The organism is Candidatus Poriferisodalis sp. (genome assembly GCF_965219595.1).
Lineage (GTDB): Bacteria > Actinomycetota > Acidimicrobiia > Acidimicrobiales > Poriferisodalaceae > Poriferisodalis.
In genome coordinates, this window is the sequence record NZ_OZ244781.1 from 1,378,481 (window position 1) to 1,435,821 (window position 57,341).

The 57,341-nt window shown below is 67.2% G+C and carries 49 protein-coding genes, 4 tRNA genes and 1 pseudogene (2 of these 54 running past the window's edge); 37 read left to right on the top strand and 17 right to left on the bottom strand.

The genetic code is table 11. The annotated features are described in order from the left end of the window. Positions 1–2,401, top strand: partial view of a Calx-beta domain-containing protein gene (locus tag ACOQPE_RS06040; RefSeq protein WP_420610956.1) — the 3' end only. 15,359 nt of this gene lie to the left of the window's left edge; only the last 2,401 of its 17,760 coding nucleotides appear in the window; its start codon lies off the left edge, out of view; the stop codon is at positions 2,399–2,401. A gap of 28 nt (positions 2,402–2,429) precedes the next feature. On the opposite strand, the gene ACOQPE_RS06045 is transcribed toward ACOQPE_RS06040, so the two are convergent. Both ACOQPE_RS06045 and ACOQPE_RS06050 read right to left on the bottom strand, forming a co-directional pair. Next, entirely contained in the window at positions 2,430–2,918 is a 489-nt protein-coding gene (locus ACOQPE_RS06045; protein ID WP_420610957.1) for a YajQ family cyclic di-GMP-binding protein, read from the bottom strand. A 34-nt stretch (positions 2,919–2,952) separates the two neighbouring features. Continuing rightward, positions 2,953–3,279 (bottom strand): hypothetical protein, encoded by a 327-nt coding sequence (locus tag ACOQPE_RS06050; RefSeq protein ID WP_420610958.1) that lies wholly within the window; start codon positions 3,277–3,279, stop codon positions 2,953–2,955. 444 nt (positions 3,280–3,723) lie between these two features. On the opposite strand from ACOQPE_RS06050, the gene ACOQPE_RS06055 reads away from it, so the two are divergent. From ACOQPE_RS06055 to ACOQPE_RS06065, 3 genes are all read left to right on the top strand, one after another. Continuing rightward, on the top strand, positions 3,724–5,913 hold the full coding sequence (locus tag ACOQPE_RS06055; RefSeq protein ID WP_420610959.1) for an N-6 DNA methylase: 2,190 nt from the start codon (positions 3,724–3,726) through the stop codon (positions 5,911–5,913). After that, on the top strand, positions 5,914–6,591 hold the full coding sequence (locus ACOQPE_RS06060) for a hypothetical protein (protein WP_420610960.1): 678 nt from the start codon (positions 5,914–5,916) through the stop codon (positions 6,589–6,591). A 52-nt stretch (positions 6,592–6,643) separates the two neighbouring features. Beyond that, positions 6,644–6,728: transfer RNA gene (locus ACOQPE_RS06065), tRNA-Tyr, on the top strand. A 58-nt stretch (positions 6,729–6,786) separates the two neighbouring features. Here ACOQPE_RS06065 and ACOQPE_RS06070 read toward each other — a convergent pair. Continuing rightward, complete coding sequence (locus ACOQPE_RS06070; RefSeq protein ID WP_420610961.1) at positions 6,787–7,980, bottom strand: Fic family protein; 1,194 nt, start codon at positions 7,978–7,980, stop codon at positions 6,787–6,789. A gap of 75 nt (positions 7,981–8,055) precedes the next feature. Continuing rightward, entirely contained in the window at positions 8,056–8,832 is a 777-nt protein-coding gene (locus ACOQPE_RS06075) for an SDR family NAD(P)-dependent oxidoreductase (protein ID WP_420610962.1), read from the bottom strand. Between the two features lie 158 nt (positions 8,833–8,990). Between ACOQPE_RS06075 and ACOQPE_RS06080 the strand changes: the two genes are divergently transcribed. After that, positions 8,991–9,833, top strand: a complete 843-nt coding sequence (locus ACOQPE_RS06080) for a hypothetical protein (protein ID WP_420610963.1) — start codon at positions 8,991–8,993, stop codon at positions 9,831–9,833. A gap of 29 nt (positions 9,834–9,862) precedes the next feature. Further along, positions 9,863–10,153, top strand: coding sequence for a hypothetical protein (locus ACOQPE_RS06085; RefSeq protein WP_420610964.1), 291 nt, complete (start codon positions 9,863–9,865; stop codon positions 10,151–10,153). Positions 10,154–10,201: 48 nt separating this feature from the next. On the opposite strand, the gene ACOQPE_RS06090 is transcribed toward ACOQPE_RS06085, so the two are convergent. Beyond that, positions 10,202–10,717 carry a MaoC family dehydratase gene (locus ACOQPE_RS06090; protein WP_420610965.1) on the bottom strand — a complete coding sequence of 172 codons (516 nt, stop codon included), beginning with the start codon at positions 10,715–10,717 and terminating at the stop codon, positions 10,202–10,204. Positions 10,718–10,852: 135 nt separating this feature from the next. On the opposite strand from ACOQPE_RS06090, the gene ACOQPE_RS06095 reads away from it, so the two are divergent. Next, a complete protein-coding gene (locus ACOQPE_RS06095; protein ID WP_420610966.1) occupies positions 10,853–11,686 on the top strand; it encodes a phytanoyl-CoA dioxygenase family protein in 834 nt (277 codons plus the stop codon). 94 nt (positions 11,687–11,780) lie between these two features. Here ACOQPE_RS06095 and ACOQPE_RS06100 read toward each other — a convergent pair whose 3' ends face one another. Continuing rightward, positions 11,781–15,578: a Calx-beta domain-containing protein gene (locus ACOQPE_RS06100; RefSeq protein ID WP_420610967.1), complete on the bottom strand. Its 3,798-nt coding sequence runs from the start codon at positions 15,576–15,578 to the stop codon at positions 11,781–11,783. Positions 15,579–15,704: 126 nt separating this feature from the next. On the opposite strand from ACOQPE_RS06100, the gene ACOQPE_RS06105 reads away from it, so the two are divergent. Continuing rightward, positions 15,705–16,283 carry a hypothetical protein gene (locus ACOQPE_RS06105; RefSeq protein WP_420610968.1) on the top strand — a complete coding sequence of 193 codons (579 nt, stop codon included), beginning with the start codon at positions 15,705–15,707 and terminating at the stop codon, positions 16,281–16,283. A 92-nt stretch (positions 16,284–16,375) separates the two neighbouring features. Here the strand turns inward: ACOQPE_RS06105 and ACOQPE_RS06110 are convergent, their stop codons facing one another. Beyond that, positions 16,376–18,037, bottom strand: coding sequence for a SulP family inorganic anion transporter (locus ACOQPE_RS06110; RefSeq protein ID WP_420610969.1), 1,662 nt, complete (start codon positions 18,035–18,037; stop codon positions 16,376–16,378). A 135-nt stretch (positions 18,038–18,172) separates the two neighbouring features. On the opposite strand from ACOQPE_RS06110, the gene ACOQPE_RS06115 reads away from it, so the two are divergent. Further along, a complete protein-coding gene (locus ACOQPE_RS06115; RefSeq protein WP_420610970.1) occupies positions 18,173–18,949 on the top strand; it encodes an enoyl-CoA hydratase-related protein in 777 nt (258 codons plus the stop codon). A 134-nt stretch (positions 18,950–19,083) separates the two neighbouring features. On the opposite strand, the gene ACOQPE_RS06120 is transcribed toward ACOQPE_RS06115, so the two are convergent. The 3 genes and pseudogenes from ACOQPE_RS06120 to ACOQPE_RS06130 form a co-directional block, all read right to left on the bottom strand. After that, on the bottom strand, positions 19,084–20,463 hold the full coding sequence (locus ACOQPE_RS06120; protein ID WP_420610971.1) for an FMN-binding glutamate synthase family protein: 1,380 nt from the start codon (positions 20,461–20,463) through the stop codon (positions 19,084–19,086). Positions 20,464–20,603: 140 nt separating this feature from the next. Then, a pseudogene (locus tag ACOQPE_RS06125) lies at positions 20,604–21,287 on the bottom strand (protein glxC); the annotation flags it as partial. Between the two features lie 33 nt (positions 21,288–21,320). Continuing rightward, a complete protein-coding gene (locus tag ACOQPE_RS06130; protein ID WP_420610972.1) occupies positions 21,321–22,220 on the bottom strand; it encodes a hypothetical protein in 900 nt (299 codons plus the stop codon). A gap of 185 nt (positions 22,221–22,405) precedes the next feature. Between ACOQPE_RS06130 and glnT the strand changes: the two genes are divergently transcribed. From glnT to ACOQPE_RS06145, 3 genes are read left to right on the top strand one after another with little or no spacing between them, the layout of a single operon-like run. Further along, entirely contained in the window at positions 22,406–23,785 is a 1,380-nt protein-coding gene (gene glnT, locus ACOQPE_RS06135; protein WP_420610973.1) for a type III glutamate--ammonia ligase, read from the top strand. Between the two features lie 12 nt (positions 23,786–23,797). Beyond that, a complete protein-coding gene (locus ACOQPE_RS06140; protein WP_420610974.1) occupies positions 23,798–24,430 on the top strand; it encodes a cysteine dioxygenase in 633 nt (210 codons plus the stop codon). A 6-nt stretch (positions 24,431–24,436) separates the two neighbouring features. Then, entirely contained in the window at positions 24,437–25,705 is a 1,269-nt protein-coding gene (locus ACOQPE_RS06145) for a rhodanese-like domain-containing protein (protein WP_420610975.1), read from the top strand. A gap of 138 nt (positions 25,706–25,843) precedes the next feature. On the opposite strand, the gene ACOQPE_RS06150 is transcribed toward ACOQPE_RS06145, so the two are convergent. Continuing rightward, complete coding sequence (locus ACOQPE_RS06150) at positions 25,844–26,221, bottom strand: hypothetical protein (RefSeq protein WP_420610976.1); 378 nt, start codon at positions 26,219–26,221, stop codon at positions 25,844–25,846. Positions 26,222–26,306: 85 nt separating this feature from the next. Further along, positions 26,307–27,185 (bottom strand): LLM class F420-dependent oxidoreductase, encoded by an 879-nt coding sequence (locus ACOQPE_RS06155; RefSeq protein ID WP_420610977.1) that lies wholly within the window; start codon positions 27,183–27,185, stop codon positions 26,307–26,309. Between the two features lie 130 nt (positions 27,186–27,315). Here ACOQPE_RS06155 and ACOQPE_RS06160 point away from each other — a divergent pair, with 130 nt between their 5' ends. Then, a complete protein-coding gene (locus ACOQPE_RS06160) occupies positions 27,316–28,230 on the top strand; it encodes a 1,4-dihydroxy-2-naphthoyl-CoA synthase (RefSeq protein WP_420610978.1) in 915 nt (304 codons plus the stop codon). 30 nt (positions 28,231–28,260) lie between these two features. Here the strand turns inward: ACOQPE_RS06160 and ACOQPE_RS06165 are convergent, their stop codons facing one another. Next, positions 28,261–28,773, bottom strand: a complete 513-nt coding sequence (locus ACOQPE_RS06165) for a GNAT family N-acetyltransferase (RefSeq protein ID WP_420610979.1) — start codon at positions 28,771–28,773, stop codon at positions 28,261–28,263. Positions 28,774–28,858: 85 nt separating this feature from the next. Here ACOQPE_RS06165 and ACOQPE_RS06170 point away from each other — a divergent pair. The 16 genes from ACOQPE_RS06170 (at position 28,859) to rpsJ (ending at position 45,874) form a co-directional block, all read left to right on the top strand. Continuing rightward, positions 28,859–28,931: transfer RNA gene (locus ACOQPE_RS06170), tRNA-Thr, on the top strand. Between the two features lie 23 nt (positions 28,932–28,954). Further along, positions 28,955–29,031 (top strand) — tRNA-Met (locus ACOQPE_RS06175). A gap of 124 nt (positions 29,032–29,155) precedes the next feature. After that, positions 29,156–29,229: transfer RNA gene (locus ACOQPE_RS06180), tRNA-Trp, on the top strand. Between the two features lie 101 nt (positions 29,230–29,330). Next, positions 29,331–29,633 (top strand): preprotein translocase subunit SecE, encoded by a 303-nt coding sequence (secE, locus tag ACOQPE_RS06185; protein WP_323671081.1) that lies wholly within the window; start codon positions 29,331–29,333, stop codon positions 29,631–29,633. A 21-nt stretch (positions 29,634–29,654) separates the two neighbouring features. Further along, positions 29,655–30,425: a transcription termination/antitermination protein NusG gene (gene nusG, locus ACOQPE_RS06190; protein WP_420610980.1), complete on the top strand. Its 771-nt coding sequence runs from the start codon at positions 29,655–29,657 to the stop codon at positions 30,423–30,425. 74 nt (positions 30,426–30,499) lie between these two features. Continuing rightward, on the top strand, positions 30,500–30,955 hold the full coding sequence (gene rplK, locus ACOQPE_RS06195; protein WP_420610981.1) for a 50S ribosomal protein L11: 456 nt from the start codon (positions 30,500–30,502) through the stop codon (positions 30,953–30,955). Between the two features lie 29 nt (positions 30,956–30,984). Next, positions 30,985–31,671 (top strand): 50S ribosomal protein L1, encoded by a 687-nt coding sequence (gene rplA / locus ACOQPE_RS06200; RefSeq protein WP_420610982.1) that lies wholly within the window; start codon positions 30,985–30,987, stop codon positions 31,669–31,671. Positions 31,672–31,964: 293 nt separating this feature from the next. After that, positions 31,965–32,666 (top strand): 50S ribosomal protein L10, encoded by a 702-nt coding sequence (gene rplJ / locus ACOQPE_RS06205; RefSeq protein WP_420610983.1) that lies wholly within the window; start codon positions 31,965–31,967, stop codon positions 32,664–32,666. Further along, the gene (gene rplL, locus ACOQPE_RS06210) at positions 32,663–33,055 is read left to right on the top strand and encodes a 50S ribosomal protein L7/L12 (RefSeq protein ID WP_420610984.1); all 393 of its coding nucleotides are present in this window, start codon (positions 32,663–32,665) and stop codon (positions 33,053–33,055) included. Before rplJ ends, rplL begins: the two co-directional genes overlap by 4 nt. Positions 33,056–33,306: 251 nt before the next feature. Further along, positions 33,307–36,969, top strand: coding sequence for a DNA-directed RNA polymerase subunit beta (locus tag ACOQPE_RS06215; RefSeq protein ID WP_420610985.1), 3,663 nt, complete (start codon positions 33,307–33,309; stop codon positions 36,967–36,969). A gap of 90 nt (positions 36,970–37,059) precedes the next feature. Beyond that, positions 37,060–40,989 carry a DNA-directed RNA polymerase subunit beta' gene (locus ACOQPE_RS06220; RefSeq protein WP_420610986.1) on the top strand — a complete coding sequence of 1,310 codons (3,930 nt, stop codon included), beginning with the start codon at positions 37,060–37,062 and terminating at the stop codon, positions 40,987–40,989. Positions 40,990–41,159: 170 nt separating this feature from the next. Then, on the top strand, positions 41,160–41,531 hold the full coding sequence (gene rpsL, locus ACOQPE_RS06225) for a 30S ribosomal protein S12 (protein WP_419837519.1): 372 nt from the start codon (positions 41,160–41,162) through the stop codon (positions 41,529–41,531). A 1-nt stretch (position 41,532) separates the two neighbouring features. Then, positions 41,533–42,003 (top strand): 30S ribosomal protein S7, encoded by a 471-nt coding sequence (gene rpsG / locus ACOQPE_RS06230; RefSeq protein ID WP_323671072.1) that lies wholly within the window; start codon positions 41,533–41,535, stop codon positions 42,001–42,003. A gap of 67 nt (positions 42,004–42,070) precedes the next feature. Further along, positions 42,071–44,155 carry an elongation factor G gene (fusA, locus tag ACOQPE_RS06235; RefSeq protein WP_420610987.1) on the top strand — a complete coding sequence of 695 codons (2,085 nt, stop codon included), beginning with the start codon at positions 42,071–42,073 and terminating at the stop codon, positions 44,153–44,155. Between the two features lie 187 nt (positions 44,156–44,342). Beyond that, positions 44,343–45,527 (top strand): elongation factor Tu, encoded by a 1,185-nt coding sequence (tuf, locus tag ACOQPE_RS06240; protein ID WP_419854768.1) that lies wholly within the window; start codon positions 44,343–44,345, stop codon positions 45,525–45,527. Positions 45,528–45,559: 32 nt separating this feature from the next. After that, positions 45,560–45,874: a 30S ribosomal protein S10 gene (gene rpsJ, locus ACOQPE_RS06245; RefSeq protein ID WP_323671069.1), complete on the top strand. Its 315-nt coding sequence runs from the start codon at positions 45,560–45,562 to the stop codon at positions 45,872–45,874. A gap of 36 nt (positions 45,875–45,910) precedes the next feature. Here the strand turns inward: rpsJ and ACOQPE_RS06250 are convergent, their stop codons facing one another. Genes ACOQPE_RS06250 through ACOQPE_RS06265 form a run of 4 tightly spaced genes read right to left on the bottom strand, consistent with a single transcriptional unit; the run spans position 45,911 to position 49,887 of the window. Further along, a complete protein-coding gene (locus ACOQPE_RS06250; protein WP_419917188.1) occupies positions 45,911–46,162 on the bottom strand; it encodes a MoaD/ThiS family protein in 252 nt (83 codons plus the stop codon). Positions 46,163–46,204: 42 nt separating this feature from the next. Next, positions 46,205–48,478 carry a xanthine dehydrogenase family protein molybdopterin-binding subunit gene (locus ACOQPE_RS06255; RefSeq protein WP_420610988.1) on the bottom strand — a complete coding sequence of 758 codons (2,274 nt, stop codon included), beginning with the start codon at positions 48,476–48,478 and terminating at the stop codon, positions 46,205–46,207. Positions 48,479–48,529: 51 nt separating this feature from the next. After that, positions 48,530–49,009 (bottom strand): (2Fe-2S)-binding protein, encoded by a 480-nt coding sequence (locus ACOQPE_RS06260; RefSeq protein ID WP_323671058.1) that lies wholly within the window; start codon positions 49,007–49,009, stop codon positions 48,530–48,532. Continuing rightward, entirely contained in the window at positions 49,009–49,887 is an 879-nt protein-coding gene (locus tag ACOQPE_RS06265) for an FAD binding domain-containing protein (RefSeq protein WP_420610989.1), read from the bottom strand. The genes ACOQPE_RS06260 and ACOQPE_RS06265 overlap by 1 nt, the downstream gene beginning before the upstream one ends. Before the next feature lie 261 nt (positions 49,888–50,148). On the opposite strand from ACOQPE_RS06265, the gene ACOQPE_RS06270 reads away from it, so the two are divergent. From ACOQPE_RS06270 to rplW, 8 genes are all read left to right on the top strand, one after another. Further along, a complete protein-coding gene (locus ACOQPE_RS06270) occupies positions 50,149–51,174 on the top strand; it encodes an NADP-dependent oxidoreductase (protein WP_420610990.1) in 1,026 nt (341 codons plus the stop codon). A gap of 58 nt (positions 51,175–51,232) precedes the next feature. After that, the gene (locus ACOQPE_RS06275; RefSeq protein ID WP_420610991.1) at positions 51,233–52,198 is read left to right on the top strand and encodes a sterol desaturase family protein; all 966 of its coding nucleotides are present in this window, start codon (positions 51,233–51,235) and stop codon (positions 52,196–52,198) included. Then, positions 52,195–53,904, top strand: coding sequence for a GH3 auxin-responsive promoter family protein (locus tag ACOQPE_RS06280; protein WP_420610992.1), 1,710 nt, complete (start codon positions 52,195–52,197; stop codon positions 53,902–53,904). Before ACOQPE_RS06275 ends, ACOQPE_RS06280 begins: the two co-directional genes overlap by 4 nt. A gap of 23 nt (positions 53,905–53,927) precedes the next feature. Continuing rightward, positions 53,928–55,058: a mandelate racemase/muconate lactonizing enzyme family protein gene (locus ACOQPE_RS06285; protein ID WP_420610993.1), complete on the top strand. Its 1,131-nt coding sequence runs from the start codon at positions 53,928–53,930 to the stop codon at positions 55,056–55,058. Beyond that, positions 55,055–55,513 (top strand): hypothetical protein, encoded by a 459-nt coding sequence (locus ACOQPE_RS06290; protein WP_420610994.1) that lies wholly within the window; start codon positions 55,055–55,057, stop codon positions 55,511–55,513. The genes ACOQPE_RS06285 and ACOQPE_RS06290 overlap by 4 nt, the downstream gene beginning before the upstream one ends. Before the next feature lie 302 nt (positions 55,514–55,815). Continuing rightward, on the top strand, positions 55,816–56,490 hold the full coding sequence (rplC, locus tag ACOQPE_RS06295) for a 50S ribosomal protein L3 (protein ID WP_420610995.1): 675 nt from the start codon (positions 55,816–55,818) through the stop codon (positions 56,488–56,490). Between the two features lie 11 nt (positions 56,491–56,501). Then, positions 56,502–57,176: a 50S ribosomal protein L4 gene (gene rplD / locus ACOQPE_RS06300; protein WP_420610996.1), complete on the top strand. Its 675-nt coding sequence runs from the start codon at positions 56,502–56,504 to the stop codon at positions 57,174–57,176. Then, positions 57,176–57,341, top strand: partial view of a 50S ribosomal protein L23 gene (gene rplW / locus ACOQPE_RS06305; protein WP_420610997.1) — the 5' portion only. 125 nt of this gene lie beyond the right edge of the window; the window shows 166 of its 291 coding nt (coding positions 1–166); it begins with the start codon at positions 57,176–57,178; its stop codon lies beyond the right edge, outside the window. The genes rplD and rplW overlap by 1 nt, the downstream gene beginning before the upstream one ends.

Below are 57,341 nucleotides of genomic sequence, written 5' to 3' on the forward strand. Positions count from 1 at the left end.
CACGGTCCGCTTCGCGATCGACGCGAACGCGTCCACCGCCGCTCTCGGCGCCGACTACAGGATCGAGTGGCAGCATCCCTACACGCTGCGCGACGACGACGGGGACGGCGTCTGGGAGGGCGCCGTCACCGCTCCTGCTACCGCTCCTGCCTATGGCTATTGGCGGTTGCCCACGGTCCGCTTCGTCGACGACAGTGTCCGCGAGCGCGACGAGACGATCGTGATGCGCCTGCTTGACGGCGCCGGCTACACGCTCGGCGCCATCGCCGCCTACACCGTCACCATCGCCGACAACGAACGCGGGCCGCTGCCGCCCCCGCCGCCGCCCCCGGCGCCGCAGGTGAGCGTCACAGCCGGCCCCGCGGTGGACGAGGGCGCGGCGGCGACGTTCACGCTGTCGGCCAGCCCGCCGGCGGCCGGCACGGTCTCGGTGCGCTACACCGTCACCCAGAACGGCCGGTACGTCGCCTCGGGGCAGCTCGGCTCGGGCAAGACCCGCACGCTCAGCGGCACAGGCGCCACCATCAGCGTCCCCACACTGAACGACGGCGCGGACGAGGCCGACGGGTCGGTGACCGTCACGTTGACCGCCGGCAGCGGCTATGTCGTCGGGACGCCGAGCTCTGCGACGGTGACGGTGCGCGACGACGACGTGCCCGCAGCGCAGTTCGCGGCGGCAACCTCGACGGCGGCCGAGTCGGCCGGCACCCGCAATGTCACGGTGCGGCTGGTCCCTGCGCCCGCGCAGGCCACCGCGGTGTCGTATGCGCTGTCGGGCACGGCGGTGCGCGGCAGCGACTACACGATCTCAGGGGTCACCTCCAACACGGGCACGGTGACCGTCGGCCCGTCGGGCGCCGCGACGATCCCGGTGGCGGTCGCCGACGACAGCGCTGCTGAGAGCGCCGAGACGGTCATCCTGACGCTGGCGGCCGGGGCGGGCTACGACCTCGGCGCCCGGCGCACGCACACGCTGACGATCACCGACAACGACACGGCCGGCGTGCCGCAGGTGACCGTCACCGCCGGGTCCGCGGTGGACGAGGGCGGCGCGGCGACGTTCGCGGTGTCGGCCAGCCCGGCGCCGTCGGGCACGGTCTCGGTGCGCTACACCGTCACACAGAACGGCCAGTTCGTGTCCTCGGGACGGCTCGGGCCGAACAAGACGCGCACGCTCAGCGGCACAGGCGCCACCATCAGCATCCCCACGCACAACGACAGCGCGGACGAGGCCGACGGGTCGGTGACCGTCACATTGACCGCCGGCAGCGGCTACGTCGTCGGGACGCCGGCCGCGGCGACGGTGACGGTGCGCGACAACGACGTGCCCACCGCGCAGTTCGCCGCCACGGCATCCAGCGCCGACGAGAGCTCAGGCATCCGCCGGGTGCGGGTGAACCTCAGCCCGGCGCCGCACCGCCCCGTCACCGTCGCGTACACGGTCGGCGGCAGCGCGACCCGCGGCACCGACTTCACCGCAACCGGATCGGTGAGCGCGCCGGCCGGCGCCGCGTTCGTCGACATCGCCGTCACCGTCATCGACGACTTCCGCCAGGAGCCCGACGAGACCGTGATCCTGACGCTGACCGGCGGCGCCGGCTACCAGATCGGCGCCCGCGGCACCCACACCCTGACGATCACCGACCAGGACGTGTCGCCCACGGCAGCATTCGCGACCGCAGCCGACCAGGCAAGCGAGAACGCCGGCACCCACCAGGTGACCCTCACCGTGCAGCCCGCGCCCGCCGCGCCCATCACCGTGCGCTACACGATCAGCGGCACCGCGACCCGCAGCATCGACTACACCGCCCCCACCGGCACCGTCACCGTGCCGGCCGGCGACACCACCGCCGCCGTCCACATCCCCATCACCGACGACACAGCCAACGAAGGCGACGAGACCGTCGTGCTGACACTGACCGCCCCGGCCGGCAGCGCCGGCTACCTGCTGGGATCGCCGACAGCGTTCACCCTGACCATCGTCGACGACGACGCCACCCCCGCCACGCCGCGCGTCTCGTTCGTCCACCAGTCGAGCTCGGTCAGCGAGCACGACATCGCCCGCTACCCCTCCTTCACGATCAGCCCCGCCCCCGCAGCCCCCATCACCATCCACTTCGCCATCGACGCCAACGCCTCCACAGCCACCCTCGGCGCCGACTACCAGATCACCTGGCAGCATCCCTACACCCTCCACGACAACGACCAAGACGGCATCTGGCAAGGCACCATCACCGCCCCCACCACCGCCCCCGCCTACGGCTACTGGCGACTCCCCACAATCAGACCCGTCAACGACCGCACCCGAGAACCCAACGAGACCATCGTCCTGCGCCTGCTCAACGGCCCCGGCTACACACTCGGCCACATCAGCACCTACACCATCACCATCACCGACTAACCCAACCCCACGGCGCGACAGGCCGGTGTCAGTCGCGAAAGTTCTCGAACTGCAGGGGAACGTCGAAGTCGCCTTCCTTGAGCTCGGCGATGACGGTTTGCAGGTCGTCACGCTTCTTCGAGTTCACCCGCAGCTGGTCGCCCTGGGTCTGTGACTGCACGCCCTTGATGCTGAGACCCTTGATGAACTTATTCAGCTCACGGGCCCGGTCCGATGAGATGCCGGCTTGCAGGGCAGCCGCCTGACGCACTGAGCCGCCGGCGGCCTCCTCGACGTTGCCATACTGGACGGCCTTCAGGCTGACTTGGCGACGCACCAGCTTCTCCTCCAGCACCTGGCGCATCGCTGTGAGGCGATCCTCAGTGCTCGATCGCATGTTGATGACGCCCTCGCCCAGCTCCACGGCACTGCCGGTGTTGCGGAAGTCGTAACGGTTGGCGATCTCGCGGGACGCCTGATCCACCGCGTTGCGGATCTCCTGCATGTCCACCTTGGAGACAACATCGAATGAAGCCATGACCGCAACCTAGCGACGAAGCACTGGTTCTTCGTCAGAAATCCAGAAACTCAGTGGAATCATCGATGACCCAGACTCCAGACTTCCTGTGGTTGACTCGGGCAGAAGGCCAGCCAACCTTGACGTCGACATGGAGGGTTCGATGGTGGCGCTCGATCTCGTTGACAGCGCCGCCGAGCAGCTCGGCTACCTCGATGCCCCCGGATACGTCTCGGGCCGCGCGGGTGACCGTGGCGCCCGCGACTACGTGTGGCAGGACCTGCGAGACAGGTGTGGCGTAGAAGCGGCGTACTTCCGGGGCGCAGTTCCGCTCGTCGCGTTCGTAGGTGTGGACACAAGAAGCGATGTTCTCGCGACCCAACGACGCCTGTGGAACTTCGGCAGGGTGCCGCTGCTCATCGCGGCCAGTCGCTCAGAGATCGCGGCAATCAACTGCGTCGCCCCACCGCCTGCGACGACCGAAGTCGGTGAGGTTGTGCTCAAGAGCGCTCGGCCGAATCAGCCTCTGCAATCGGTCATGGAGGAGTTCACCAGATTCGGGCTGGAAGCCGGACAGGCTGTAGCCAAGCACGGTTCGAGCTTCAATCGTCGGCAGCGAGTCGATGCACGCCTTCTGAGGAACCTCCGCTCGCTGAGGTCGCGCTTAGTGGAGCATGGGCTGACCGTCGAGGGAATCGAGAAGATTCTCGGCCGATCCATCTTCATCCGATACCTCGAAGACAGGGGGATCCTCTCCCCAGGCCACCTCGCAGAGCTGGGCCTAGCGGGTTCGTACGCCGATGCCCTGCGAGCCGGCAGATCCGCCGTGCTCGATCTGTTCGAAGCTTTGGCGGAGCACTTCAACGGCGACGTGTTCACCGTCGCCCTGGACGATGCTTCACTTTCGGAGGAGGCAATAGCCGAATTGGAGACATTCTTCAGCGGCTCCGATATTGCGAGCGGCCAACGCGCGCTGTGGCCCTACGACTTCGGGATCATCCCACCCGAGCTGATCAGCTCGATCTACGAGCAGCTGTTGGAATCGAGCCAGCGGCAGGACGCGGCGTACTACACGCCGCGCGGCGTTGTCGACTTGGTCCTTGATGAACTGATCCCTTGGGAAGCGACTGGTGAGCCGATCGTGCTCGACCCCGCGTGCGGCTCGGGGATCTTCCTGACTGAGGCTTTCCGCCGTCTCGCTTACCGGGCCACCTCTAGCGGTCAACAGCCGTCGTTCGACGGCTTGTCCAGCCTGCTGAGTAAGTCCATCTTCGGCGTTGACATGAACCCGGCTGCCGTTGGCGTGGCCGCATTCGGCTTGTACCTGGCACTGCTCGAGCGCGTCGATTCACCGACCGTCTGGCGGACAGCCCGGCTGCCGAATCTTGTGTCTAAGAACTTGGTTGTGTCTGACTTCTTCGATGACCACCCAGTGGCTTCCCGGCGATTCGACCTCATCGTCGGGAATCCGCCGTGGCAGAGATCTCTGACGCCGAAGGCGAGAGAATTCCTCCGCCGGCGAGACTTAAGGGTCCCCAATCAGCAATCGGCGCTTGCGTTCCTCTGGCGTGCAGCCGAGCTGCTGAAGAATGATGGCGACATCGGGCTGGTGCTGCCCGCGAAGGGCCTGCTGCACAACAGGTCCCAGCCTGCGGTGGACATGCGACGACGAGTATTCGCGGAGCTTGAGGTCGACACCGTCATCGATCTCTCGGCGCTACGGCGAGAGGTCTTCGGGTCCGCCACCAATCCGGCCTGTGTGATGATCGCCAAGTCGGGCCGGGGCGGCCAAGAGCAGCCTCTTGTGCATGTGGCACCGCGCCGGACACCTCTCTCATCCGCCATCGAAGGTTTCGTTGTACCTCAGCAGAACATCCGAGAGATCCCGCCGGAGCTGGCGGTGTCGTCCACGCTGCTGTGGAAGACGTACTTGTGGGGAGGCCCTCGCGACCTTGAGTTTGTGCGCTATCTGCAAGAGAGCTTCCCATCACTCGGTGGCCTGGCAGAGTCTCGAGGCTGGTTGTCGGGACAGGGCTACCAGGCGAATCTCGGTGACAAGAATGACGCATCCGCCATATATGGCTGGCCCTCCTTGGACACCGGTGCGGTTGGTGCGCTGCGGGTCAATTCGGCGTTGATCGGCGTCGTAGAGCAGCGGGTGATGCACCGCCCAAGAGATGAGCGCATCTATCAGGCCCCGCACGTTCTTATGCAGAAGGGCTTCAGTGATGTGCCCGTTGCAGCGTATGTCGACTTTGATGCAGCGTTCACTGAGGGGCTGTTCGGCATTGCTGCACCTATGGAAGATGCGGATGAGTTGAGGGTCGTTGCGGGTGTGCTCAACTCGTCCGTTGCCCGGTACTGGTACTTCATGACCTCGAGCTCGTGGGGTGTCGAGCGAGAACAGATCCACCCGGGCGAGTATCTGTCCCTCCCCGTTCCGTCGATTCGAGGCGGTCTTCGAAGGGATGTCTTGCGGACCGTGTCGACGGCAGCACAGGGCGGAACAGGATGGCATGCGCGGTTGGACGACGCTGTGTTCGCGGCGTACGACCTTCAGCCGGCCGAAATCGACCTTGTCCGCGACGGGTTGGGGCTCCATCTCGACGAACACCGACGCGGGCCGCTCTCGGTGGCCTATCAGCAGCCGGCGGAAGAACAACTGGCTGAGTACGCCCGAACGCTTGACTCCGTACTTCGCCAAGACCAGTCCATCGACTGGTCGATCGAGGTGGCTGAACGCAAGCTGGGGTATGTCGTCGTCGCGTGCCATGCCGACCCCGCCGATCGTGGCAGGGGGTTCGAGTTGGAGCAACTTGTGCAGACCGACGAACTTGCCGATCGAGCGTGGGAGTCGCCGGCTGCGATCGTGCAGCCGTCAGCGGTATTGCTTGACGGGACGTCCGTGATGCTGATCAAGCCCGATGAACGCCGTTGCTGGTCGTCGAGCGCCGCCCGTACCGACGCGCGGGAGATCACCGGTGCGATTCTCCGTGGCGTTGCAGGGGCGCGCTAGGTGTCGTTGTTCACCGCGGCGCGCGACCGCATCAGGGGTTCTGCCGTCGAGTGGCTCCAACGCGCCGTTGTGAAGGATCTGGATGCCCGCGTCAAGGAACTGCTCGCGGCTGCGGTGGACAAGTGGCGGGCGGACGGCTGGGATCGGTTCGACAGTCACGAGGACAACTGCACGGTGCAGGTGTATCGATGGATTCGCGAGTGCACCCGCCGCGATTCGCGGTTCGCCCTGCTGACGGTGTGCTTGCAGTACGTCAATGTGGCACCTGAGATCCTTCGAGGAAATCAGAGCGCTCAGACGGCGACGCGTCCGGACCTGCGGATCGAGGTAGCCCAAGAAGGGCGCGCCATCGAGTGCAAGCGGATCGAACCGGGCGGCGCGTGGGTTCGCGACTACGTCCACAAGGGTCTCGCGCGGTTCGTCACCGGAAACTACGGGTACGCGGAGGAAACGGGCTTCATGATCGGCTATGTCGGCAGTGGCGCTCCGGGCACTCTCATCGCACGGATCAACGGCTATATCAACCGCATGTGGAACACGGTCGGCCAGCGACCCATCACGCCCGGTCGCTACGCGCCGCCGATTCTGTTTGGCGCCTCACGACACGTTCGACTCGGCAGCCAAGCCGTCACCGCACACATCGACATCTGTCATCTGCTGGTCGAGCTTGACAGCTGATCGACACCGGGTTGCTGCGATGGCACAGCGCCTTAGGCTTTGTTGCTCATCTGGGTCGGTGCCCGAGCGGACAAAGGGAGCGGGCTGTAAACCCGTCGGCTTCGCCTACGGAGGTTCGAATCCTCCCCGGCCCACCATCGCGATTCGCTCCCGGCGTCAGCCTCAGAGGCCGTGTGCTCGCCGTTGCGGTGACGCTCAGGCGCCGCGGGGTTGGATGCCCGGGAGTCGCTGCTGAGCGAGCGACACGTAGGGATCGTCCTGCGACCGCGGAGGGCGGCCCGAGCGCACCGCTCTCCAGAGTTCCTGCAGTTCTCGAGAGCCGTGATATGTGCGGCCCCGTCCTGCGCCGGTCGCTTCCAGCACACCTGCATCGACCAGGGCCTTGAGGTCTCGGCTGGCGGTGAGATCAGAGACCGGGTCGCCGTCAGTCATCTCGACGAGCCGGATGTAGATCGAACGCCGGATTCTGCGGCCACGTGCAGCGTCGGCGAGCACGCCCACAGCCCGCGACGGCAGTCGCCGCCGGGCGACAAGCTGGGAGATGCCGTCATACAGCGACTCGGTCTCGTGAACGCGCCGCCGCAGCGTCCACGCCTGGCGATAGTGGGCGCGCAGCATGAACCGAATCCAGGGCCTCGCCGAGTTCTGCGGCTGCCAACTGCCCTGACCTACCTCGCTGAGCACTGCGTAGTAGTCGGCAGTGTTGCGCCCCAGGTATTCCTCGACCGACGAGAACACCGGCGAGACGATGCCTTCGCCAGACAGCACCATGGTCTGCAGCGCCCGGGCCATGCGTCCGTTGCCGTCTCGAAACGGGTGGATCATCGTCAAGTTGAGGTGCGCCATTGCGGCGCGGAACATGACCGGCGCAGCGTCGTCGTCCTGCAGAGACGTGATGAGCGCCCCCATGAGACTGTCCAAGAGCTCAGCGCCCGGAGCCTCGTAGACGCGCGTGCCGGTCTCGTCCTCGACCCACACGTCGCCGGTGCGGTAGTGGCCGGGCCGCACTCGCAGCTCGTGCTTGGTCATCATGAAGTGGAGCGACTTCAGCAGCGATTCGTCCACCTCAGCTCCGTCTTCGGCAAACGACAGCACGTAGGTCATGGCGTCGCGGTAGCCGGTGAGCGCGAGGCGCGTCTCCTCGACAGTGTCGAGCGGTTCTTCGTCCTCGATCGTGTCGAGCACATCGTCGAGCGAAGCGCGGTACCCCTCGATCCAGTTGGAGCCCTGCACCGCGCGCGCGAAGCTCATGCGCCGGAGATGGCCGACCCACCGGCGCGGCCGATCCACGACGTAGTGCGAGAGTTCGCGGCGAAGCCGTTCGATCTCCCCGATCACTATCAGGTCGGCATCGTCCGGCTCGGGCGTGACGAAGATGGCAGCAGTCATCGTGTTCAAGTTATCAAACTATGATGCTATATAGATATCAAACGATCATCAGGCAACCGAGGACCGGACCCACCGTCAACGACCGGCGGAATAGCCGCCGTCGATGGGGTAGAGGCTGCCGGTGATGTAGCTGGCCTCGTCGGATGCCAGGAATGCCACCAGCGCGGCGACTTCGTGGGGCTCTCCGTAGCGCTGAGCCGGCAGGCGCTCGGCCATCGTCTTGCGGACGTCGTCGGCGTTCTCGCCGCCGATGAATGTCTCGAGCGAGCGCATCATGCGCGTCTCGATCGGCGCCGGGCAGACGGCGTTCACGCGCACCCCTGATGTGGCCAGCTCGAGCGCGGCAGACTTGGTGAGCCCGGCCACGGCGTGCTTGCTGGCCGAATACGGCGAGATGCCGCGAGATCCGAACAGCCCGGCAACCGATGCCGTGTTCACGATGGCCCCGCCGCCCCCTGCGATCATCGCCGGCACGGCGTACTTGATGCCCAGCCAGACGCCGCGCACGTTGACCGCGATGACCCGGTCGAAATCGTCTTCGGGGTAGTCGACCATCGGGTAGTAGGTGCCCTCGATGCCGGCGTTGTTGAACAGCACGTCGACACGGCCGAAGTTGTCCATCGCCGCTTGCACGTATCCAGCCACCTCGTCGGACTGGGTGACATCAGCCCCGACGGCGAGCGCCGCAGCACCTTGAGCTTCAGCTGTCGCCACCGCCGCGCCCAAGTCAGTCGTGGCCAGATCCACCGCCACAACTGTCGCCCCTTCGGACGCGAACCGTTCGCACGCCGCCAGCCCGATTCCGCCGGCCGCCCCCGTCACGATCGCCACCCGTCCCGTGAACCTGCTCATCAGTCCTCCCGCAATTCCGGCCGACAGCCCAAGAACCAGCCCGCCGCACCAGCCGCCGACCGTACTGCCGAACTGAATGACCCGGCGCCCGGTGTGCATTCCCGGTCGAGAAAATCCTTGGAACGCGCGCAGGACTGCTGGCTAGCTTCACGCTCACTATGAGACTCAGATTCGAGCCGTTCCCCGAGAGCGACGATCTGCTGAACGCTGTCGCGGACGGCTCGGAACTGCTGACTCTTGACCTGAGCGATGTGCAATTCGTGAAACCGGCGCTGCTCGTCGGAGTGGCTGCGATTGCGTCCGCGCATCGTGTTCGACATGGCGTGCCGCCGCAATTCGTACCGCCGGGCCTCGGTGACCCACGCATCTATGCGAGCCGAATGTCACTCGGCGAGGTGCTGTCTGCTGAAGGTGTGACGCAAACCGGATTGGATCCGGTCCGGCATTATGACCGGCACGGGCAATTGTGCGAGTTGAGGCGCTTTGAGAGCAATAGCGAAGCTGTTGACCTGGTTAACTTGGTTCAGCAGAGGTGTGACACAGCGGAGTATCCCTATGAGGCGGCAGAAGCGCTGACGCTGTCGATCTGGGAACTCGCTGACAACTGTTTGGCACATGCACAGGTAGGGCATGGATTCTTGGCCGCACAGGTGTTGCCGCAGCCAACCCGATCGCTGCATTTTGCCGTCGCCGACGGCGGAATCGGTATTCGGGACTCGCTTGCCGGCACGCCACATGAACGTCACGACGACCAGAGCGCCATAAGGGCGGCCGTGGAATCCCGAGTTACGTCGGTGGCGTCACTGCACGGCAGGGCGCGAGGTGTCGGGCTGTCGAACCTTCTTGAATGGGTGACTGCGACCGGCGGCACACTGACCATTCGATCTGGCGGGGCGGCGATCTCATTTCGCCGACGCGCTGAGTCCGCAGCACTTGAACTGGTGCCTTCGACGGTCGACAGGGTCGACGGCACCTTGGTTTCTGGTTGGATACCTTGTTGATCACAGAGCAAGTGGGAGGGGCCACGGCGATGGCTACGACGCTGGAGGCGCCGCCTCAGATTGGCGGACGGGAATTGCCGCGCGAGCTATTCGAAGTGAGTGGCGTGCCGGAGGATCTCTCCGGCAATTCACTCGTTGTCGAATTCGAGACTCGTTCGCTGTACACGATCTCGTTCATCGACGAACTTGTCTTCGAAGCACTGGTACATCGCAAGTGCGAACAGCTCACGTTGAGCGGACTCTCCGAGCGACTACAAGGCGTCGCCCGAGACGCGGCGGATCATCACAACGTCAGCGAGCGCTTGATGCTGACGTCCTAGCGTCCGCGCGAACCGTGTGGACTCGCGGCGAAGAGGTCCAGTGCGGGGCTAGTCGGCGTGGCTGCTGAGGATCATTCGGGTGGGGAAGTAGACCATCACGAGGCTGCCGTGCTGGTTGAACACCTCGTTGCGGGTGGTCACGATGCCGCGGTCGCCGCGTGAGGTGAGGCGGGCGGCGGTGACTTCGGCCACCGCTTGGAGCGTGTCGCCGACGAAGGTGGGGCCCTTCACCTCGACGGTGGCGCCGAGGTAGGCGACGCCGGTGCCGGCTATGGCGCCACCGCTGATCACCAATCCCTCGGCCAGCGACATCACGAGGCTGCCTGGCACCAGCCGCCCGCTGTAGCCGGCGCGCTCGGCGGCGGTGGCATCCAGGAACAGGCCCTCGCCGAAGCCGAACTGGGTGGCGTACACCACCAGGTCGGTCTCGGTGATGGTCCGCCGGCTGGTGCTCCAGCGCTTGCCGACCGGCTGCTCGTCGAAGGTCCAGCCTCGGTGCGGCTGGGGCGGCAAACCCGGGATCGCTCCCGAATCGCCGCCATCGCTGCCTTGGTCGTCGCTCATAGCCCCTCCACGCTTGCAGTCTGGCAGTGCGATGTCGCGCCATGCCATGGCTGACAGTGCGACCTGTGGCACCGCAGTGCATCCATCGTGTTGACTTGGCACTGTTCACGCGACGTTGGCGACAGGGGGCGACCGATGAGCGACACGGTTCTGGACCGGCCGGCACGCGACATCGTGGACGACGGCACGATCGAGCGGTTCCGCGCTGACGGCGTGGTGGCGCTGCGCAATGTGGTCGACGACGAGTGGGTGGAGCGGCTGCGCGGCGGCGTCGCCGACGAGATGGCCAACCCCAGCCCCACGGCGCACAACTACGAGTCCACCGGTTTCTTCGGATCGCTGGATCTGTGGCGCTTCCACCCGCTATTCGAGGAGTTCGTCACGCAGTCTCGGCTCGGCGAGCTGGCGGCTGCCATGTTCGGCTCGCCGGTGGTGCGCATGTACTACGACCAGCTGTTCGTCAAGGAACCCGGTTCCAGCCAGCCGGTGCCGTGGCACAACGACCAGCCGTACTGGCCGATCTCGGGCCGGCAGGTGATGTCGTTCTGGATCGCGCTCGACACCGTCGACGCCACCAACGGCCGGGTGGAGTACGTCCGCGGCTCGCACGCTTGGGACCGCTGGTTCCAGCCACGCACCTTCGCTCCGACGAACGCCCACGACTACGAGCGCAACCCCGACTACGAGCTCATGCCCGACATCGAGGCCGATCGCGGCAGCTACGACATCATCTCGGTCGATCTCGAACCCGGAGACGCGGTCGCCTTCTGGGCGATGATCGTGCACGGCTCGCGGGGCAACGCGAACAAGGGCCGGGCGCGCCGGGGGTACGCAGCCCGCTACATCGGCACCGACGTCCGCTACGACCCCCGCATCGGCACCGCTCAGGCGCTGCACATGGACGGGTTGGCCGCCGGATCCGCTATGGAACTCGACCGCTACCCGGTCGTCTGGCCCCGTTTGGCCTGAGCAAAGAGAGCCGCCATCTCGGCGATGGAACCGGTGAGCGAGACGCGCGAACGCCCTCTTTCGGTTGGCAGGTCCATGCTCTGTTGAGCAGGTCTCAGCCGCCGACCGGAATGCGCAGCTGCCAGCCTGGGGCGATCCGGTCGCCGTGGACGAACGTCTGGCCGTTCGCCTGGCGCTGGCCCCGGTTGGCCAACACGATGCGGTTGTACAGGCTGCCGTCGCCGTAGATGCGCTGCGCGATGCCGCTCAGCATGTCGCCGCTCATGACGCAGTAGGTGACGTAGGCCATCTTGGCGGCCGATGCCGACGAAGGCGCAGCGATCGGCAGCGGCACGCGCAGCACCCAGCCGGCGCGGATCATGTCTGCGCTGGTGAACGTGTAGCCGTCGCTCATGCGGCGTCCGCGGTTGGCGGCGAAGATGTGCCGCCATGCCTCGTCGTCGCGGTAGAAGGTGAGCGCGATGCCGCTGAGTGTGTCGCCGGGCCGCACGGTGTACAGCACGAAGTAGCCGTCGTCTGTCCGAGTGACGGCACCGAGCGATTCCGGATCGACGATGTGGCCGACCTCATCGCTGCCTGCGTCGTCGCCCTCGGCATCGTCTGCATCGCTGTCGTCGGAATCGTTGTCACCCGTCGTGCTGGTGCCGTCGTCGTCAGTGCTGGTGTCGTCGCTGCCAGTGCCGTCAGCATCGGTGTCACCTTGATCGGTGCCGTCACCGTCGGTCTCGGGATCGGTTTCCGTTGTGCCGGTGCCGTCGCTGGGATCCTGCCCGGCGTCGCCTGTGCCGCCGTCGGGGTCCTGTCCGTCGCCGCTCGACTGGTCGTCAGATTCGGCTGGTGCGGCATCGGGATCGCCCAGCGAGACCACCTCGGCGGTGCCCTGCGGTCGAATCGTCACCACCGAGCCTCCAGCGAACGAGCGGTCGCCGATGGTGATGGTCAGCGTGACGGTGGTGTCGGTGGTGCTGGTGTCGAGCGAGGTCACCCGAATCGCCGCGTCGGTGTCGCGGCGCGGAAGGTCGAACACCACGCGTCGTGGGTTGTCGCCGAGCGAGAACCACCCGTCACCCACATCGGCGTCGACGGTGTAGTCGGCTCCCAGCACGGCCGTGCTGTCGACCTCGATGAACACCCGCACGATGCTCGACACCGAACGTTCCAATTCGACGGTCATCTCGCTGGATTCGCCCAGAGCGATGCTGTCTTGGCTCGCGTCGCCCAAGGTCAGATCGACTGCTGGGCGGACAGACTGCCCCGACGACGCACCCCCCCCGGCATCGCTGGACGAGGAGGTATCTGTCGAAGGCGTGGAAGGCTCGACAGACTGTGGGTCGTTGTCCTGTTGCTGGTCGTCCACGACCGGTGCCGGGGAATCGTCGTCGGTGATGGTGATGGTGGTCTTGCGGGGGGTGCCGAGCGAGTAGCCGCTGCCGCTGGTGAGGGTGATGGTGATCGATTCGTCGTCGTCGTCGTCGCTGTCGTCGAGGACGGTGACGGCGATGGTGCCGCTGGACGACCCGCCGGCGATGCTGAGCGAGCGTCCCAACGCGGTGTAGTCGCTGCCTGCGGTGGCGGTGCCGCCCACGGTGTAGCTGACGGCGAGGCCGCCTTGGGGCGCGGGCGAGTCGAGGCTGACGGCGACGCTCACGCTGCGGCTGCCGGCGGCTTCGCCGCCCGTGTAGTTCGTCGAGCCGACAGTCGCAACCGGCACCACCACCGGCGGCGCCGTGCTGTCGTCATCGGTGACTTCGACGTCGACGCTGGCGATATTGAGAGTGCCGGTGTAGCCGTTGCCGTCGCCGCTGGTGATGGTGTGCGAGATCGTGGCAGCGCGCTTGTCGCCCGGGTTGTCGACGTTGTCGTCGACGCCTCGGACGGTCACTGTCTGGGGCGTGCTCCAGTTCTGCGCGGTGAAGGTCAGGTTCTCGACGGCGCCGAACAACCCGTCCGTCTTGCTGCCGACCCGCGCGGCGTATCCCTCGTCGGGGACGGAAATCTGCGCTCTGACTGTCACGCTGCCGGCCGGCTGACTGTCGAGCACCACGGTGTAGTCCTCCTCGCCGCTGTTCTCGGCGACGGTCACCGAAGTCTTCGAGATGGTCACCCCAGGCGTCGCGCTGGTGTCGTCGTCGGTGATGGCGATGGTGGTTTTCTTGGGAGTGCCGAGCGAGTATCCGGTGCCGGCGGTGAGGGTGATGGTGATCGATTCGCCATCGTCGTCGAGGTTGTCGTCGAGGATGGCGACGGCGATGGTGCCGCTGGTCGACCCGCCGGCGATGCTGAGGGAGTTTCCGAGCGTGGTGTAGTCGCTGCCTGCGGTGGCGTTGCCGCCGACGGTGTATCCGATGGTGAGGCCGCCTTGGGGTGCCGCGCTGGACAGGCTGATGCCCACGCTCACGCTGCGGCTGCCCGCCGCTTCGCCGCCCGTGTAGTTCGTCGAGCCGACAGTCGCAACCGGCACCACCACCGGCGGCGCCGAGTCGTCGTCGGTGAGGAGGATCTGCGCCGGGTTGACGGTGACACCGCTGAGCGTTCCCGAGACGGTCACGGTCTCGTCGGCGTTGCTGGCGTTGTTGTCGGTGGGATTCAGCGTGAAGGTGCCCGTGGCCGAGCTCTGACCCGCCGGGATCGTGATGCTGAACGACGACGGGGTGGCAGCGAAGCCGACGGCATTGCTGGCGCCCGATCCGGCGATCGCCACTGCCACAGTCTTCGCCTGCTGGAAGGTGACGCCGTTCGCCACCGTCGCCGTCACCGTCACGGTGGGGCTGGCGGCGACGTCCTCGCTGACCTCGGTCACGTCGACGCTGAGGTCGATGGCGGCATTCGCAGCGTCGTCGTCGGTCACTGTGGCAGTGACCGACCCTTGTTTGCCCGAGTATCTCGAGTCGGACGATGCGACGGCATGGGTGATGTTCGCCGAGCGCTTGCCGCCTGTGTTCACGACGCTGTCATCGACGCCGGTCACGGTCACCGTCTGAGGCGTGCTCCAGTTCTGCGGGGTGAACGTGAGCGTCGCCGAGGCGCCCGCCGCGCCGGTCGTCTTGACCGTGGCCGCCGCAGCGTTCGCAGACTTGGCAGTCACCGTCACGTCGTGCGAGGGCGCCACCGTCAACGCCACCGTGTACGTGTCGGTGCCGCCGTTCTCCGCGACCGTCGTGTCGCCGCCCGACTCGGTGATCGTCAGCCTCTCCGTCCACAGCGACCTGTCCCGGACATCGGTCGCGCCGTAGTCTGGCGATCCCTTGGACCCACCTGAGCCCACTCCAGTGATCAGAACGCCGATGGATCCGATCGTCGATGCGTGCAGCATCGCGATCTGGCCGAGCTTTTCGCCGCAGGCGTAGTCGGGGTGCAGCGCCTGCTCAGGCCAATTGGCGAATTCCGCAGGCTTGGTGCGGTCGTTGCTCTTCCAGTAGTCCGGAGGGTCGTGGTAGGGCTTGCCGTCGCGGGCGGAGTTCTTGCAGAACGGTCCGAATGAACTGCCCTTCAGCTTGTATTTCTCGGCCTCGGTGTCCGGGGCCCAGCGGAACTGCATGTCCTTGCGGAGACCGATGTCGAGCACGGCGCTCGTCTGCCCAGCGGGAATGGTGATCGTCCGGCCGGAGACGCCAAGGTCGCTGCCATTGCCGCCGTGGGTGTTGTGGAACTCGGTGATGTCGTAGGTGACGGTGAGGTCTTGCGCGGGTGCCGGGTTGGCCGCGAAGGTGAACGAGGCAGTGGCCCCTTCGTAGACCCAGTTCTCATGGGCGGTCACGGTGACGACCGAGTCGGTGGCGGCACCGACGGGCGGAGCGAGGGGCACCAGCACTGCGGCTGTGGTTGCCGCCGCCAGCAGCGCTGCGAACCAGCCTCGCGGCGTGTGCCGATGAGCGTGCGAGGGGTGGATCATGCGTCGGCTCCTGAGAGGGTCAGAAATGCGACCTTGCAAAATGACAACGAGTACCGCGAGACCCGTGGTCTGTCAATGGCAAAGAAGCGGCCTGTGGGTGCTGGCGCTATTGGGCACAATGGCTGTATGACAGACGAGGAACTGGTTGAACGTCACGTCGGCGAGGGCTACGAGACGATGGAACCGATCATTGCTTCGACGGCAGTCGCTGCTTCGCCCGCCGACGTGTGGGCGGCGATCAGCGCGCCGGGCAACCTCACCCGCATTCACCCGTTCTGCGAGCGCAACGAGGTGAGCATCTGGGACGGTGCCGCCAGCCGCGACCATGTCCACTACTACAGCGGCGTCCATTACCAGCGGGAGTTTCTCGACTGGCTCGACGGAGTGGGCTACGATTTGGTGCTCGGTCCGCCAGAGGCTCGCACTGCGCTGGTGCGCTGGCGGATCGGCGAGCCCGGTCCTGCAACGGCCCCGACGACAGCTGCGGATGCTTCCGGCTGTGAATTCGCCATCAAGGTGGTGGCGCTGCTGCGGCACGATGTTCCTGCAGACCAGCGCGAGTACTACGCCGAGCACATGATCCGCCGCCCGCTGCCCTCCTACCTCGACTCGGTCGTGCGCGGCACTGGATACTTCGCCGAGACCGGCACCCCGGTGACCAAGAACCAGTTCGGACCGCACCCCATCTACTCCCCGGCCGATTGACGCGCCGCCCGCTGCTGCGCGCCGATCGAGCCTGCGTCCGCGGCTTGCAAACGCGGCCGCGCAGCGTGGGGCGGAGCTGGGTCGCGCCGGGCTCAGGCTGACTCAGGCAGGCCTAACAGCCGACGGGCCAGCGCACGCGCTTCGTCCAGTGTTGCGACGATACGGTCGTGCGGCACCTGCCCGAGCACATCCAGTGCGTGGAGGCTGGTGGCAGGTGCGCCGTCGAGGCCGAGCAGGATGACCTCGGTGCCTGAGGCCTCCGCCGTGTCGAGCAGACGCTCGACCACGAGCGCGGCGCTGTCGTCCATATGCACGGTGTCGGCGAAGTCGATGATGACCACTTCGTGCTCGGCTATGTCGGCGCCCAAGATGTCGATGAGGCTCTTCGACGAGGCCACGGTGAATGTGCCCCGCAACGCCACCAAGCCGACCCGTGCCGAAAAGTCGACGCCGCCGTCAGAGCCGTCGGCACCCTCGGCGTCGTCGCCCAGGAAGCTCTGGTCGAGCAGGGGCACCGACACCACGTTGTCGAGCTGGAGCCGCTCGAACTGGCGCGCTGCCGACATGGCCGCGACGATGAGCCCGATCGCCACGGCTGTGATGAGGTCGAGCACCACGGTGAGCACCATGGTGATGCCCATGATCATCAAGTGCTCGCGCTGCACCCGGCGCAGCCGCTTCAGGAAACGCCAGTCCACGATGTCCCAGCCGACCTTCAGCAGGATGCCAGCGAGGGCGGCGAGCGGTATCGACTCCACATAGCTCCCCGCGCCCAGCACCAGCGTCAGCAGCACCAGCGCACGCAGGGCACCCGACACGCGTGTGCTGCCGCCGGCGCGGATGTTCACCACCGTGCCCACCGTTGCGCCTGCGCCGGGAAGCCCGCCCACCAGCCCGGTGGCGATGTTGCCCAGGCCTTGGCCGATGAGCTCCTGGTTGGGATTGTGCCGGGTGCGTGTCATCGAGTCGGCGATGAGCGACGTCAGCAGGCTGTCCACCGCGCCGAGCAGGGCGAGCATCACCGCAGGCTGCACTGCGCCGGCCAGTGCCCCCAGCGACAGCGCTGGTGCGGTGAACTCCGGCAACCCGGTCGGCACTTCCCCGATCACCGGGGCGTCCGCCAGCCACAGCACCCCCAACAGCGTGCCGGCCGCGAGAGCAGCCAGCGTTGCGGGGAACCACCGGCTGAATCGTGCCGGCCAGAAGATGCACACACTGAGGCTCACTGCGGCGATGGCAACGGCGCTGGCGTTGATGCCAGCGATGGCGTCGGGCCAGGCTCGCATCACCTCCAGCGGACCGCCGTCGGCCGACGCTGCGCCCAGCGCAGGCAGCGTCTGCAGGATGATGATGATGATGCCGACGCCCGACATGAACCCCGAGATCACCGAGTAGGGCGTGTAGGACACGAAGCGCCCGAATCGCAGCACGCCGAGCAGCGCCTGAATGATCCCTGCCATCACCACCACGGTGAGCGCTTCGGCGAGGGTGGAGGCATGGTCGGTGATGACCACCGCCATCGCCACGGCCATCGGCCCGGTCGGCCCGGAGATCTGCGAGCGCGTCCCGCCGAAGACCGCTGCGAAGAAGCCGAGCGCAATGGCGCCGTACAGGCCTGCCATAGCGCCGAGCCCAGATGCCACCCCGAATGCCAAGGCAACGGGCAGGCCGACCACCGCCGTGGTGATGCCGCCGAATACGTCGCCGCGCAGCGTGGCGAGGTCGTAGGAAGCGCGCGTTTGCCGTAGTTGCAACCGTCCCCCGGGCGTCCGTGCCGCTCATGCGGCTGACTGCCCCTCAGACACTATGCGCGCCTCCATTCGTGGCTCGCGGCAATGAACGGCTCGGCCGCGAGCGCTGGCGAAGGCCGGGCGCTAGGTTGCCGCGGCATGGGTGAGTTTTGTCATGCGGAACGCGACGGGCACCTGTTCGTCGTGACGATCAACCGGCCGGAGCGGATGAATGCGCTGCACCCGCCGGGCAATGCCGAGATGTCGGACCTGTTCGACGAATTCCAGAACGATCCGGAGCTGTGGGTCGCGATCGTGACTGGAGAAGGCGACCGTGCCTTCTCGGCGGGCAACGACCTGCGGTACCAGGCTGAGGGCGGCGACCGTTCGGCGATGCCGTCGTCGGGCTTCGGCGGGCTGACCTCGCGCTGGGATCTCGACAAGCCCGTCATCGCGGCGGTGAACGGCGTGGCCATGGGCGGCGGTTTCGAGATCGCGCTGGCCTGCGACATCATCGTGGCTTCGGAGAATGCGCTGCTCGCGCTGCCCGAGCCCAAGGTGGGTCTGGCCGCGCTGGCGGGCGGCGTGCATCGCCTGCCCCGCCACATCGGGCTCAAGCGCGCGATGAGCATGATGCTGACGGGACGGCACGTGCCGGCTGCCGAGGCGAAGGAGATGGGCATCGTGGCTGAGGTGGTCCCCCAGGGCGAGGCGTTGGCCTGTGCCCGTCGCTGGGCCGAGATGGTGCTGGAGTGCTCGCCGATGTCGATCCGGGCGACCAAGCAAGCGGCCATGCAGGGGCTCAACGAGGCCAGCGTTCAGGCCGCGCACGAAGGCCGCTACGAGGCGGTGCGGGCCATGAACAACAGCGCCGACTACATCGAGGGCCCGCGGGCGTTCGCCGAGAAGCGCCCGCCCCAATGGCAGGGCCGCTAGCTCGCCTGCAGCTTCTATAGTTGCGATTGCAAGTGCGTCGCCCCCAGGCGCTTCCCTGCTATGAGCGGTGTCCAGGGCGACGCACCGGCGCGTCAACCTACTGATACGGCCGAAGCTCGAACCAATGAATTTGGTCAGTCGGCGCCGGGCACCCAGTTGGTGCCGGCCAGCGGCACATTGGCCATGGCCGCGGCCTCGACCGTGAGTGCGGCCAGGTCTTCGGGTTCGAGGTTCAGCACGTGCGACTTGCCGTTGGCGCGGGCCAGGATCTGGGTCTCGATGGTGAGCACCTGCAGGTAGTTGGCCAAACGTCGCCCCGCCAGTACCGGATCGAGCCGGGCCGACAACTCCGGGTCCTGCGTGGTGATGCCAGCAGGATCGGTGCCGGCTTGGAAGTCCTCCCAATAGCCGGCCGAGGTGCCCAGCTCGCGGTACTCGGCCTCGTAAGCGGGGTCGTTGTCGCCGATGGCGATCAGCGCGGCGGTGCCGATCGACGCGGCGTCGGCACCGAGCGCCAGCGCCTTGGCCACATCGGCGCCCGATCGGAAACCGCCAGCGGCAATCAGCTTCACCTCACGGCGGTGGACTCCGAGCTCGCGCAGCGCCCGCACCGCCTCGGGGATCGCCGCAATCGTCGGGATGCCGACGTGTTCGATGAACACGTCCTGGGTGGCGGCCGTGCCGCCCTGCATGCCGTCCACCACCACGGCATCGGCGCCGGCCTTCACCGCCAGCGCAGTGTCGTAGTAGGGCCGCGCCGCGCCCACTTTCACGCAGATCGGCACCTGCCAGTCGGTGATCTCGCGCAGTTCGCCGATCTTGATCTCGAGGTCGTCGGGCCCGGTCCAGTCCGGGTGGCGGCAGGCCGAGCGCTGGTCGATCCCGGTGGGCAGCGTGCGCATCTCGGCCACCCGCTCGGTGATCTTCTGGCCCAGCAGCATCCCGCCGCCGCCGGGCTTGGCGCCCTGGCCTACGACCACCTCGATGGCGTCGGCCATGCGCAGGTGGTCGGGGTTCATGCCGTAGCGCGACGGCAGGTACTGGTACACGAGCACCGACGAGTGCTCGCGTTCCTCCATCGTCATGCCGCCGTCGCCGGTGGTGGTCGAGGTTCCTGCGGCCGACGCCCCCCGGCCGAGCGCTTCCTTGGCCTGTGCCGACAGCGAGCCGAAGCTCATGCCGGCGATAGTGACCGGGATCTGCAGGCGCACCGGTCGCTGAGCGCGATCCTCGCCGATCACAACGTCGGTGCCGCACGCTTCGCGGTACCCCTCCAGCGGGTAGCGCGACATGGACGCGCCGAGGAACACCAGGTCGTCCAGCGTGGGCATCCGGCGCTTGGCCCCCCAGCCGCGGATGCGGTAGATGCCAGTGTTGGCGGCCCGGCGGATCTCGGCGATCACGTTGCGGTCGAACGTGTACGACTCGCGCAGGTGCCAGTAGTCGGGGTCTGCCGCATCCAGAGCTGCGGCGATGGGGGCCGGCCCGCCCGGTTCCTGAGGTTCGTCGGTCATCAGCCGCCGCCCTACTGCTCGTCGTCCAGGAACTCGGCCAGTTCGGCGCGCCGCTCGCGCTGGGCTTCCGCTACGGCCTCGGCGCCGTACACGCCTCCAGACGACGCGTTCCACCGCTCGGCTCGCGCCTCGGCCGCCAGCGCGTCCACGTCGTCGATCGTGAAGTTGTAGAAGCGGCGGGCCGAGCCGTACCGGCGGAAGTCCTCGGCGAATACGCCGCGGGCTATCGGGCCGGCTGCGCCGAGCAGCCTGCTCACGGTGTCGAGGTGTTCGCGGCGCATCTCCTTCTCGACGCAGTCGGCACCCAGCGATTCGACATCGCCCCGCACGAAGATCTGTGCCTCGTAGATCGAGTCGCCCAAGTCGGCCGCGGCGTCGCCGCACACCACCAGGTTCCCCGCCTGGGCCATGAACGCGCTCATGTGGCCCACGTTGCCGCCCACCACGATGTCGACGCCCTTCATGGAGATGCCGCAGCGGGCACCCGAGTTGCCGCCCACCACCAGCAGGCCGCCGCAGCCGGTGGCGCCGGCTGACATGGTGGCGTTGCCGGTGATGTACACCTCGCCCGACATGATGTTCTCGGCGAGGCCGGTGCTGGCATTGCCTTCCACCCGCACCCTGCCCTGCTGATGCATGCCGGCGCAGTAGTAGCCCACCGAGCCGCGTACCACCACGTCGATGTCGGCAGTGATCCCGCAGGCCACCGCGTGGGCGCCACGCGGGTTGACCACCTCGAACGACTCGCCTCCAGCGGCATCGTGAAGCGCCTGATTGAGTTCGCGCCCGCTCACTTCGGCGAGGTCGAAGATGCGGCCCGACATGCTCATGCTGGCTCGCTCACTTCGCGCGGCCCCTCACGCGGCCAGGCTCCAGGTGTAGATGCGGGCCGGCTCGGGTTCCCAGACCTCGGCGTCGAGTGCACCGGGCAGGCGGGCGATGGCGCGGTACTCAGACGACATGGCGACCCAGTCGTCGGTCTCGGCCACCACCGCTGGCTTGCAGGCGATGGGGTCGCGCAGGATGGCGAACCCGTCGGCGACGCCGATGGCGAAGGTGTAGAAGCCGTCGAGGTCGCCGAGCGCGCCTTCCAAGGCTTCCGAGATGGAGTCGCCCGAGCGCATCCGCCAGGCCAGGTAGCCGGCGGCGACCTCGGAGTCGTTCTCGGTCTGGAACGACTCGCCCTGGTCTTCGAGCTGGCGGCGCAGCCGGTTGTGGTTCGACAGCGAGCCGTTGTGCACCAGGCACGTGTCCGAGCCGGTGGAGAACGGGTGAGAGCCGTTGGTGGTGACCGCGGATTCGGTGGCCATGCGGGTGTGCGCCAACGCATGGGTGCCGGTGCGCGATGCCAGGTCGTAGCGCTCGGCGACGAGGTCCGGGTAGCCCACGGCCTTGAACATCTCGATCTTGTTGCCCTGGGCCAGCACGGTCGCGCCCGCCACGTTGTCGATGATCCACTGGCGGGCGATCCGGCCGTCCCCGTCGGTGGAGAACACCGCATGGTCGTGCACCGCCGCGACGGTCACCTCTGCGCCCAAGGTCCCCTCGAGGGCTGCGGCCACCGGCCCCCAATCCACCTCGCGCCCCTCGGCCAGCACGGTGATGCGTGTGTGGCCTGGGACGCCGGCGTCATACACGGCAAACCCGGCACTGTCGGGGCCGCGGTCGCCCATCTCGGCGAGCATGACCTCGGTCAGCCGTCCCAGTTCGTGCCGGTGCGTCTCGGTCTTGCAGAACAGGCCCACAATCCCGCACATGGCGCACCCCCAGCCCCGCAGTCCCTGCGTCTGTCCGTCGGGCCTCCCGCACCGTAGCGCTTCGCCTTCTGCGGCCGTTCGCCTGAGCACGCCATCCGGGCTGTTTGGTTTCGTTGACTACTGTGCGCGCGGGGGCATGGCCGACGATCTGACGGCCTCGATCTGAATACGCCGGGGGGCGAATCATGAGCAGCGCGATCGACGCACTCGAAGAAATCCGAGCCAAGACCGAGGCCGACGGCGTGGAGTTCATCTACGCCATGTTCGTGGAGATGCACGGAAAGCCGTGCGCCAAGCTGGTGCCGGTCAGCGCGCTGGAGGGCTTGTTGAGCGACGGCGCCGGCTTTGCCGGATTTGCCGCCGGCCCGATGGGCCAGGACCCCTCCAGTCCCGACATCCTGGCCCTGCCCGACCCCGCCTCGTACACCCAGCTTCCGTGGCAGCCGAACGTGGCCGCCATGCAGTGCGATCCCACCGTCGAGGGCGAGCTGTGGCCGTATGCGCCGCGGGTGGTCCTGCGCCGGGCGCTGGAAGCAGCGGCCGAGCGCAACCTGGTGCTCAAGTGCGGCGTGGAGGCCGAGTACTCGCTGGTGGTGCGTAACGAGGACGGCTCGCTGGCCGTGGCCGACGAGCGCGACAACTTGACGCTACCCTGCTACGACGCCCGGGGCCTCACCCGGATGCTCCCGCACCTTGAGGCGGTGTCGAAGAACCTCGACGCCATGGGGTGGGGCAACTACGCCAACGACCACGAGGACGCCAACGGCCAGTACGAGCAGAACTGGCTGTACTCAGACGCTCTGACCACCGCTGATCGGCTGATCCTGTTCCGCCTGATGGTGCACACGCTGGCGCAGCGCGACGGCCGCTACGCCACCTTCATGCCCAAGCCGTTTGCCGACAAGACCGGCAATGGGCTGCACACCCACCTGAGCCTGTGGACCGCTGACACCGACGATCCGTTGTTCATCGGCGGCACGGCCGGCGGGCCAGACACCAAGGGCCTGGGCCTGAGCGAACTCGCCTACCAGTTCGTGGGCGGGCTGCTGCGCCACGCCCGCTCGCTGGTGGCGGTGGTGTGCCCGATCGTCAACTCCTACAAGCGCATGGGTGTCGGCGCGCCCACCTCGGGTGCCACCTGGGCGCCGGCCTATGCGGCATACGGCGGCAACAACCGCACCCAGATGATCCGCGTCCCTGAGCCCGACCGGATCGAGATCCGCCTGGGCGACGGGGCCGCCAACCCGTACCTGATGTTCGCCGCGTACCTGGCCTGCGGGCTCGACGGCATCGACAACGGCATCGATCCGGGCGAGCCCAACATGGACAACCTGCACGCCATGTCTGCCGAAGACGTGGCGGCGAAGGGGATCGCCGTGCTGCCGCCCACGCTGCTGCACGCCGCCGAGGAAATGGCGACCTCTGATGTACTCGCCGCTGGACTGGGCGACACCGCCGAGGGTCCCTATCGCGACTACTTCGTACAAACCAAGAAGGCAGAGTTTTTGGCGCACCACAGCGTCGTCACCGCCGGCGAGGTCGACCAGTACCTCACCCTGTTCTGAGAGGATGAGCCCATGAGTGCATCGGATGCCGCGGAGAACAGGGCTTCGGAGCGAGCCGCAGTGGTCGCGGACGCGATGGACGACATTGCCAAGATCGATGCGCATGGCCGTGAGCACGGCGGCATCGACCGGGCCGGCATCGCCCGCATCAAGGAACGGCTGCTGGAGCTCGCCACCCACGAGCACCTGTTTCCGGCGGAGGATTTCCCGGCTCCTGACAGCGAGCGCGGCTCGTTCAACTACCGGCTCGCACAGAACGACGACGGCACGCTGGCGCTGTATGTCCAGAGCGTGGGTGTCGGCACGTCCGCGCCGCCGCATGAGCACCTCACCTGGGCGGTCATCGTGGGCATGCGCGGACAGGAGCTGAACCGCTTCTACGACTGCTGCGCCGGCGAGGGCGAGCCGCACGTCGAACGCGAGGAGGTGGTCGAGCGCGGCACCGGCGTCGCGATGCTCGGTCACGACGTGCACTCGATTCACATCGAGGGCGCCTCGGCCAACTTCCACTGCTACGGGCTGGCCATGGAGAACATGACCGGTCGCCGCTACTGGAACGCCGAAGAAGGCGAGTGGCGGATCTTCACCGACACGAGCAGCGTCATCGAGGCCCGCCCAGGCCATCCGGCGACGGCCGCTGCCTGAGCCGTCATGGCCGACGTACGGGCCATTTCGGCGCGCGAGTTGATGGAGCGGCATCGAGGGCTGCTGCGCGGCGACGGCACCGAGCTGGCGCTGATCGATGCTCGCGAGCCCACCGAATTCACCCAACGCCACTTGCTGTACGCAGCGAGCCTGCCGCTCAGCCATGTGGGTCTCGAAGTATCAGCGCGCATCCCACGGCTGGGCACGTCGGTGGTGATCTGTGACGACGGCGGGGGAGAGGCCGCTGCCGTCGCCTTGGAGCTCACGGTGCTCGGCTACAGCGACACGGTCGTGCTCGACGGCGGCATTGACGCGTGGGCGGCCGCGGGCGGCGAGCTGTACTCGGGCATCAACGTGCCCTCCAAGCTGTTCGGCGAACTGGTCGAGGAGCACTTCGACACACCGCACGTGACTGCGACCGAGCTGGCGGGCTGGCTGGCCGACGGCCGGGACTTGGTGGTGGTGGACTCGCGTACTCGCCGGGAGTTCAACCGCATGAGCATCCCGACCGGGCGGTCGTGCCCGGGCGGTGAGCTGGTGCGGCGGGTGGGTGACCTGATCGATGACGGCACCACGGTGGTCGTCAACTGCGCCGGGCGGACCCGCAGCATCATGGGCGCGCAGTCGCTCCGCTCGGCCGGGCTGCCCAACGCCGTCTTCGCACTGAAGGACGGCACGATGGGCTGGGAGCTGGCCGGCCTTGAGCTGGAGCATGGCCGCGACGAGCTGGCCCCCGAACCGAGCGAGGCCAGTCGGGCCCATGCCACGGCGGCCGCGCAGGTGGTGGCTGAGCGCTGCGGGGTTCGGACGGTCGACCGTGCCCACCTCGACGAGTGGCTGGCCGATGCCACGCGTACCACCTACTTCATGGACGTGCGCACGCCGGAAGAGTTCGCCGCTGGGCACTTGCGCGAGGCCACTGGCGCTCCCGGGGGTCAGCTCGTGCAGGCCACCGACGAGTATCTGGTGACCCGCGGAGCCCGGGTCGTGCTGGCCGACGGCGACGGCATCGGCGCCACCATGACGGCCTCGTGGCTCATCCAGATGGGCTGGGATGCCTGCGTGCTGGAATCCTCCTGGCTCGACGATGCCGCGCTCCTCCAGAGCGCCAGCGACGAGACCGCAGCCGCGATCCGTTCACGCCAGCCGCCACTGCCCTACGACCCGACCGACGCTGAGGTGGCACGCGCCGCGATGGAGGCCTACTTGGTCTGGGAGGTCGCTCTGCCCGACCAGTACGCCCGCGACGACCTGGTCGAATTCCGTTTCTGCTAGCGAACCCATCGCGTCTACGCTGGCCGATACGAGCGGGGCGGACCCAGCGCACGGCTCATGTTGTTGGAATGGGTCCGTCCCGCCGTGCGTACAGGGCAGGGGTGGGTGTGGCCTGCTTGGTTGCCCACGCGGCGACGATCAGTCAGGCGGCACTTCGACTAGCCGGTCAATCTTGGATTCGATCCGGTCGATTTTGGTCTCGACGCCGTCGACTCTGGATTCGATGCCGTCGACTTTGGATTCGATCCGGTCGATTTTGGTCTCGACGCCGTCGACTCTGGATTCGATGCCGTCGACTCTGGATTCGATGCCGTCGACTTTGGATTCGATCCGGTCGACTTTGGTCTCGACGCCGTCGATCCGGTGAGTGAGGCGTGCCTCTGCCGCACCCACGGTGCCAGCGATCTCGCCTCGCAGAACGCGCACGGCGTCGGCGACGTAACGTTCGACTTCAGGCTTCAGCCCGTTGACCGAACGTTCAAGGTCTTCAAGAGTTGCATACTCAATAACTGCCATGCCACCACCGTAGATCGAAGCGCCATGCAGGCTGCAGCGGTTTTCTTCACTGCCACGGTAACCGGCACGGGCTGCGCCAGAGTGGCTAGAGGTCGGCGAAGCGCTCGATGGTTTCGGCCCAGGCGCTGGCGTCGTCGGGCGTGGAGATGACCGTCTGCAGTCCGGCCATTGGTGAGACGGGCACGGCGATCCGGCTGACGCCGCGGCGGGCCAGCTCGGGAATTTCGTCGAGGTCGGCAGGCAACTGCACCGTGATCTCCAGCGCATCGGGATCTCGGCCGTGCTCGGCGGCGGTCTGGCGCGCCAGTTCGATCAGATCCCACGGCGCACCGCGCGCCGGGAAATAGCCGTCGCCGAGGCGCCCGGCTCGCCGGGCCGCAACCTTGGAATCGCCGCCCACGATGATCGGCACCGAGCCGTTCACCGGCTGCGGCCGGCAGTACGCCGCGTCGAAGTTGACGAACTCACCGTGGAACGTCGGCCGCTCGGCCGACCACAGCTCGCGCATCGCCGCCACATACTCGTCGGTGCGAGGACCGCGGTCGTCGAAGTGATCGCCGACGCCGATGGCCTCGAACTCCTCGCGCATCCAGCCCACGCCGATGCCCAGCAGCACCCGGCCGCCCGACATGTGGTCGAGCGTGGCGATCTGCTTGGCGCACACCACCGGGCTGTGCTGGGGCACGATCAGGATGCCGGTGCCGAAGTTGATCGTGGACGTGACGCCTGCCATGTAGGCCATCCACATGAGCGGGTCAGGCAGCAGCAGGTCTTCGACGCCGCCGGCCATCTTGCCGTCGGGACTGTAGGGGTACTGCGACTGGTAGCCCGACGGGATGACGGTGTGCTCCACCGTCCATGCCGACTCGAAGCCGGCCGCCTCGCCCGCCTGCACCAACTCGGCGGCGAGCGCAGTGTCGGTGGCGAACTTGCCGGTGTTGCAATACCTGAGCCCAAACTTCATGTCGCTGTCCCTTCCGTGCCGGCCCGTCGGTGGGCGCCGGGCCCGCAGTCTCGCGCGCGGCGCCGCCCAGCGACCGGTGGGGTGCCTTGATCCAATACCGTGCCCTCACGCCACCGGTTTCGGAGCACCCATGCCGTTCTTGTCACACGTCTCAGACATCTTCGACCCGTCCCGCTGGAGCGACATCGACGGGTTCGACTTCACCGACATCACGTACCACCGCAGCAACGAGCACGGCACGGTTCGCATCGCGTTCGACCGGCCCGATGTGCGCAACGCCTTCCGGCCGCACACCGTCGACGAGCTGTACCGGGCGCTCGACCACGCCCGCATGACGCCCGACGTGGGCTGCATCCTGCTGACCGGCAACGGCCCCGCACCTGCCGACGGCGGTTGGGCGTTCTGCTCGGGCGGCGACCAGCGCATCCGGGGCAAGGACGGCTACCGCTACGCCGACGGTGAGACCGCGGCCGACATCGATCCGGCCCGCACCGGGCGGCTGCACATCCTCGAGTGCCAGCGGCTGATCCGCATGATGCCCAAAGTGGTGGTCTGCGTGGCGAACGGCTGGGCGGCAGGCGGCGGGCACAGCCTGCACGTGGTGTGCGACCTGACGATCGCCTCGGCTGAGCACGCCCGCTTCCGCCAGACCGACACCAACGTGGCCAGCTTCGACGGCGGTTTCGGCTCGGCCTACCTGGCCCGCCAGATCGGCCAGAAGAAGGCCCGCGAGATCTTCTTCCTCGGCCGCACCTACACCGCGCAGGAACGGTTCGAGATGGGCGACGTCAACGCCGTGGTGCCCCACGCCGAGCTGGAGTCGGTGGCGCTGGAGTGGGCGGCCGAGATCGTGTCGCGCTCACCCACGGCACAGCGCATGGCCAAGTTCGCGTTCAACCTCATCGACGACGGCCTGGTGGGCCAGCAGGTGTTCGCCGGCGAGGCGACCCGCCTGGCCTACGGCACCGACGAGGCCGCGGAGGGCCGTGACGCATTCCTGGAAAAGCGCGACCCCGAATACGAGCAGTTCCCCTGGCACTTCTAACGCGCCGAGTGCGCCGCGAGCCGGAGCGATTCAGGCGACCCGCAGGCGCTGCATGAGCGTCACGTCGAGCCAGCGCCCGAACTTGCGCCCCACCTCCCGTTCGACACCGACGAGTTCGAAACCGTGCTTGGCGTGCAGCGCCACCGACGCAGCGCCGGCGTCGGCGATGCGGGCGAAGACCGCGTGAAATCCGTGCTCATCGGCGAGCGCCACCAAGTCGCCGAGCAGCAGGCTGCCGACGCCGCGCCCCTGGTGGTCGCGGTGCACGTAGATGGAATCCTCGACGCTGGTCGAGTACGCCGGCCGGGTGCGGTAGGGCGACAGGCAGGCCCAGCCGAGCACCGTGCCGCTGGCCTCGGCTTCAGAGTCGTCTGGCACCGCCACTATGCAGGGGTAGGCGCCTGAATGGTCTCGCATCCACGCCGCTTGCTCGGCGGGAGAGCGGGGCACCATGTCGAATGTGGCAGTGCCGTCGGTGACCTCGCGGTTGTAGATCTCCGCAATCGCATCGGCATCGGCCATCGTGGCCAGCCGGGTCAGCATGGCAGCGAAGCTATCGGGGGTCCACAGATACACTCCGGACCCCACAATGTTCGGCGCACATCGCTGGCGATGGCGCCCGAGCGTCGCCCCGTTAGCTCAGTAGGCAGAGCACAGCCATGGTAAGGCTGGTGTCGCCGGTTCGATTCCGGCACGGGGCTCGCCGCTACCCTGCGGCCCGCAAGGCGGGATAGCTCAGTTGGTCAGAGCGCACGGCTCATAATCGTGAGGTCCTGGGTTCGAGTCCCAGTCCCGCTACCAGACTCCGCTCCAGGCGCCCCTGGACGCGACCCAGATCGCTGCCGGTAGCCTGTTGCGGCGGACATTCGCCAAGAAGGCCCGCACTGAGTGTCACCCGCGTATCGCACGCGATGCGCCGACGCTGAGGGCAGTAGCTCAATTTGGTAGAGCACCGGTCTCCAAAACCGGCGGTTGCGGGTTCGAGTCCCTCCTGCCCTGCGATTCCGCCGGCTTGGACCGCCAGCCCGGCGGACTGACCGTGCCCGAACCCCCGACAACAAGTTCCTGAGAAATCGAGGCCGGAGACACTTCCGATGGCCATGAACCGACGCACACGCCGTCACCTGCAGCGTCAGGGCGAGATGGGGGCTGACGGCGCGCCCGCGGGAAGGCGCGAGCGGCGCCAGGCAGCTCCGGCATCACCGACCACCGAGCGAGCTGGACCGGCGCAGTTCGTGGGCGAGGTCCGTTCCGAGCTGAAGAAGGTGATCTGGCCGACCCGCGCCGAGATCGTCAACTACTCGGTAGTCGTATTCATCACCATCGTGATCCTGACGGCGATGATCGCCGGATTCGATTGGATTCTGGGTGAAGGCGTCCTCCGCCTCTTCGACGTGAACTGACAAGCATCTGAGCTGACGAACATGAGCGATCTGACCGACACTCCCGCAGAGCCCGAAACCGACCCGATGGCGACCGCACGCCGGTTGCTGAGTTCCCAGACGGCCACCACCCTGATGGGTCCGGGCGCCGGGACAGCCGAGGCGACTGACACGGCAGGTGCTGCCGATGAGACCGGCGCCGTCGACGTGCTCACCGAGGACGAACTGCTGGCCGTCGACGAGCCGGAGATCGCGCGGGTCTCGCCCTACGACCGGCCGGGTCGCTGGTTCGTCGTGCACACGCAGTCGGGCTACGAGAAGAAGGTGAAGCAGAACCTCGAAGCCCGGATCGGCACATTCGACATGGAGGACCGGATTCTCGAAGTCGCCATCCCGATGGAGGACGTGATCGAGTTCAAGGGTGGCCGCAAAGTCGTCGCCAAGAAGAAGGTCTTCCCGGGCTACCTGCTGATCCGCTGCCGTCCCAGCGACGAGGCCCACCACATGATCCGCAGCACGCCGGGAGTGACTGGCTATGCGGGTCCGGGCGGCAAGCCGTCGCCCCTGCGTCGCAGGGAGGTGGAGGCATTCCTGGCTGAACCCGATGACGGCCCGGAGATGCCGCGCCGCACCAAGCCGTCGATGATCTTCGAGATCGACGAGGGTGTGCGCATCAAGGAGGGCCCGTTCTCCGACTTCCAAGGTCAGGTCATCGAGATCAACGAGGAGCAGCTGAAGGTGAAGGTGCTGGTGAACATCTTCGGCCGTGAGACCCCCGTCGAGCTCGACTTCGTCCAAGTCGCAAAGATCTGAGCCCCTGCGAGGGCCAAGCAGCACAGACCCGAGCCCCTGCGAGGGCCAAGCAGCACAGACCCGAGGAGCACCTCATGGCAGACAACCCGGCACGACCCGCAGCGGGCCGCAAGCGGGTGAGCGCGGTGGTGAAGATTCAGATCCCTGCCGGGCAGGCGTCGCCCGCGCCCCCGGTGGGCACTGCGCTCGGCCCGCACGGCGTGGCGATCATGGACTTCTGCAAGGAGTACAACGCCAAGACCGAGAGCCAGCGCGGCACGATCGTGCCCGCAGAGATCACGATCTTCGAAGACCGGTCGTTCACGTTCATCACGAAGACGCCGCCGACGTCGGTGCTGCTGCGCCAGGCGGCGGGGCTGGAGAAGGCGGCCAACAATCCCGGCCGCGAGACCGTGGCGCATGTCACCGCGGCCCAGGTGGCCGAGATCGCCGCGACGAAGATGCCCGATCTCAACGCACGCGATCTTGAGAACGCCAAGCTGCAGGTGATCGGCACCGCGCGCTCGATGGGCATCGAAGTCGCCGGCTGACTCGCGGCGCGACAGAGGAGAACCCACAGATGTCAGGGAAGAAGTACGCCGAGGCGACCCGACGGTACGACCGGCAGATGATGCACGAACCCGCCCAGGCCATCGACATGGTGCGGACGCTGGCACCGGCCAAGTTCGACGAATCGGTCGATCTGTCGGTGCGGCTCGGCGTAGACCCACGTAAGGCCGACCAGATGGTGCGTGGCACCGTCGCACTGCCGTCGGGCACCGGCGGTGATGTGCGCGTCGCGGTTTTCGCGCAGGGTGACGCTGCGGGCGAAGCCTCCGAAGCGGGGGCCGATGTCGTGGGCGGCGCCGATCTGGCCGAGCGCGTCGAGGCCGGATTCACCGATTTCGACGTGGCGATCGCGACGCCGGACATGATGGGCGTGGTGGGCCGTCTGGGCAAGGTGCTCGGCCCTCGTGGCCTCATGCCGAACCCCAAATCCGGCACGGTGACGCCCGATGTAGGCAAGGCCGTGGGCGAGTTCAAGGGCGGCAAGGTGGAGTACCGCACCGACCGGTACGGCAACGTGCATCTGGCGATCGGCAAGGTGAGCTTCACCGCTGAGGACCTGAATGCCAATCTGGCAGCGGTCATGGACGAGCTGGCACGGGCGAAGCCGGCTGGTGCCAAGGGTCGTTACGTCCGCAAGATGGTGGTGTCATCGACCATGGGCCCAGGCGTCCGCATCGACCCCACTACGTACAACTAGCCCCCTGTAGTTGAATCGCCGGGCGCGGCCGGTAGCGTTCGGCACTCTACAACTTGCTCGCCGTAGAACTCCGGTGGCTCCGGCCTGAAATCGGCCCCGTCTGAACCATGTTCAGGGGCTCGCCCGCCTCGGGTGAGCCGCACGGGTCGAGCCTGATGAGGCGGACGGTCTTCCTGTGCGCGTGTGCGTCGGGGGGCGGTTCTGTCTGGTCTGCGGACCGGTGCCCGTTCCGGGACCGGGAGCGATCCAACCGCCCGATCACCGCACATAGCGCAGCACAGGAGGTCCCCACAGTGGCGACAGCAACGACGGCTGCGGGGCGCGCGCCGCGGGCCGACAAGGTGGCAGTGGTGGACGAGGTCCGCCAGCGATTCGCCGAGGCCGATGCGGTGCTGTTCACCGAGTACCGGGGCCTGGACGTGGCCGAGATGGCCGACCTGCGCGGCCGCCTCATCGATGCCGACTGCCGTTACAAGATCTACAAGAACACCTTGGTCCGGCGGGCGCTATCGGCTGATGCACCGGCCGGAACGCTCGACCTGCTCTTGGGTCCGACTGCTCTCGCCTTCTGCGGCAAGGATCCGTCGGCGGCCGCTCAGGCCCTGCGCACGTTTGCAGCGGAGCACGACGCGCTGGTCATCAAGGGCGGTGTGCTGGCGGGCACGTTGCTCAGCGACGCCCAGGTGCGCGAGCTCGCCGACCTGCCGTCGCGCGACGAGCTGATGGCGCAGATGCTGGGAGCGTTCGCAGCGCCGCTCACTGCGCTGGCCTCGATGATGAACAACTTGATCGGTGAGGTGTCGGGCTTGCTGCAAGCTCTGGCCGACAAGACGCCAGACAGTCCGGCGCCTGCCGGCGAGACCGCGGCTCAAACGGACCGACTCGATGCCAGCGCGGCCGCGGCAGATTCCACTCCTGAGGCTGAAAACGCCGAAGCAGACGACCCGAACAGCGATACATCAGACGATCCAACAAATACGGAGAACAACCAATGAGCACGTCCACCGAAGAGATCCTCGACGCCATCGGCAATATGACGGTGCTCGAGTTGGTCGAGCTGAAGAAGGCATTCGAAGAGCGCTTCGACGTCACCGCTGCTGCCGCTGCCCCGATGATGGTGGCTGCCGCTGCTGCGGGCGGTGACACCGACGGCGAGGCCGCCGAGGAGGCTGCCGATGAGGTCACCGTCACGCTGACCGCGATCGGCGACAAGAAGGTGCAGGTCATCAAGGAGGTGCGCTCGCTCACCAGCCTGGGTCTCAAGGAGGCCAAGGATCTCGTGGAGGCCGCGCCCAAGGCCGTGCTCGAAGGCGTGCCGAAGGTCGACGCCGACAAGGCCAAGGAAGCCCTCGAGGCAGTCGGCGCCACCGTCGAGCTGTCCTAGCCGCGCGCATTTCTCACTGCACGCCGCGTGTCGCGGTTGTGGCGCCCAGCGTTGCTGGATAGCGTTGCCAAGGCCGTGGCACAGGTGGCCTCCCCATTCGCGCACCCACTAGTCCCCAGCATCGAAGCCCAGCGGTGGGCTCCCTGTTTGCTGCGGACGCCTGCGACTGCGCGCGCTTCCAGCCCCCCGCCGCCTGCCGCGGGCAGTCGCCTGTGACCCATCCCGAACAACTGAACCACTAGGAGAGTCCGTTGTCGTCTCGTGTCGGCCGCGAACGCTATTCGTTCGGCAACCTCGACGAAGTCCTGGAACTCCCGGACCTCGTGTCGATCCAGAAGGATTCCTTCCAACGATTCCTCGATGTCGGGCTCGCTGAGACCTTCTCAGACATCAGCCCCATCAGCGACTTCGGCGGGCATCTCCAGCTCGTCTTCTCGTTCGACCCCTACGACGAGGACCTGCGACCGCCGCCCAAGTTCTCCGTGGAGGAGTGCAAGGAACGCGACATGACCTACTCGGCGCCGATCTTCGTGCGCGCTGAGTTCAAGAACGCCCACACCGGCGAGGTCAAGGCCCAGACCGTGTTCATGGGCGACTTCCCGATGATGACCCCCAAGGGCACGTTCATCATCAACGGCACCGAGCGGGTGGTGGTGAGCCAGCTCGTGCGTTCGCCCGGCGTCATCTTCCAGCCCGGCGAGCGCTACCGGCTGCGCAACATGTCGAAGCACCAGCTGGTGACGGCGACCATTCACCCCTACCGCGGCGAGTGGATCGAGTTCGACGTCGAACACAAGCCGGGCAAGGACCCCACCGCCGGTAGTCGCGTGGCCCGCAAGCGCCGCCTCAGCATCTTCTCGCTGCTGCGTGCGCTGGGCTATGGCGAAGACCGCCATCCCGGCCTGCTCGAACGGTTCGTGGAGCACTTCGACTTCCTGGAGCCCCAGTGGGAAAAGGACCGAGACGTTGCGCCCAACCAGCAGGACTCGCTCCTTGAGCTGTACAAGCGGGTGCGCCCCGGTGAGGTGGCCACCCCGGATGCCGCATCCAACTACTTCCAGAATGCGTTCTTCGACGAGCGCCGGTACTCGCTGTCCAAGGTCGGCCGCTACAAGCTGAACCGCAAGCTCGGGCCCGAGCTCGACCGCGTATCCGAGCTGTTCGGCCTCGACTTCGTCGGCGCCGATCACCCCGACGCGCTCGAGCACCCCGAGCTGATCCGTCCCGATCCCGATTCCACGGTGCTCACCCGCAGCGAGGTCCTCGCCACGGCGAGCTACCTGCTGCACCTGGCCAATGCCGAGCCCGGCTACCGCCTGGACGATCAGGATCACTTCGCCAACCGCCGCATTCGCTCCGTCGGCGAGCTGATCCAGAACCAGGTGCGCATCGGACTCAGCCGCATGGAGCGTGTCGTGCGCGAGCGCATGACCACCCAGGACGTCGAGGCCATCACGCCGCAGACGCTGATCAACATCCGCCCGGTCGTTGCGGCCACCAAGGAGTTCTTCGGCACCAGCCAGCTCAGCCAGTTCATGGATCAGGTGAACCCGCTTTCAGGCCTCACACACCGCCGCCGCCTGTCCGCTCTCGGCCCTGGCGGCCTGTCGCGCGAACGAGCCGGCTTCGAGGTGCGTGACGTCCACTTCAGCCACTACGGCCGCATGTGCCCCATCGAGACGCCGGAGGGTCCGAACATCGGGCTGATCGGGGCGCTGGCCACGTTCGCCCGCGTCAACGAGTTCGGCTTCATCGAGTCGCCCTACCGGGTCATCAAAGACGGCAAGGCCACCAGCGAGGTGCGCTACCTGACAGCCGACGAGGAAGAGGAGTTCGTGGTCGCGCAGGCCAACGCGCCGCTCAACCCCGACGGATCATTCCGCAACCCCCGCGTGCTCGTGCGCAAGAGCCCCCAGGGCGCCAGCCTGGAAGATCTGCGGCTGCAGATGGAGCGCGACACCTACTTCGCCGCGACCACCGAGATCAGCTACGTACCGGCATCGGAAGTCCAGCTCATGGACGTCTCGCCGAAGCAGATCGTGTCGGTGGCCACAGCGCTGATCCCGTTCCTCGAGCACGACGATGCCAACCGGGCGCTCATGGGCGCCAACATGCAGCGGCAGGCGGTGCCGCTGCTGCGGGCCGAGGCCCCCTACATCGGCACCGGCATCGAGGGCCTCGCCATGGCCGATGCCGCCGAGATGGTGCTTGCCGAAGTCGAAGACGACATGGGCGACCGTCAGGGCATCGGTGGCGAAGTCACCGAAGTTGCCGGCGACTGCATCGTCATCGATGGAGATGACGGCAAGCGGCACGAATTCCCGCTGCTCAAGTTCCGGCGCTCCAACCAGGACACCTGCATCAACCAGCGGGCGCTCGTTCGCGTCGGTGATCGCGTGGAGCCTCAGGCCGTGATCGCGGACGGGCCGTCCACCGATCACGGCGAGCTGGCGCTGGGCAAGAACCTCCTGGTGGCCTACATGGCCTGGGAGGGCTACAACTACGAGGACGCCATCATCCTGTCGGAGCGTCTGGTGAAGGACGACGTGCTCACGTCGATCCACATTCACGAGTACGAGATCGACGCCCGCGACACCAAGCTGGGTCCCGAGGAGATCACCCGGGACATCCCCAATCTGGCCGACGACATCCTCGCCGACCTCGACGAGCAGGGCATCGTGCGCATCGGCGCCGAAGTCGAGCCGGGCGCGGTGCTGGTGGGCAAGGTCACTCCCAAGGGCGAGACCGAGCTCACGCCCGAGGAACGGCTGCTGCGTGCCATCTTCGGCGAGAAGGCCCGCGAGGTGCGCGACACCTCGCTCAAGGTGCCCCACGGCGAGAACGGCGTGGTCACCGACATCCGGGTGTTCAGCCGCGACGCCGACGACGAGCTGCCGCCTGGCGTGAACCAGCTCGTGCGCGTGTACGTGGCCCAGAAGCGCAAGATCAGCGTGGGCGACAAGCTCGCCGGGCGTCACGGCAACAAGGGCGTGATCTCGAAGATCCTCCCCACCGAGGACATGCCGTACCTGGCAGACGGCACACCGGTCGACATCATCCTGAGCCCGCTGGGGGTGCCGAGTCGCATGAACGTCGGCCAGGTGCTCGAAGCCCACTTGGGCTACGCAGCGCGCTGGGGCTGGAAGGCCACCGACGGGGGCGGCAAGGACGAGATGATCGGCAAGGAGCCGGTCAGCAACACTGCCCGCAAGACCCGCCCCACCACCGAGCCGTCGGTGTTCATTGCCACGCCGGTGTTCGACGGGGCGCGCTGGGACGAGGAGGAGGCCGCCGGGCGGCATCCCACCATCCAGCAGACGCTCGAGAACCTGCGGCCCGAGTCGGTGACCGGCGAACGCCTGATGACCCGCTCGGGCAAGACGGTGCTCTTCAACGGACGCACCGGCGAGGCCTACGACGAGCCGATCATGGTCGGCTACAGCTACATCCTGAAGCTGGCACACCTGGTCGACGACAAGATCCACGCTCGCTCGACGGGGCCGTACTCGATGATCACCCAGCAGCCGCTGGGCGGCAAGGCGCAGTTCGGCGGCCAGCGCTTCGGCGAGATGGAAGTGTGGGCGCTCGAAGCGTACGGCGCTGCCTACTGCCTGCAGGAGCTGCTCACCATCAAGTCCGACGACGTGCTGGGCCGGGTGCGCGTGTACGAGGCGATCGTCAAGGGCGAGAACATCCCCGAGCCCGGCATCCCTGAGAGCTTCAAGGTGCTCATCAAGGAAATGCAGGCGCTCTGCCTCAACGTCGAGGTCATGTCGACAGCCGGGCAGCAGATCGACATCCAGGGTCTCGACGAAGACGTCTTCCGTGCCGAGGAATCGCTGGGCATCGACATCAGCCGGCCAGAGCGCGGCACCGACGAAGAAGACGAGCTGCGTCGCCAGCAGCGCATGTGATCAGCGCAGCGACACCGCACAGCCGATACAGCGCAACCGAAACATCAAGAACTCGCACCACCGATACAGACACAGGGCCGGACATAACGCATGATCGACGTCAACGACTTCTCTGACATCCGGATCGGCTTGGCGACCGCTGACGCCATCCGCACATGGTCCAACGGCGAGGTCCGCAAGCCGGAGACCATCAACTACCGCACGCTCAAGCCCGAGAAGGACGGCTTGTTCTGCGAGAAGATCTTCGGTCCCACCAAGGACTGGGAGTGCGGCTGCGGCAAGTACAAGCGCGTCCGGTTCAAGGGCATCATCTGCGAGCGCTGCGGCGTGGAAGTGACCCGTTCCAAGGTGCGCCGTGAGCGCATGGGCCACATCGAGCTGGCGGCCCCGGTGGTGCACATCTGGTACCTGCGGGGCACCCGCTCATGGCTGGCGTACTTCTTGACAGGCCTCGACCCCCGCCAGGAGCTCAAGGCCAAGGCGCTGGAACGCGTCATCTACTTCGCTGCGAACCTGGTCACCAAGGTCGACAGCGAGAAGCTGCACGCCGACCTGCCTCAGCTCGAAGCCGAGAAGGCCGAGGAGCTCGGTGTCATCGACGAGGAGCTCGCCGAGCGCCGGGCAGAGCGGCTCGCCGAGCTCGAGAACGAGCTGAAGCAACTCGAGGCCGAGGATGCCAAGGAGCGTGAACTGCGGTCAGCGCAGCGCGAATCCGAGCGCGACCTCGAGGCCATTGACGAGGAGGCCAACGAGGAGAAGGACCTCGTGGAGCGCGCCTTCGCGGCACTGCGCGACCTGCACGAGCGGATGATCGTCGACGACGAGGATCTCTGGCGCGAGCTCGAGGATCGCTACGGCCAGTACTTCGAGGGCGGCATGGGCGCCGAGGCCATCGCGCGGCTCATGGACAACATGGACTTCGACGTCGAAGAAGCCGAGCTTCGGGCCGCCATCGAAGCTGCCGACGGGCGCCGGCCACTGTCGGCCCAGCGCAAGCAGAAGGCGATCAAGCGCCTCAAGATCATGAGCGCGTTCAACCGGCGAGACGAGCACGGGCGCCGCATCAACGACCCACGGGCGATGATTCTCGACGCCGTGCCGTGCATCCCGCCCGACTTGCGCCCGATGGTGCAGCTCGACGGCGGCCGCTTCGCGACGTCTGACCTGAATGATCTCTACCGACGTGTCATCAACCGCAACAACCGGCTGAAGCGCCTGCTCGACCTGCGGGCACCCGAGATCATCGTCAACAACGAGAAGCGCATGCTGCAGGAAGCGGTGGATGCGCTGTTCGACAACGGCCGAAGGGGCCGTCCTGTGACAGGCCCCGGCAACAGGGCGCTGAAGTCGCTGTCGGACATGCTCAAGGGCAAGCAGGGTCGCTTCCGCCAGAACCTGCTCGGCAAGCGCGTCGACTACTCGGGCCGCTCGGTCATCGTCGCGGGGCCCACGCTGCGCCTGCACCAGTGCGGGCTGCCCAAGCTGATGGCGCTCGAGCTGTTCAAGCCGTTCGTCATGAAGCGGCTGGTCGACTCGGAGATCGCGCAGAACATCAAGTCGGCCAAGCGGATGGTCGAACGGCGCCGCGCCGATGTCTGGGACGTGCTCGAGGACGTCATCAAGGAGCACCCGGTGCTGCTGAACCGGGCGCCCACGCTGCACCGGCTGGGCATCCAGGCCTTCGAGCCGCTGCTGGTGGAAGGCAAGGCGATCCAGATCCATCCGCTGGTGTGCGCCGCGTTCAATGCCGACTTCGACGGCGACCAGATGGCCGTGCACCTGCCGCTGTCCTCGGAGGCGCAGGCAGAGGCACGGGTGCTGATGCTGTCGGCCAACAACCTCCTGAGCCCCGCCGACGGCCGGCCGATGACCGTGCCCAACCTGGACATGCTCATCGGCAGCTACTACCTGACCGAGGCGACCGGCCTCGACAGCGATGACGGCGCCGAGGTGCCGGTCTTCCGCCACCTGCACCAGATCGAGCAGGCGCTCGACCTCGGCCACCTCAAGCTGCACCAGCCCATCGAGTGGCGCATTGCGCAGCTCAGCGACGGAAACGGCAGCTACACGCCCACGACGCCAGGCCGTGCGTTGTTCAACGCCACGCTCCCGGACGACTTCGAGTACGTGAACCGGCCCGTGCGCAAGGGCGACATGGGCCGCATCGTGCGCGCCCTGTCCGACAACTACTCCACGAGCGAGATTGCCGTCAGCCTCGACCACATCAAGGACCTCTGCTACGAGTACGCCAGCCGCTCGGGCTTGACGATCTCGGTCGACGATGTGAGCACCCCGCCCGACAAGGCCGAGATCCTCGAGCGCCACGAGGGCGAGGCGGAGCGTGTCGAGACCCAGTTCCGGCGCGGCATCATCACCGATGGCGAGCGCCGTCAGAAGGAAGTGGAGATCTGGACCGATGCCACCGACGAGGTGCGTCGCTCGCTTGAAGGCGAGATGTCTCGCACCACGTTCAACCCGATCGGCATGATGGTCGGCTCCGGCGCACGCGGGAACATGATGCAGGTGCGCCAGATTGCCGCCATCCGCGGGCTGGTCGCCAACCCTCGCGGCGACATCATCCCGCGCCCCATCAAGTCGTCGTACCGGGAGGGCTTGGCCACGCTGGAGTACTTCATCTCCACGCCAGGCGCACGCAAGGGCCTGGTCGACACGGCGCTGCGCACGGCCGACTCGGGCTACCTGACCCGCCGGCTCGTCGATGTCGCCCAGGAGCTCATCATCAACAGCGAGAATCCCTTCGACCGGCCCGGTCCGGTGAACGGGCTGTGGATCGACGACGTCGTCCCGGACGGACCGGACAAGCGCACCCATCTCGACACGAGGCTGTTCAGCCGCTGCCTCGCGGCGGAGGTGACGCTCAGCGACGGCACTGTGCTCGAGGCCGGTCGGCTGGTCGGCGAGGACGAGCTGATCGCGCTGCGCGACGATCCTGACGTCACGCGGGTCCGTGTGCTGTCCCCGCTCACCGACGACTCCGAATTCGGCGTGTCGGCGATGGCCTACGGCGGATCGCTGGCGACCGGCAAGCTCATCGAGGTGGGCGAGGCCGTCGGCGTGATCGCTGCCCAGTCCATCGGCGAGCCGGGCACGCAGCTGACCATGAGGACGTTCCACACGGGCGGTGTCATCGGCGGCGAGAACATCGCCGGCGGTCTGCCCCGGGTGGTCGAGCTGTTCGAAGCTCGCACCCCGCGCGGCAAGGCCGTGCTGGCCCGCCGCTCAGGTGTGGTGCGCATCGGCGAGGACGACGGTCGGGGACGCCAGATCGACGTCATCGGCGATGACGGCTCCGAGGACACCTACACGGTGCCGTCCATGTCGCGGCTCGCAGTAACCGACGGGCAGGACATCCGCGCCGGCGATCCGCTCGTGGACGGTCCGCGCGACCCCAAGGAGCTCATCGAGATCCGCGGCGTGCGCGAGACCCAGCAGTACCTCGTCTCGGAGGTGCAGAAGGTGTACCGCGAGCAGGGCGTGTCGATCCATGACAAGCACATCGAGCTGATCATCCGCCAGATGACCCGCCGGGTGCTTGTCGGCGAGCAGGGCGATTCGCCATTCCTGCCCGGTGAACAGGTCGACCAGCGGAACTACCGTGAAGCCAACCGCGAGCTGGTAGCCCAGAGCCGGCGCCCCGCCGAGGGCCGCCCGATCATCATGGGCATCACGAAGGCGTCGCTCGCGACCGAGTCGTGGCTCTCGGCTGCCTCCTTCCAGGAAACGACCCGCGTGCTGACCGAGGCGGCCATCGAGTCGCGTCGCGACAGCTTGAAGGGCCTGAAGGAGAACATCATCATCGGCAAGCTGATTCCGGCCGGCACCGGTCAGGACGTGTACCGCAATATCGACACGATTGCCCCCGAATACGAGCCGATGGAGTTCTGGTCGTCCGAGGACGCTCAGGACCCGGCTGCATGGCTGGCTTCGATCGGCGGCGATCCCGATGCCGACGAGGCAAGTCTCGACGAGAGCGTCGCCTCGTTCACCGACGCCGGCTGAGCGGTTGTCGTGCTGGGGCGCGCTGCCTAGCCTTCAAGGCCGGTTTCGGCGCGCTGCCGGGTGGGGCATTGCGCAGATCTACCCGACTCCTGCCTGTCGACCTGTCCGCTAGCAATCTGTCCCGCTGACAGCCCCGGCTCGCAGGGGTCTCCCAACTCACTGAGGTTCTGGTGCCCACGATCCAGCAGCTGGTCCGCAAGGGCCGAAAGTCCAAGCCGACGAAGGTGCGTACGCCTGCGTTGAAGGGCTCGCCCCAGCGGCGCGGGGTCTGCACGCGCGTGTACACCCACACGCCGAAGAAGCCGAACTCGGCCCTGCGCAAGGTTGCCCGTGTGCGCCTCACCAGCGGTGTCGAGGTGACCGCCTACATCCCGGGCGAGGGCCACAACCTGCAGGAGCACAGCATCGTGCTGGTGCGCGGCGGCCGGGTGAAGGATCTGCCCGGCGTCCGCTACAAGATCATCCGCGGTGCGCTGGATGCTTCGGGTGTGAATGCCCGCCAGCAGGCACGCTCGCGCTACGGCGCCAAGCGGGAGTCCTGACGTGCCCCGCCGAGGTGCAGCGCCCCGCCGCGACATCGCTCCCGACCCCGTCTACGACTCCGCGCTGGTCACCCAGTTCATCAACAAGGTGCTGCGGCGCGGCAAGCGCTCGCTGGCCGAGAGCATCGTGTACCAAGCGATGGATCTCGTCGGCGAGCGGACAGGCGGCGAGCCGCTCGAGATTCTGAAGCGGGCGGTGGACAACACCCGTCCGCAAGTCGAAGTGAAGAGCCGTCGCGTCGGCGGTGCCACGTATCAGGTGCCCGTCGAGGTGCGCCCTCGCCGCGCCACCGCGCTGGCAATTCGCTGGATCGTGGGCTTCGCCCGCGAGCGCCGCGAGCGCACCATGTCGGAACGACTCGCGAACGAGCTGATGGATGCGTCCAACGGCACCGGCTCGGCTGCCAAGCGGCGTGAAGACACGCACCGCATGGCAGAGGCCAACAAGGCCTTCGCCCACTACCGCTGGTAACAGCCCGCTGGTGAGCAGTTCGCTGGCGATCTGATCGAGATGTCTGGTCAATTGGGACAACGCTGAAATGGCTCGAACGCAACCTCTCGACCGCGTCCGCAACATCGGGATCATGGCCCACATCGACGCGGGCAAGACCACGGTGACGGAGCGGATCCTCTACTACACCGGTGTCAACTACAAGATCGGCGAGGTTCACGACGGCGCCGCCACGATGGACTGGATGGAGCAGGAGCAGGAGCGGGGCATCACCATCACCTCCGCCGCCACCACCTGCCACTGGAACGATCACGTCATCAACATCATTGATACGCCGGGCCACGTCGACTTCACCGTCGAGGTGGAGCGGTCGCTGCGGGTGCTCGACGGCGCCGTGGCAGTGTTCGACGGCGTCGCGGGCGTGGAGCCGCAGACCGAGACCGTCTGGCGGCAAGCCGACCGGTACGGCGTGCCGCGGATGTGCTTCATCAACAAGCTCGACCGCACGGGCGCCTCGTTCTTCGGCTCGCTGGCCAGCATCGAGGACCGGCTCACCCCCAACACGGCTGTCCTGCAGCTGCCGATCGGCCTCGAGGCCGACTTCGAAGGCGTGGTCGACCTGGTCGAGATGAACGCCGTGGTGTGGAAGGGCGACGATCTCGGCGCCACCTACGACATCGTCGACATTCCCGCCGACCTGGCCGACCAGGCGTCCGAGTACCGCAGCAAGCTGCTCGAACGGCTCGCCGATGTCGACGAGGACATCATGCTGGCCTACCTCGAAGGCGAAGACGTCGATGCCGACACGATCCGGCGGGCGGTCCGGCAGGGCACGCTCGACGGCCAGATTGTGCCGGTGCTCACCGGCAGCGCGTTCAAGAACAAGGGCGTGCAGCCGCTGCTCGACGCCGTCACGATGTACCTGCCCGCGCCGGTGGACATCCCGGCAATCGCGGGCAGCTCGACGAATGGCAAGGAGGATCTGGAGCGCAAACCCAGCGACGAAGAGCCGTTCTCGGCGTTGGCGTTCAAGATCATGACCGACCCTCACGTCGGCAAGCTCACCTATTTCCGGGTGTACAGCGGCAAGTTCGAGCGCGGCGGCCAGGTGCTCAACACCACCACGGGCAATCGCGAGCGCATCGGGCGCATCCTGCAGATGCACGCCAACAACCGCGAAGACCGCGACGACATCGGCACCGGCGACATCGTCGCGGGCATCGGTCTGAAGAACACTCGCACGGGCGACACGCTGTGCGATTCGTCCAAGCCGATCGTGCTCGAGCAGCTCGACTTCCCCGACCCGGTCGTGCACGTCGCTGTCGAGCCCAAGTCCAAGGGCGACCAGGACAAGCTGGGCAAGGCGCTCACGGCGCTCAGCGAGGAAGATCCCACCTTCCAGGTCAAGACCGACGACGAGACCGGCCAGACCGTGATCTCCGGCATGGGCGAGCTGCACCTTGAGGTGCTGGTCGACCGGATGCTGCGGGAGTTCAAGGTGGATGCCTCGATCGGCAAGCCGCAGGTGGCTTACCGCGAGACGATCACCTCACCGGTCGACAAGTTCGAGTACCGCCACATCAAGCAGACCGGCGGCTCGGGCCAGTACGCGGTGGTGGTCATCAACCTGCGCCCATCGGATCCCGGCGAGGGCTACGTCTTCGAGGACCACATCCGCGGCGGCGTGATCCCGCGCGAGTACATCTCGTCGGTCGATGCCGGCTTGCAGTCGTCGCTGGAGAACGGCCCGCTCGCGGGCTTCCCGCTGGTGGACGTGGCCGTCGACCTGATCGACGGCAACCATCACGACGTCGACTCCTCGGAGATGGCGTTCAAGATCGCCGGCACGATGGCCATGCGCGACGCAGCCAGGCTGGCACGGCCGGTCTTGCTCGAGCCGGTCATGTCGGTGGAGGTCGTGACGCCCGAGCACTACATGGGCGACGTCATCGGCGACCTCAACTCACGGCGCGGCCGGGTCGGGCAGATGGAGCTGCGCGGCGTGAACCAGGTGATCGACGCCAAGGTGCCGCTGTCGGAGATGTTCGGCTACGCCAACGACCTCCGGTCCCGCACCCAGGGCCGCGCGACCTACAGCATGCAATTCGACAACTACGAGCAGGTGCCGCGCACCATCGCCGAGGAGATCATCAAGCGCATCCGCGGCGAATGACCTAGCTGGCTGCTGGAGGGCCGCAGTCGTCTCCGGGCCGACTTTTGTGGCTGGGGGCCTATTGGAACTGGGCCACGGCATCCCTAGCCTCACACCGTTCAGAACGGTGAAGAAACAAAGAAAAACGACATCCCTGCACCTCACTCACCCCCGATAGGCGAGCAGAACCCCGAAAGGCGGGTACGACATGGCAAAAGAGCGTTTCGAGCGGACCAAGCCTCACGTCAACGTGGGCACGATGGGCCACATCGACCATGGCAAGACGACACTGACGGCTGCCATCACGCGCGTGCTGTCCGAACAGGTCGGCGGCCAGGCCACGGCCTTCGACGAGATCGACAAGGCACCCGAGGAGCGTGAGCGCGGCATCACGATCTCCATCGCGCACGTCGAGTACGAGACGGCCAACCGGCATTACGCGCACGTCGACATGCCCGGTCACGCCGACTACATCAAGAACATGATCACCGGCGCCGCCCAGGTGGACGGCGCCATCTTGGTGGTGTCCGCCGCTGACGGCCCGATGCCCCAGACGCGTGAGCACGTGCTGCTGGCCCGCCAGGTCGGCGTGCCCTACATCGTGGTCGCGCTGAACAAGGTCGACATGGTCGACGATGAGGAGCTGCTCGAGCTGGTCGAGCTCGAGGTACGCGAGCTGCTCAGCGAGTACGAGTTCCCCGGCGACGACGTGCCGGTGGTCCGCGTCTCCGCGCTGAACGCTCTGGAGGGCGACGCGGCTGCCGCCGAGCAGGTCGTCGAGCTGATGAACGCGGTCGACGAGTACGTACCCGAGCCCGAGCGCGACACCGAGCGCCCGTTCCTGATGCCGATCGAGGACGTCTTCTCGATCACTGGCCGCGGCACCGTGGTGACCGGCAAGATCGAGCAGGGCATCATCAACTCCGGTGACGAGGTCGAGATCGTGGGCATCCGCGAGACGCAGACCACCACGGTGACCGGCGTCGAGATGTTCCGCAAGATCCTCGATCAGGGCCAGGCTGGCGACAACGTCGGCCTGCTGCTGCGCGGCACCGGCAAGGACGAGGTGGAGCGCGGCCAGGTCTGCACCCGCAAGGGCGCGATCACCCCGCACACCAAGTTCGAGGCGCAGGTCTACGTGCTCACCAAGGACGAGGGAGGGCGGCACAAGCCGTTCTTCTCGAACTACCGCCCGCAGTTCTATTTCCGCACCACCGACATCACCGGTGTGGTCGAGCTGCCGTCGGGCACCGAGATGTGCATGCCGGGCGACAACACCGAGATGACCGTCGAGCTGATCAACCCGATCGCGATGGACGAGGGCTTGCGCTTCGCCATCCGTGAGGGCGGGCGCACTGTGGGCGCCGGCCGGGTCACCAAGATCGTTCAGTAACCCGGGTTTCCGGCCAACAGTCAGGCACTCAGATGGCAGCACCTCGGATCCGGATGCGGCTCAAGGCCTACGACCACGAGATCGTGGACCAGTCGGCGCAGAAGATCACCGAGACGGTGCTGCGCACCAACGCCAAGGTGCGGGGCCCGGTGCCGCTGCCCACCGAGAAGCATCGCTACACGGTCGTGCGGTCCCCCCATAAAGACAAGGACTCGCGCGAGCACTTCGAGATGCGGATCCACAAGCGCCTGATCGACGTGATCGATCCCACCGACAAGACGGTCGACTCGCTCCAGCGTCTCGACCTGCCTGCCGGCGTCGAGATCGAACTCAAAGTCCAGCCTTAGCGCGCTACCCGCCCGCGAGCGGGCGCACTGCTGGCTTTATCCGCCCGCGAGCGGGCGGACTAAGTGCACCTCTGACGTTGGAGTGAGGGCTTCGAGCCAGGGGTCGGGGATGATCTCGCCGTCGATGGCGACTGCCGTCGAGGACGTCTCGACGAGGTGTGCGTTGAGCGACGGGTAGAGCTCTGCGAGCTGACGCACCAGGTCGCGCACATTCGCAGCGTCGATGGTGACCTCAGATGTGCCGCCGGTGTGCTGGCGCTGGTCGGTCGAGAAGTGAACGACCGCCATCGAGTCGCCCCGACGAATCGGCTCAGCGGCTTCGGGCTGCGATCAGCTCTCGGCGGCCGTCAGCGCTTCCAGCACTCGCGGTGGCGAGAGCGGCAGGTCGCTGATGCGCACGCCGGTGGCATCGGCCACGGCGTTGGCCATCACCGGCAGCGGCGGCACGATGCCCACCTCGCCGACACCGCGCACGCCATAGGGATGCGACGGGTTCGGCACCTCCACGATGCAGGTCTCGATCATCGGCAGGTCCGATGCCACCGGGATGCGGTAGTCGAGGAATCCCGGGTTCTCGAGGTTGCCGTCGTCGGAGTAGATGTACTCCTCATTCAGCGCCCAGCCGATGCCCTGCACCACGCCGCCCTGCATCTGGCCTTCCACGTAGCTCGGGTGAATCGCTGTGCCGGCGTCTTGCGCGGTGGTGTAGCGCTCCACGGTGACCCGCCCGGTTTCCTGGTCAACCGACACGTCGGCGACCTGGACCGAGAAGGCCGGGCCGGCGCCCCGGGCATTCAGCGACGCAGTGGCGCCCAGCGGGCCGCCAGTGCGCTTGGCATTGCCGGTGATGGCGGCCAGCGTCAGCGGTTCCTGCTCGCCAGGTCCGTGCACGGCCGAGCCGTCCACCCACTCGACCTCTTCGACATCGCAATCCCACGTCTTGGCCGCGCGCTTGCGCAGCTGCTCCTTGAGATCGCGGCAGGCCTCCACGACCGCCATGCCCGTCGCGAACGTGGCGCGGCTGCCCTCGGTCACGTCGGTGAAGCCGACCACCTCGGTGTCGCCCACGACCGGCTGGATCAGGTGCACGTCGAGGCCCAGCTCCTCGGCGGCCATCAGCGCCATCGACGCGCGGCTGCCGCCGATGTCGGGGCTGCCGGTGATCACCGTGGCGGTGCCGTTCTCGTTCAGGTTCACCGTCGCGCTCGACGCCTCGCCGATGTTGAACCAGAAACCGCTGGCCACGCCGCGGCCCTGCCCTTCGGGCAGCTCCGACTGGTAGTGGTCGCTGTCGCGGATCGCTTCGAGGCACTCGCGCAGGCCGATCATCGGCCACTTGGGCCCGTACGGCGTCGGGTCGCCCTGCGAGGGGCAGTTCTGGATGCGGAGGTCGAGCGGGTCCATGCCGACACGCGCCGCGATCTCGTCGACCACCGAGTCCATCGCGAACGCTGCTGCAGGCGCCGAGGGGGCCCGGTAGGCCACGTTGACCGGCCGGTTGAGCACCACGTCGAAGCCCTCCACATAGAGGTGATCGAGGGTGTAGGCCGACACGACGCACATGCAGCCGAGCATCGCGGCGATGCCCTGGAAGGCCCCGTTCTCGTATGCCAGCCAGGCCTTCGCCGTGGTGATGGTGCCGTCGTTGCGGGCGCCGACCTTCATCTTGATGATGGCCCCGGGTGCCGGGCCGGTTGCCCGGAACACGTCTTCACGGCTCATCACGATCTTGACCGGGCGGCCGGCCTTCGTCGACAGCAGCGCCGCCACCGGCTCGATGTAGATCGTCGTCTTGCCGCCGAAGCCGCCGCCGATCTCCGCGGGGATCACCTTGATGCGCGAGGTATCCCAACCCAGCACCGTGGCCGTCGACGACCGCACCATGAAGTGGCCTTGGGAGGAGGCCCAGATGACCGCCTTACCTTCCTGGTCGCAGTCGACCACACAGGCGTGCGGCTCGATGTAGCCCTGGTGCACCGCCTGGGTCGAGAACTCCCGCTCGATCACGATCTCGGCCTCGGCGAAACCCTGCTCGACATCGCCGCGCTCGTACACCGTGCGGGCCGCGATGTTCGACGGCTCGGTGGGCCGCGGCTCGACACCGCGCGTGAACAGGTTGTCGTGCAGCACTGGCGCGTCGTCGGCCATCGCGTCGGAGATGTTCAGCACGTGGGGCAGCAGCTCGTAGGTGACCTCGATGGCCTCCGCCGCTGCCTTGGCCTCGCGCCGGGTGGACGCCGCTACCGCAGCCACGGCGTGGCCGCTGTACAGCACCGTGTCGCGGGCGATGACCGTGCACATCAGGTTGCGCGTGGCGCCCTTGGGCGGTGCTTCGGGGAAATCAGCCCCGGTGACCACCGCTTTCACGCCGGGCATCGCCTCGGCGGCTGACGTGTCGATCGAGACGATCCGTGCGTGGGGATGCGGCGAGCGCAGGATGTGCCCGTACAGCATTCCCGGCAGGTTCAGATCGGCCGCGTAGCGGGCCTTGCCGGCGACCTTGTCGAGCCCGTCATGGCGGACGGGGCGGGTGCCGACCCAGCGGTAGCCGCTGGCTCCGTTGCCATTGGTGCGGGTGCTTGCAGCAGCTTCAGTAGTGCTCATGTTCAGGTGTCCTTCTGCGATATCAGGAGAGTCTCAGCCAGCCGATGTCAATCAGGCTGGGGTACGGATCTGGACGGCGGCCTCGAGCACCGAGCGCACGATCTTGTCGTAGCCGGTGCAGCGGCACAGGTTGCCGGCGAGCGCGTAGCGCACTTCGGTCTCAGTGGGGTCGGGGTTCTCGTCGAGGAGCGCCTTGGCGGCGATGAGGAACCCGGGTGTGCAGATGCCGCATTGCAGCGCAGCTCCTTCGAGGAAGCACTGCTGCAGCGGGTGCAGTTCATCTGCGCTGGCGAGACCTTCGCAGGTAGTGATGGCGGCGCCGTCGGCCTCGGGGGCGAAGATCAGGCAGGCACACTGCAGGCGCCCGTTCATGATGACCGAGCAGGCGCCGCAGTCGCCAGTGCCGCAGCCTTCCTTGGCCCCGATCAATCCCAGCTCGTCCCGCAGGGCATTGAGCAGCGATTCGCCGTCTTCGGTCAGAAAATCAACGGCGTCGCCGTTGACCTCGCAGTTCACATGTGTGCGGCTCATCAGGACGCTCCGTTCTGTCCGTTGCGTGTTCGAATCCGGTCGGCGGCAATGCCGGCGGCTCGACGGGTGAGCACGCCGGCGACCTGGCGCCGGTAGTTGATCGTGCCCCGCTTGTCGTCGATGGGGTTGCAGGCATCGCTGGCGGCCGCGGCTGCGGCAGCCAGCGCTGCGTCGTCGAGGCTGCTGCCCACAAGCGCCGCCTCTGCGGCAGGCACCCGCACGACGGTGGGCGCCACCGCGCCGAGCGCGACCGAGGCCGCGCTCACATTGCCGCTGTCGTCCAGCGTGAGTCGCACCCCGGCACCCACCACGGCGATGTCCATCTCGGTGCGAGGGATGAGTCGCAGGTAGGCGTCGGAGGTGCCGCCGGCTGGCCGGGCGAGCTCGAAGCACACCACGATCTCGTCATGCGCCAGCGATGTCTGGCCGGGCCCGGTCGCCACGTCGGCGACGGGTACCCGCCGTTCGCCGTCAGCGCCTGCGATCACGGCCACCGCATCGTTCACCACCAGGGCAGGCACGGAGTCGGCAGCGGGGGAGGCGTTGCAGAGGTTCCCGCCGAGGCTGGAGCGGTTCTGGATCTGGTCGGACCCGATGAGTCCTGCAGCCTCGGTCAGGCCTGGGAAGTCGGCAGCAAAGGCGGCGTTGGACGTCAGCGCCGAGCTGGGGGCCGCAGCACCCACCTGCCAGGTGTCGCCGTCGAGGCTCACCGACATGAGACGGTCGATCTTCTTGAGGTCGATCACCATCGACGGCTCAGGCCGCCCGGCGCGCATCTGCGGCACGACGTCGGTTGCGCCTGCGAACACGATGGCATCGGCATCGCCGGCCAGCAGTGTCCTCGCCTCGTCAATGGTGGTCGGCGCGGCATATTTCATGCGGATAGCTCCCGATCCGTTGGGTCTTGCGTCATGTGTCGACGCACCGTCTCCCGGCGGTCGCGTCGCTCGCGCCGCCTGCGGGCGACGGCGCGCACGGCAGCGGACGTTAGTTGCGCTGAGCCGTGCTCGTTGCATCAACCGTCGCCGGCGACCTCCCGCACCGTGGCCCCCTGTCGCAAACGAGCCAAGAACCGTCGTTGACGAGCGGCAATCATGTGTTGCCGCAGCGACATCCATTAACGAGCCGAGGAGCGGGTCATGGCTGGAGAAACGAACACAGCGCGGGTGTCGGACTGCGTTGTGCTTGCCGAGGTCCCCGACGGACCGCTCAGTGCCGAGCACTTCGCGTTGCAGCCCGAAGATGTACCCGAACCCGGACCGGGCGAGGTGCTCGTGCGGGTTCAGGCGATCACGATCGGCGCGGGGCAGCGAGCCGGCCTGCAGGGCAGTGCCAGCTACGCGGGCGCCCCGGAAACGGGCGCGGTCATGGGAGGCGCGGGCGCCGGCATCGTGGAGGCATCGAATGCGGAGGGCATCAGCGTCGGCGACACCGTCGTGGGCGCGACTGGCTGGCGCCGCCACGCTGTGATTGCCGGTGGCGAGCTGCGTGTCGCTGACGGCGCGCTCGATCCCGCCCTGCATCTGGGCGTGCTCGGCACGAACGGGCTCACCGCCTACTTCGGCTTGCTCGATGTCGGGCGACCAGAAGCGGGCGAGACCGTGGTGGTGTCCGCAGCGGCAGGATCGGTGGGCCACATTGTGGGGCAGATCGCCAAGGCGCAGGGTTGCCGGGTGGTCGGTGTGGCCGGTTCGGATGAGAAGTGCTCGCTGCTGGTTGACGAGCTGGGCTTCGACGCGGCGATCAATCGCCACTCGCCCGATTTCCGCGCCGATTTCCGGGCGGCCACGCCCGACCGCATCGACGTGTACTTTGACAACACGGGCGGCGAGATCCTCGGCTCCGCGCTCTTCCGCATGGCCACGTTCGGCCGCATCGTGTGCTGCGGCGCGGTTTCGGCCTACGACACCGCCAATCCCGATCCCAGCCCGCGAGGCATCCCGGGTCTGCTGGTGAACAACCAGGTGCGCATGCAGGGGTTCCTCGTGTTCGCCTACACCGAGCGCTACGACGAGGCGCGAGCCCAGATGCGCGAGTGGATCGACGCCGGGTCGCTCGTGCCCCGCCACGTCACCTACGACGGCCTCAATGCTGCGGGCGGCGCATTCGTCGACCTCCTCGGCGGCCGCACTGTCGGCACCACCATCGTCCGCCTGGGTGATTGAGCGCTCGTGCTTCGGCTGTTTCATCGGACCTGAGCGCGCCGAAACATAGGCTCGGCTCATGACGGCCGCCGATCCGCCGGGGCGAATTGAGGCCGAGCATCTGGCCCACTACCCGGAGCGGCCTAGTGCAGCGGGCAGGTTCGCGGTGCGGGTCTCGTATCCGGCCGTGATCCTGTTGGGAGTCGGTATCTACGCCGCTGCCGGATCGCTCGGGATGCCGGCCGTGGCGGCGTCGTACGTTGCCGTGCTGGTTGGGGCAGGGCTGGTCACGCTGCACGAGATCGTCTTGCCCTACCGCCCCGAATGGCGCCCCCAGGGCGCTGACGTGCGAGCCGATGTGGCGTTCATGGTGGCCGTCCAGGTGGTGCTGCCGCTGCTGCTCTCGCTGGCGGCGACAGCGGCGTTCGCCGGATGGCTGCGCGAGGGCGACCTGACACTCGCGGGCCTGTGGCCGCACAGCTGGCCCGTTGCGCTCCAAGCAGCGCTGATGATGGCTGTGGCTGACTTCTTCCGCTACTGGCTGCACCGGGCGTTCCACGGTTCGGCCTTCATGTGGCGCTGGCATGCCGTGCACCACTCGCCGCACCGGCTGTACTGGCTGAACGTCGGACGCTTCCACCCAGGAGAGAAGGCAGTCCAGTTCTGCGTCGACGCGTTGCCGTTCGTGCTGCTGGGCGTGGGAAGCGACGTGCTCGCGGCGTACTTCGTGTTCTACGCGCTGAACGGCTTCTACCAGCACTCCAACTGCGACGTGCGCCTCGGCTGGCTCAACTACCTCATCAGCGGCCCGGAGCTGCACCGCTGGCATCACTCCGAATTGCCGGCGGAGTCAGATCACAACTTCGGGAACAACCTCATCATCTGGGACGTGCTGTTCGGCACCCGGTACCTTCCCGCGGACGCGGCGGTCGGACGGCTCGGACTGCTGAACCGCGACTACCCGACTGGCTTTCTGGCTCAGATGCGCACCCCCTTGATTCGAGGACTCGACAAGCGAGCAGCCGGGACAGCGACGCCGTCGTGACGGGCAATTCGGGGATCGACGGTCTCAGCTATCGACTGCTTCGGGCTGGGCTGGCCGTGGCCAGCGGCCGCACCTACCGCGGGCTCGTCCGTGCATGCGCCGATCCGGCGGCGGTCCAGGATCAGGTGCTGCAGCGCATCCTCTCCGATAACGCCGGCACGGTGTTCGGCACCGATCACCGCTTCGGCTCGATTGCCGGCTCCGAGGACTACCGCCGTGCCGTGCCGGTGCAGACCTACGAAGACCTGAGGGAGGCGATCGAGGCGCAGGAAGCCACCGGCGAGCAGTGTCTCACTGCCGAGCAGCCGGTCTATTACAACCAGACCAGCGGCACCGTCGCCGAGCCGAAGAACATCCCGCTCACCAAGGCCGGCCTCGCCCGCATCCAGCGCTTGCAGCGACTCGCGGCCTACACACTGTCGCGGCGCACCGCCGCGCTCGGCGGCAAGGTGTTCGCGGTGACCGGTGCCGCGCACGAGGGCACCATGCCAGCAGGTACGCCGTACGGCTCGGCGTCAGGGCTGCTGTACGCGAGCCAGGGCAAGCTCCTGCGGCGCCGGTACGTGCTGCCGGCGGCGGTATCGGACATCGCCGACTACGACGCCCGCTACTTGGCCATGGCCGTGCTGGGCGCAGCTGACGGCTCCGTGACCACGATGGCGACGGCCAACCCCTCGACGTTCATCCGGCTGATGGACGTGCTCAATGACTCGGCCGACGTGGTGCTCGACGCAGTGGCCGCCGGGCGGCTGCCCGCTGGCTGCAACGTGCCTGGGCGCGACGACCAGCTCGGACTCCGCGCAGACCCGAAGCGAGCGGCGGCCCTCGGTCGGCGCCTGGAGGCCGCAGGCCGACTCACCTATGCCGACATCTGGGGCGACCTGCGTGCGGTCGTGACGTGGACCGGGGGGAGCTGCGGCTTGGCGATCGAGCGTCTCCAGCCGATGCTGACACCCGACTGCCCGGTCTTCGAACTCGGCTATCTCGCCAGCGAGGTCAGCGGCACCGTCAACATCGATCCCATCGAAGGCTCCTGCGTCGCGACCCTGCAGGACAACTTCTTCGAGTTCGCGGAACGCGATGGGTGGGAGGCCGCTGCCGACGATGCCGACCGTGGCCAGCCGACCTGCACGCTTGCCGATCTCGAGGCCGGCCGCGACTACTACGTCATCGTGACCACAGCCGACGGTCTGTACCGCTACGACATGAACGACATCGTGCGGGTGACGGGCTTCGTCGACCGCACGCCGGTCCTGTCCTTCGTCCAGAAAGGCAAGGGCGTCACCAGCATCACGGGCGAGAAGCTGTACGAATTCCAGGTGATGTCGGCCGTGACCGCTGCCGTGGCCGAGATCGGCACCGTGGCACCGTTCTTCATCATGCTGGCCGACGTCGCAGAGGCCCGCTACACGCTCCATGCGGAGCTGGCGAGCACGCCGGCTGGCCCACAGGGAGCCGAACTTGCCGGCGAACTGTCAAGCAGCATCGAGCGAGCGCTGCGGCAGACCAATGTCGAGTACGACCAGAAGCGAGCCAGCGGCCGGCTGGCACCGCTGCGCATCCGGTTGCTTGCAGCGGGCACTGGCGATGAATTCAGGCGCCAGCGCGTCGCAGACGGACAGCGTGACGTGCAGTTCAAATACCTCCGGCTGCAATACAGCGCCGATTGCCAGTTTCCTTTCGACGACTTCGCAGCTCCGGCCTGAGCGAGCTTGGCCGAGGTGCGTACGTGCAGATCCGCTGCCTGAAGACATTCACCTTCCCGGTGCCGTTCAAGCGCGTCTTCCGGCATGCCTCTGCCAGCCGCCGCCACGCCGAGAACCTCATCGTGACGGCCCACGGCGACGACGGCGCGATCGGCTACGGCGAAGGGTGCCCGCGGCTGTACGTGACCGGGGAGACCGTCGGGGGTTGCGCTGCGTTCGTCAACCAGCACGCCGCGTCGTTCTGCGCGGACGTCGGGAGCGTGGACGACCTGCGCGCCTGGATCGACGCCCACAGCGATGCCATCGACGAGAACCCGGCCGCGTTCTGCGCGATGGAGCTTGCCGCCCTCGACCTGCTGGGCAAGGCGGGCGGTTGCAATATCGAGCAGTTGCTGGGTGTTGCTTCAGGCCCCCCCGATGTGGCCTATACCGCTGTCCTGGGCGACATGGGTCCGCTGCTGTATCGATGGCAGTTGCGCGGATTCCGCGTGCGGGGCTTCACCGACTTCAAGGTGAAGCTCTCGGGCTCGCTGCGGCGTGACCGGGCCAAGCTTGCCCCGTTCATTTCCCGAGGGTCGAACCCGGCGACGGTTCGCCTCGATGCGAACAACCTCTGGGAGACGCCCGAGCAGTGCGCCGCGCACTTGGACGCACTGGGCGACATCGCATTCGCCGTCGAGGAACCGCTGCAGGCGGGTGATGTCGAGGGGTGCATGCGCGTCGCGCAGCAGTGCCGGGTGAAGATCATCGCCGACGAGAGCTTGCGGCTCGCCCGGCAGCTCGAGGCGCTGGCGGAGCCGTCGGCGTGGATCGTGAACGTGCGGGTGTCGAAGATGGGCGGGATCGTCAGGTCGCTGGACGTGGTGACTGCTGCTGCGCGCACCGGCATCGACGTCATCGTCGGGTGCCAGGTGGGGGAGACGAGCCTGCTCACCCGGGCGGCGCTCGCCGTCATCGCGAGCGCCCCGGGCGCCGTTGTGGGCGCCGAAGGTGCCTTCGGGACGCATCTGCTGGCCCGTGATCTCACCGATCGGACGATCATGTGGGGCTACGGGGGAATGCTGCGCGCTCAAGACGTGCCCGATCGCAGCGGCGGCGGGCTGGGTCTGCGGCTCGATCCCGCAGCCGTCCTGGTGCCGCTGGAGGACAGGTGAACGACACCCGATTTGCTGTGGCAAGCCTGGTGTTCGGCCTCGCGTTCCTGGCCCGCGTCGCGGGTCAAGCTGTGCAGCGCTGGTGGGACGTGGCCTTCCTGCCTTCCCAGGACGCCTGGCAGGGCAGCAGCCTGCCGTTCCCGGCGCTGTTCGCGGCCCAAGTGGTGATCTTGATGATCATCGCGGCGGCGACGCTGCGAATGCGAGCGGCCCGGAGCCTCTTCGGGCGGCGCTGGGTGCGGCCAGTCGCTTGGTTCGGCGTCCTGTATTTCGCTGTGATGGTGGCGCGTTTGGCAGTCGGACTCCTCGGCGATGCCGGAGCGTTCGGCGACGAGAGCATCGCTGCAGGGAAGTGGTTCACTGCCTACCTGCCGACGGCATTTCACCTGGTCCTGGCGAGCGAAGTGATGCTGTTCGTGGCCTATCAACGAGGGCGCCCCCAACCCGCTGGCTGAACGGGCGCGAGGTTGGGGCGCTCGTGGGGGATCGGTAGCCTGCTTCATTCGCGGCGCGGACTTCCTGCGTCGAACTGACGTCCGGCAAGGCCGGATGCCTCCCCGCAATGGGTCGGGTGTTCGGAACCGGTCGGCACAACCTCAGAACCGCTCCGCCGGCGCAGCCGTGCGGAGCGTTCGCATGGCGGCCCGCTAGGCGGGCAGCCATAGAGACAGCGGCCCGTTGAGCGGGCGGCCGAAGGGACAACTGCCCGCTGTGCGGGCAGTGAGATGCAGGGCGAAAGCACGAGAGAGACGCGCACATGGCCAACAGGGCGCTTGTCGCCACCAAGGTCGGCATGACACAGCTCTGGGACGACGAGAACCGCGTCGTCCCGGTCACCGTGCTGCGCGTCGACGATTGCCGGGTCACGCAAGTCCGCACCACCGAGCAAGACGGTTATACCGCGGTGCAGGTCACCTACGGCCACCGTGAGGCCCGCAAGGTCAACAAGCCCACCAACGGCCACTACGAGCGAGCCGGGATCGACCCCGGCGTACGCCTCGTAGAGCTGCGGCTCGACGATGTGAGCGAAGTATCGGTCGGCACCGAATTGGGTGCCGACCTTTTCAGTCCCGGAGAGCTTGTCGATGTGACAGCCACCTCCAAGGGCAAGGGTTTCGCCGGCACCATGAAGCGGCACAACTTCTCGGGCCAGCGTGCCAGCCACGGTGCGCACCGGGTCCACCGGGCCCCGGGCGCCATCGGCGCCTGCGCCACCCCCTCACGGGTGTTCAAGGGCACCCGCATGGCCGGGCGCATGGGCGGCGAGAAAGTCACCACGCTCAACCTCGCGGTCGTCGAGGCCGACGCCGAGCGGGGCCTGCTGCTGGTGCGGGGCTCGGTCCCCGGGCCCAAGGGCGGCACGGTCGTCGTCCGCAACGCAGTCAAAGCGCCGCAAGGCGCGTCAAACAGCACAGTGCCGGCTGAGGTCTGAGGTCGATCCCGATGCCGCTCACGCTTGACGTTCGCACCCCCGACGGCGGCACTGCCGGCACCGTGGAGCTCGACGAGGCCATCTTTGGCATCGAGCCGAACATGGCGGCGCTGCATCAGGCCGTCACGGCCCAGCGAGCTGCCCGCCGGAACGGCTCTCACAGCACCCTCACCCGGGCCGAAGTACGCGGCGGTGGCGCCAAGCCGTGGCGCCAGAAGGGCACCGGTCGGGCTCGCCACGGTTCGATCCGTTCGCCCCAGTGGGTGGGCGGCGGCGTGGCGCACGGTCCCAAGCCGCGCGACTACCGCCAGAAAGTGAACCGCAAGACCGTGCGGCTGGCGCTGCGCTCCGCTCTCAGCGACCGGGCTCGGAGTGAACGCGTCATGGTCATCGATGAGTGGAACTTTGCCCAGCCGCGCACGAAGGACGCCATCGCAGTGCTCGAGAACCTGTCCCTCTCGGGACAGGTTCTGCTGGTTCTGGGCGACAGCACGGCACACCAGACGGCCGATCGCAGTTTCCGCAACCTTCCGTCGGTGCACTCGGTCAGCGCGGCCGAGCTGAACGCCTACGACATCCTGCGCTCGGACTGGCTGGTCTTCACCCGCGACACCCTTCCCACGAGCACTGGGCCCACCAGCACCAGGCCCACCACGAACGGAGCAGCGAGCGAGGGGGATGACTAGTGAAGGATCCCCGCGATGTGCTGATCGCTCCCGTCATCTCGGAGAAGTCGTATGACTTCCTCGAAGAGGGCATTTACGTGTTCCGCGTCCACCCGTCCGCAAGCAAGCCAGAGATCCGACAAGCGGTCGAGGAGATCTTCGACGTCAAGGTCGCCAAGGTCAACA

What these genes read in the sequence shown, in the direction of transcription:
- ACOQPE_RS06045 (WP_420610957.1), bottom strand. Translation starts at nt 2,918, where the DNA reads ATGGCTTCATTCGATGTTGTCTCCAAGGTGGACATGCAGGAGATCCGC.
- ACOQPE_RS06070 (WP_420610961.1), bottom strand. Translation starts at nt 7,980, where the DNA reads ATGACTGCTGCCATCTTCGTCACGCCCGAGCCGGACGATGCCGACCTG.
- ACOQPE_RS06075 (WP_420610962.1), bottom strand. Translation starts at nt 8,832, where the DNA reads ATGAGCAGGTTCACGGGACGGGTGGCGATCGTGACGGGGGCGGCCGGC.
- ACOQPE_RS06080 (WP_420610963.1), top strand. Translation starts at nt 8,991, where the DNA reads ATGAGACTCAGATTCGAGCCGTTCCCCGAGAGCGACGATCTGCTGAAC.
- ACOQPE_RS06085 (WP_420610964.1), top strand. Translation starts at nt 9,863, where the DNA reads ATGGCTACGACGCTGGAGGCGCCGCCTCAGATTGGCGGACGGGAATTG.
- ACOQPE_RS06090 (WP_420610965.1), bottom strand. Translation starts at nt 10,717, where the DNA reads ATGAGCGACGACCAAGGCAGCGATGGCGGCGATTCGGGAGCGATCCCG.
- ACOQPE_RS06095 (WP_420610966.1), top strand. Translation starts at nt 10,853, where the DNA reads ATGAGCGACACGGTTCTGGACCGGCCGGCACGCGACATCGTGGACGAC.
- ACOQPE_RS06100 (WP_420610967.1), bottom strand. Translation starts at nt 15,578, where the DNA reads ATGATCCACCCCTCGCACGCTCATCGGCACACGCCGCGAGGCTGGTTC.
- ACOQPE_RS06105 (WP_420610968.1), top strand. Translation starts at nt 15,705, where the DNA reads ATGACAGACGAGGAACTGGTTGAACGTCACGTCGGCGAGGGCTACGAG.
- ACOQPE_RS06115 (WP_420610970.1), top strand. Translation starts at nt 18,173, where the DNA reads ATGGGTGAGTTTTGTCATGCGGAACGCGACGGGCACCTGTTCGTCGTG.
- ACOQPE_RS06120 (WP_420610971.1), bottom strand. Translation starts at nt 20,463, where the DNA reads ATGACCGACGAACCTCAGGAACCGGGCGGGCCGGCCCCCATCGCCGCA.
- ACOQPE_RS06130 (WP_420610972.1), bottom strand. Translation starts at nt 22,220, where the DNA reads ATGTGCGGGATTGTGGGCCTGTTCTGCAAGACCGAGACGCACCGGCAC.
- glnT (WP_420610973.1), top strand. Translation starts at nt 22,406, where the DNA reads ATGAGCAGCGCGATCGACGCACTCGAAGAAATCCGAGCCAAGACCGAG.
- ACOQPE_RS06140 (WP_420610974.1), top strand. Translation starts at nt 23,798, where the DNA reads ATGAGTGCATCGGATGCCGCGGAGAACAGGGCTTCGGAGCGAGCCGCA.
- ACOQPE_RS06145 (WP_420610975.1), top strand. Translation starts at nt 24,437, where the DNA reads ATGGCCGACGTACGGGCCATTTCGGCGCGCGAGTTGATGGAGCGGCAT.
- ACOQPE_RS06150 (WP_420610976.1), bottom strand. Translation starts at nt 26,221, where the DNA reads ATGGCAGTTATTGAGTATGCAACTCTTGAAGACCTTGAACGTTCGGTC.
- ACOQPE_RS06155 (WP_420610977.1), bottom strand. Translation starts at nt 27,185, where the DNA reads ATGAAGTTTGGGCTCAGGTATTGCAACACCGGCAAGTTCGCCACCGAC.
- ACOQPE_RS06160 (WP_420610978.1), top strand. Translation starts at nt 27,316, where the DNA reads ATGCCGTTCTTGTCACACGTCTCAGACATCTTCGACCCGTCCCGCTGG.
- ACOQPE_RS06165 (WP_420610979.1), bottom strand. Translation starts at nt 28,773, where the DNA reads ATGCTGACCCGGCTGGCCACGATGGCCGATGCCGATGCGATTGCGGAG.
- secE (WP_323671081.1), top strand. Translation starts at nt 29,331, where the DNA reads ATGAACCGACGCACACGCCGTCACCTGCAGCGTCAGGGCGAGATGGGG.
- nusG (WP_420610980.1), top strand. Translation starts at nt 29,655, where the DNA reads ATGAGCGATCTGACCGACACTCCCGCAGAGCCCGAAACCGACCCGATG.
- rplK (WP_420610981.1), top strand. Translation starts at nt 30,500, where the DNA reads ATGGCAGACAACCCGGCACGACCCGCAGCGGGCCGCAAGCGGGTGAGC.
- rplA (WP_420610982.1), top strand. Translation starts at nt 30,985, where the DNA reads ATGTCAGGGAAGAAGTACGCCGAGGCGACCCGACGGTACGACCGGCAG.
- rplL (WP_420610984.1), top strand. Translation starts at nt 32,663, where the DNA reads ATGAGCACGTCCACCGAAGAGATCCTCGACGCCATCGGCAATATGACG.
- ACOQPE_RS06220 (WP_420610986.1), top strand. Translation starts at nt 37,060, where the DNA reads ATGATCGACGTCAACGACTTCTCTGACATCCGGATCGGCTTGGCGACC.
- fusA (WP_420610987.1), top strand. Translation starts at nt 42,071, where the DNA reads ATGGCTCGAACGCAACCTCTCGACCGCGTCCGCAACATCGGGATCATG.
- tuf (WP_419854768.1), top strand. Translation starts at nt 44,343, where the DNA reads ATGGCAAAAGAGCGTTTCGAGCGGACCAAGCCTCACGTCAACGTGGGC.
- rpsJ (WP_323671069.1), top strand. Translation starts at nt 45,560, where the DNA reads ATGGCAGCACCTCGGATCCGGATGCGGCTCAAGGCCTACGACCACGAG.
- ACOQPE_RS06250 (WP_419917188.1), bottom strand. Translation starts at nt 46,162, where the DNA reads ATGGCGGTCGTTCACTTCTCGACCGACCAGCGCCAGCACACCGGCGGC.
- ACOQPE_RS06255 (WP_420610988.1), bottom strand. Translation starts at nt 48,478, where the DNA reads ATGAGCACTACTGAAGCTGCTGCAAGCACCCGCACCAATGGCAACGGA.
- ACOQPE_RS06260 (WP_323671058.1), bottom strand. Translation starts at nt 49,009, where the DNA reads ATGAGCCGCACACATGTGAACTGCGAGGTCAACGGCGACGCCGTTGAT.
- ACOQPE_RS06265 (WP_420610989.1), bottom strand. Translation starts at nt 49,887, where the DNA reads ATGAAATATGCCGCGCCGACCACCATTGACGAGGCGAGGACACTGCTG.
- ACOQPE_RS06270 (WP_420610990.1), top strand. Translation starts at nt 50,149, where the DNA reads ATGGCTGGAGAAACGAACACAGCGCGGGTGTCGGACTGCGTTGTGCTT.
- ACOQPE_RS06275 (WP_420610991.1), top strand. Translation starts at nt 51,233, where the DNA reads ATGACGGCCGCCGATCCGCCGGGGCGAATTGAGGCCGAGCATCTGGCC.
- rplC (WP_420610995.1), top strand. Translation starts at nt 55,816, where the DNA reads ATGGCCAACAGGGCGCTTGTCGCCACCAAGGTCGGCATGACACAGCTC.
- rplD (WP_420610996.1), top strand. Translation starts at nt 56,502, where the DNA reads ATGCCGCTCACGCTTGACGTTCGCACCCCCGACGGCGGCACTGCCGGC.